Raw genomic sequence first — 57,671 nt, 5'->3', positions numbered from 1 at the left:
CAGGGATTTTTACGCCATTATTAGGAACATTGGCTGGTGCGGGGATTCTGAAAGGACTCTTAATCGTTGCTGTATCGATGGGAATATTAACAGAGGCAGATGGGACTTATATTATATTACATGCAGCAGCTGACAGTTTGTTTTATTTTTTGCCAATCCATCTCGCTATTACAGCAGCCAAAAAATTTGGAGGAGACACGCATGTGGCGGTGGTGATAGCGTGTGCTCTGTTTTATCCTGATATTTCTCTGGAATATAATGAGGAGCTTGAATTATCATTTTTCGGTATTCCTGTTGTGTTAATAAAATATGCGACATCCGTTATTCCGATTATATTAGCTATTTATGTGACAGCAAAGCTGGAAACAGTTTTTAACAAACTTTATCCAAAAACGATAAAGAAATTTTTCACACCATTAACTCTAATCGCCTTGATGGTACCTTTGACGTTATTAGTCTTCGGTCCGATTGGAAACACTGTTAGCGAATGGCTTGCGAGTGGATATTCCTTTGTCTATGATAACAGTGCATTAGTAGCTGGAGCTTTGATGGGGGCATCGTGGCAAATTTTAGTTATTTTCGGGTTGCACTGGGGTCTTGTACCGATTGCGTTGAATAATTTAAGTCAGTTTGACATGGACACATTTACTGCGATGATTACACCGGCTATTTTCGCCCAGGCAGGTGCTGCTTTAGGTGTCTGGCTGAAAACGAACCAAAGGAAAGTTAAGTCCATTGCTGCACCAGCAGCGATCGCAGGTTTATTTGGTGTAACTGAGCCGGCAATTTACGGGATTACATTACGGTATAAGAAACCTTTTGTCATTGGTTGCATTGCCGGAGCCATTGGCGGGGCGATCGTCGGGATTGCTGGGGCAAGCTCGAAGTCAGTAGGTCTACCTGGTCTTACCACATTACCTATTTTCTTCGGAGAAGGATTTTTGTTATTTATGTTTGGGGTTTTTCTTGCCTATTTCATTGCAATGATCGGTACCTACTTCTTCGGCTATCATGAGCAAACAGAAGATGATACGATCTCGGAAAGTGAAAATCTGTCCGGAAATGAAAACAGAGAAATTGATGACTCAATTGTACACAGTCCGTTGACAGGACCTGTCATAAGCTTAGGAGATGTTGACGATGATGTGTTTTCCTCTGAGGCAATTGGGCCAGGAATTGCTATCATACCAGTTAAGGGAAGTTTGCATGCACCATTCTCAGGCTCGGTAACATCAGTATTTCCCACAAGCCATGGTATTGGTCTGACTTCAGACTCAGGAATTAAAGTCCTGATTCATATTGGTATAGAAACAGTCCAATTAGACGGTAAATTTTTTAATATGAAGGTAAAGTATGGAGAAAAAGTGGAGCAAGGTCAATTACTCGGAACATTTGATATCGAGGCAATTACGAGCGAAGGATTTGATATCACCTCTCCAGTGGTGATTACAAACTCTCATGAATTCCTTGATGTCATTAGCGGCGAAGAAGAAAATATCGAGGTCGGGGACCGTTTATTGACCGTAATAAAGTAATAATGAATCAGTTGTCAGCAATAAATCATGACAGTGCGGAAACCTTTACATTTTAACGCTAAAATGCTATATTTAATATGTAAATTGAATAACTTATGGATTGTTACTGATAAACAGGCAAAACCTAAGTTGCTTTAGAAATGGGAGGGATTCCTTCCGATTTTTCTTGAGCAATTTAGGTTTTTTTATTGGCAACAGCCAAATTACTCTCTTTAAAGAGAGGCAAAAATCTTAATTTGAGGTGATGAAAAATGGCAGTGAAATTTCCAGAAGGATTCCTATGGGGCGGCGCAACTGCTGCTAATCAGTTAGAAGGTGCATACCAGGAGGGTGGAAAAGGGCTCAATCTGGCTGACGTACTTCCAGGTGGAAAAGAGAACAGATTGAAACTTTTAGCATCTACCGGATTTGATTTTGAAATTGATAAATCAAAATATACTTACCCAAATCATGAGGGCATTGATTTCTATCACCGTTATAAAGAAGATATTGCTTTATTTGCAGAAATGGGCTTTAAAACCTTTCGTTTGAGTATTGCATGGTCTCGTATTTTCCCTAATGGTGATGAATTAGAGCCAAACGAGGAAGGACTCGCTTTTTACGATCGCGTTTTTGACGAACTGGCAAAATATAACATCGAACCGTTAGTAACGATTGCACACTATGAAACTCCACTGCATCTTATTAAAGAATATGGCGGATGGAGAAATCGTAAATTAGTAGAATTCTTCGAGCGTTATGTGACAGTGCTTTTCAATCGATATAAAGATAAAGTGAAGTATTGGTTAACATTCAACGAAATCAATGGAGCGACACATATGCCGATACTTGGACTTGGTTTCTCACCAGAAAGTGAAGAAACACGTCTTCAGGACAGCTTCCAGGGACTTCACCATCAATTCGTTGCAAGTGCCAAAGCAGTTCAGTTGGGACATGAAATTATTCCTGGTTCACAAATAGGCTGTATGCTGATTTATGCACCTGTTTATTCTTTTGACAGTAACCCGGAAAATGTGTTGTATGCCCAAGAGGAAGCACGCATTTTTAACAACTTCTGTGGCGATATTCAAGTACGAGGTGAATACCCAAGCTTTAGTGAGCGTTACTTCAGAGAGAACAATATCAACATCGAAATGGAAAATGGAGACCTTCAGTTAATTAAAGGAGGTACAGTTGATTTCATTTCATTCAGTTACTATATGTCGCGTACTGACAAGAAAAATAAGACGCCTGAAGAGATTGGCCAGGGTAATTTAATTGGCGGCGTTAAGAATCCATTCCTAGATGCTAGTGACTGGGGATGGGAAATTGATCCTGTTGGTCTTCGTATTGCTTTAAATGAATTATATGGCCGATACCAGGTACCTTTATTCGTCGTGGAAAATGGTTTAGGTGCTTATGACAAGGTAGAAGAAGATGGAAGCATCAACGATGATTACCGTATTGAATATTTAAGAGAGCATATTAGAGCAATGGGTGAAGCAGTGGACGATGGCGTTGAATTAATGGGCTACACTTCATGGGGATGTATTGACTTAGTAAGTGCATCTTCTGGTGAAATGTCCAAGCGTTACGGCTTTATCTATGTAGATAAGCAGGATGACGGCACTGGTTCATTTGAACGCAGCAGAAAGAAATCTTTCTACTGGTATAAAAACGTCATTGCAACAAATGGTGAGGAACTTTAATTCTTTAGCAGTGATATTAGAGAGAATAGAAATTCTATTCTCTCTTTTTTCAAACCCTGTTATTCCGCAAAAATTTGGAGCTGTTCCACAAAATCATCAGCAAATTTCTGACATCGTTTCACATCCTCTTCGTCAGGGGTCAAATCTACTTTTAAATGATACAAAACATTTGATGCGCCGCGTTCTTTAAAACGTTCAGCAAATGTATCAATAGCTCCCCCGTAATCCGGATACATGGAATCACAAGAACCAAATAGGGCTACAACTTTCCCTGTTAAATCAATTCCATCCATATCATCGTAAAAATCCTCTATTTCATACGGAATGTCTCCATCTCCCCAGGTATAGGTACCGAAAAGTATTGCCTCATAGTCAAGTAAATCTGTAACCGTAATATCATCCATATCTATTTGAAACTTCTGAACTTCCAGCCCATGCCTGGTAAGACTTGATTCAATAATTTCAGCTATTTCTTCTGTATTTCCCGACATGCTGCAGAACAACAAGATTACTTTTTTCATGTAGTGGATCCCTCCTCTAATGCTCATATACTATACTAAATGAAAATGATTATCATTGTCAACAAAGAGAATACAATTTAGGGAAATCGGCGTTCCTTAAAAAACCGGATAAATTTGACATTGAGAATTGTTATCAATTATAATAAATGAAAAGTATTGATAATCATTCTCATTAATTGTTTTCTTACAATTATTAGAAAGAAGGGATATGTTATAGAATCCTATATCTGTAAGTTTTGCGGTTTTGTAGATGAACAGGAAATTGTGAATGATGAATATACCTATGATCGTCATGAATGTCCTTGTTGCGGTATGTTTGATACGGAAATGGAGGGAAATCAGTAATCCCACAATTTTTTTGTAGCCATAACAAGGTCGGCTGCCGATTGAAAAAAATAGAAGTATCAACATAACTGCTCTAGGAGGGCTGATGAAATGTATTGGAATTTAATCGCTGTAAAAGCTTTCTCTCATCAAATTGACTGTTTTTGTCCAGGGGAAATACATAGAGAGGTATTAAGAATTGAGCAATCAGATATAATTAAAGTGACGAATGAACGAAACTTCACTGCAACTAATGGATGGTACGTTATGGTTATTTTAGATGATCGATACCGTTTTTATATGGCTCTCCACGATTTAGAACACTATTATGAAATAGGGGAGATTCTTTTAAAAGAGGATATCGACTTACAGTTAAATTACTATGACTTTCAGGTGAATCAGGCACTTGATAAAAAGGATGAAGTAATGTTTAACTATTTTTCAGAACAATTGATCAAAATGAATAAATTAAAATGGAAACTGGATGGATATTTGGAAGCTGATGAATTATTCTATATATAAGCTGAAGCTTCTGATGTGTTTCTAACAGGAACGTTTTTTGCTGAATTTTTTTCTAGCAGTTTGGAGGAAGCGGGATGAAGTTTGTTTTAATATTTGGTCCGCAAGCAGTCGGTAAAATGACCGTTGGGCAGGCATTGGCAAAAATCACTGGATTAAAGCTGCTTCACAACCATATGACCATTGAAATGCTTGCTCCTATTTTCGGATTCACTCCAGAAATGTGGCGGTTATCTACTATGTTTAGAGAAGAAATCTTTAAATCCGTCTCGAGAAGTGATTTGCCAGGTATGATCTTCACTTTTGTTTTCGCATTTAACAAAAAAGAAGATTGGGAAGATGTTGAGAGAATATGCCGTATTTTCGAATCTGAAGGAGGAGAAGTATGCTTTGTCGAGTTGGAAGCTGAGCTGGAGGCAAGATTGAAAAGAAATAAAACGCCAAACAGGTTAGAGCATAAACCATCCAAAAGGGAAATAGAGCAATCAGAACAAAGATTAATTGAATCAATGGAAAAGTATAGATTAAACTCTACTGAAGGTGAAATAGTAAAGGATAATTACATGAAGATAAATAACACCAGATTAAGTGCAGGGGAAGCAGCTGAAATAATAAAAGACAGATTTCAATTATAGCTGATCCTGTTAAAAAGCCTGGTTGGTTGTCCAATTATTTCTTAGATGATGACGCAAAAGCATTCCGAATGTCATGAACCCTGATTTTTGTGGCGCGAAAGCATTCAGCGCCTGTCCGAAAGTCATGAGTCGCAATTTTTCAAACATGAAGGTACTCAGGGCTCGTCCGAAAGCCATGAGTTGCAATTTTTCAAACGCAAAGGTACTCAGGGCTCGTCCGGAAGCCATGAGTTGCAATTTTTGAGACGCTAAGGCATTCAGCCCCCTTGCGGGATTATTCAGCGCACGCTGTTCACGCAGACGACTACGTTTTTTAACTACGCTTAGCAAATGAAACTAAGGAGAGATGAACATGTCCCAACCGCCTATCACCAACATACCAATTCCAGCGATTCTGGAAATTAGTAATGGCGCTATTTTTCAATTGGAGAATATTTTAATTAAACATAACTTTCATCGTGCGGTTATCCTGTTCGATGATTTTACTTTTGAGCATTTTGAACAGTCTATTAAAGCATCTATGTCACGGATTAAGCTGGAAACAATCAAAATGCCGGCAGATTTGGACATTCAAGAACTTGTTGCAAAAGCATTTGATATGGAGCCATATGATGTAATTATTGCTGCAGGGGGTGGGGCGTTGATAGATTACGGCAAATATATCGCCTATTTGCGTAGTGTGCCATTTATCAGCTTCCCGACTTCTGCTTCCAATGACGGTTTTGCCAGCAGCAGCTGTTCAATAATAGTCAATAATAAAAAAACAACCGTACCGGCAAAGATTCCGTATGGCATTATCGTTGACTTAGATATTATCCAGCAGGCTCCGGCAAAGTTTATTTTGGCTGGTACTGGAGATTTAATGTCAAACATAACCGCATTATATGATTGGATCTTTGAAGAAAAGAATAACAAGTCCACGGTGAATCATTTTGCTGCAATGTTAAGTAAAAAGGCTGTAAACAGCTTTGTCCGCACACCGATGGAGGATATTAAAGACCCGATTTTTCTAAAAGAGCTAGTCAGCTCCTTAACAATGGGAGGGATTGCGACAGTTATTAGTGGAAACAGCTCTCCTATTAGCGGTTCGGAGCACTTAATTTCCCATGCGCTGGACAAAATATTAGAGCGACCTGCAATGCATGGTATTCAAGTCGGAATGGCTTCCTATATCATGGCCAATATTCAACAGCATCGGGCAGAGAGAATGAATAAGGTGTTTACACGCACAGGGCTTTTTGATTATGTAAGAAAAGCCGGGTTACGAAAAAAGGATTTTCAACAGGCTGTTGAGTTGGCACCTGACATCAAGCCGAACAGATATACATATTTACATGAAGAAAAATATCGTCAGCAAACACTTAATTTTATTGACAGAGATTCGTTATTACAGGAAATACTTGATTGAGGCATAATCATTCCCTGTTTGCGAGGTAATCTCTGAATCTTAATGTACCCCTCCCTAAAACCAACTTTTATCCCAGTAATTATCTCACAATATCAGGGCCGAGAAATATTTTGTCCGTACTTATATAAAAGGGTAAAAAACTCGGACTTTTCTGCACAAAACTCGGAGTTTTATGACAATTTCCCATACTTTTAAGGGGGCGGACTTAAGTACGGAAAGGTGCATCCGGCAATATTTCCTCTATCCTAGTGTATAAGATTTCCAATAAAAAGGATGAGGTGAATGAAATGGCAAACCCGGAATTAAAGAAAGGGTATATCCGTATCGCTAATGACCTGTGGAATGAATTGTTACGACGGAATTTTTCCAAAAGACAATTGAATATCATCTCTTTTATCTGGCGGCTATCGTATGGTACAGGTCAAAGCGATTGCGTTATCCCGACACTGAAAATGTTTGAACTGGCTGGTCTGCATAAGCAGGATGTTCGAAAGGAACTAAAATTTCTCACAGAGTGTGCTGTATTAAACTGGGATGAAGAAATGATGGTATTCGCGATAAATAAGGACTATCACAAGTGGCAGATCACTCCGCAAACAAAATGGGATGGGGATCAATTTGATCAATTGATTCATATCAATATCAAGCGCAGGGTTTCTGCAAAGGAAGTTCGTAAAACACGAACTGCTAGTAATATTAAGGTTCGTAAATTACTGACTGACCCGCAGAAAAAGGTAAGTAAAACGCGAACCTTCACCTTCGTAAAACACTTACCGAAAAACCACCAGAACCCAGTTAGCGCAAAGTACCCAGCCTCCGTAAATACATATTTAAAGACATTAAAGATGAAAGACAAAAAAGAATATAATAATAATGCCCCATTCCTTGAGGTGATCCATTTTTACCGGAGTAATTTACAAAAGGGAATATCAGATTCTCCCTTCAATGTTGAATTAATTAAACAATGGTATGACAAATTTGGTTATGATTTATTGCTTGCAGCTATGAAAATCGCAGCCAAACGAGAGGCGAAAGGGGTGAAGTATATCGAAAGCGTTCTGTTTAACTGGAAAGGTGCAGGGATAACAACAATAGAAGCGGCCAGACAGTATGAAAAACAGTTCCACTCCAAAAAGCAGAAAAGTCAGCGGCACCAGACAAAGAGAAATATTGTACCAGACTGGTATGCAGCACATCGAAGGGAGAATATACAAAAGAAGCCGGAACTTTCACAGGAGGAAAAAGATAAAATCGCTGCAGAATCTGACCGTATGTTATCAGAGTATTTAGCGAATCAGGGGTGAAGAAGGGAATGAAAAACGGCTCTCTTGTTTCATGTGAAACAATGGAGAACCGTTCGAGTTTACCGTCATTGCTTATGCTTATTTTAAAGATCTTCCCCGTGCATAAATGTATTTGTTTTTTAATAAAAATTGCTTAATATGTTGGCCATCCCTGACTGTCCCAATACAAATCATTGATTAACAGGCTTGGCAGGCCGTTTCGGTCAGCGTCATAAGCATGCCGAACAAAGATATTATTGTTCAGTATATCCTGATGGCCTGGAGCGACCCATTTATCATTACCTGTATCAAAAATTGTACCCCCACCGTACAGCATATTGTTTCCTGACTTGTCCAAATATGGTCCGGTTATGTCTGTTGAACGGCCAACAGCTACTTTATACGTACTGTTTAAACCATCACAGCATTTATCAAATGAAACGAATAAATAGTAGTAACCATCTTTATACGTAATACTTGGTGCTTCAATTGCACCATCTGGATGATCTGGTCTGGCAGCGATGGAATAAGTCTGGCCAGTAGGCTTCATCGTCTGGGCATCCAGTTTCGTTAATTTTATACCGCTCCAGTAAGAGCCGTACGATAACCATGGCTGGCCATGTTCATCAATAACTAAGTCCCCATCAATTGCGTTATAATTGTCATTGGTTGTCGAACGAGCGACAAGTCCATCATCTCTCCAGTTTCCTGATGCAATACTTTCTGTCGATAATAGCCCTATGAGAGACTGATTGGAACCAAAAGAAGAGACAGAGTAATACAGCCAGTAGCGCCCGTTAAAATATTGAATGTCCGGAGCCCATTGAGCACTTGTATGATTAGGTACATATTGACTCCACCAGTTCAAAGGCTGAGGGAAAATAACTGGAGCTTCATTCCAGTTCCGTCCATCTTGTGAGTAAATGACACGTATACCATTTTTGTCAACTTCACCTGTACCAAATGTCCACCATGTGTTACCTTCTTTAATCATCGAAGGATCGTGAATCATAGGGTGTTCATCCATTTCCCAAAATGCAGCTGAGACAGAAGCACCTCCTGCGCCAATAAAAACGAGAACAAAAAAGACTACCTTCCAACAGATTTTTAACTTAATTCTCATCAGCTCCTTTTCCATTTGAATACACCGACACATAATGTAAGCGCATTCTTTATATGGGTGATTTTAACATAGGATGATGATAAAGTTAACTAAAAACATAAAAAAGTTATTTAATTAACTATAATATTAACTATGTTAAGGAAATTGGAGGGGAATTAATATTTTGTTATGCTCTTTCTTAATTGTTTAGGGAGTAAATACTACAAAAAGCCACGTGCCAATACAGCACGTGACATTAAAAATTTTCCATCAATTGAAGGATAGCAGGTCCTAAAAGAATGATAAATAATGTTGGGAATATAAATAAAACTAAAGGGAACATCATTTTAATTGGAGCCTTCATAGCCTTTTCTTCTGCTTTTTGTTTTCTCGTAACTCGCAGGTCTTCTGTTTGGACCCTCAATACGGATACCATGCCTACGCCGAGTTTTTCTGCCTGAATAATACTGGAGACAAATGCTCTCACATCTTCAGAAACCACTCTGTCGGAAAGTCCAATTAATGCTTCTTTTCTTGTTTTACCCAATCGCATTTCTTCTAAGACGGTTTTGAATTCTTCCGCAAGTATTCCATCTTTTTTTGAAACAACCTGATGTAATGCAGCGTCAAATCCCAGACCGGCTTCTAAGCTGATTGTTAGCAAATCCAGTAAATCTGGCATTTCCTTAACAGCTTCCTTACTGCGTTTTTCTGCTTTTGCTCTTAATAACCGTTTCGGTAAAATGGCAGCAATTCCGATAGAAATAACGACAATTAACAAGAGAATATTAAACGATAATCCTAGTAATAAAGCATAACCGCCGCCTGTTACGGGTAAAATGATACCAGTAAAAAATTGGACTAATTTAAATTTAACAGGATTGAGCTGAAATGGCTGACCAGCCTGCAACAGCAGAGTTTCCAGCTTGTTAGCTTCTTCTTTTCCTATCCTTTTTATGAACTTTTTCTGAAGATTTTCCCAAAAAGGGGAGACAACTCGTTTCATAAATGTTGTCTCTTCTTCCAAGTCCACAGAGCCTGCCGGAATTTGCGGAGCAAAATATGCTTCCAATCTACTTTCAACATGGCTCGTTCGCGAAGTTAACAGGATAAGAAGGATGTAGGATAACAAACTGATAAACAAAAAGAAACTGCTAATTAATACGATCATTATTACACCTCTATCGTTGTAATTTTCCGGACAGAAATAAATCCAATGATTGCTCCAATTAAAGCGGCTCCTACGAGGATTCGCCCAATTGGATTGTAAAACAGAGTCATAATATATTCCGGATTAATAATATAAATGATTACACCTAACGCAACAGGGAGGGCGCTGATTACAATCCCTGATAATTTTCCCTGTGCAGTTAAAGATTTTACTTGGTTTTGGAGTTTTTTTCTTTCCCTGGTCGTTTCGACGATTTTCTCTAATAAGTAGGCGAGGTTTCCTCCTACCTGTCTTTGGATTAATATTGCCTCTACCAGCAGACTTAGATCATTACTAGGAATTCGATTTTTCCATTCCAGCATCGCATCCTCGAGGCTCGTGCCATACTGCATTGATTTCAGCAATATTTCCACCTCTTCTTTAATTGGCGAATTCGCTTCTTTTGCCACAAGCTGTAATGATTGAACAAAACTGAACCCCGCTCTTAATGAGCTAATAATAGAAGTTAGCATGTTAGGCAGATCTTCATTAAATTGCTTAACTCTTTTTTGTTCTTTTTTCCTTAACCAGATGTGAGGAATAGCATAGCCAGTGATTAAACCTGCAAGAGCTAAGATAATATGGCTGGTTAAAAGATAAAGAATTCCTGCAGTGATCAACGCACTCATCCATTGGAATGCGATTAATTCTTCTGGTTTTATTGGTAATCCCGCAACATTTATCCGGTTAGCAAGTTTCTCATTCTTTTTTTTCGGTCTTTTTTTACTCATCAGAAGGGACTTTAATTGGCTATTCCAGCTTTTTAACAGTTGTAACAACGAGGATGATTTGCCCATATCCTCATTTGATTTTCTATTCAACGTTAATATGATAATTAAAGTGAGAAAGACTGTGGCAAACAAGGATAAATAGAAGAATAATTTCATAGCTTAATTACTCCTTTTCCGCAAAGATAGAAGCCGGCAGATAAATCCCTTCGCTTTCCATTTTTTCATAGAACTTCGGACGAATGCCTGTCGGTAACAGTTTCCCTATAATTCTTCCATTTTCGGCTACACCAAATTGTTTAAAGGTGAAGATATCCTGCAAAACTATTACATCACCTTCCATGCCCTGGACTTCTGTAATATTTGTGATTCTTCTAGACCCGTCCTTTAATCGGGACTGCTGTACAATTACATCTAATGCTCCGGCAATCTGTTCACGAATCGCTTTCACCGGAAGCTCCATTCCTGCCATTAACACCATTGTTTCGAGTCTGGCAATCATATCACGCGGACTGTTGGCATGTCCTGTAGCTAATGAGCCATCATGTCCTGTATTCATTGCCTGAAGCATGTCCAATGCTTCTCCGCCACGTACCTCTCCAATGACAATTCGCTCAGGGCGCATACGGAGGGAGTTACGAACAAGGTCACGAATGGAAATAGCACCTTTTCCTTCAATATTTGGCGGGCGCGTTTCTAATGAAACTACATGCTCCTGGCCTAATTGAAGTTCAGCTGCATCTTCGATTGTCACAATCCGGTCTTCATTGGAAATGAAGGAGGAAAGGACGTTTAAGGTCGTTGTCTTACCAGATCCAGTACCGCCACTTACAAACATATTTAATTTTGCTTCCACACAAGCTTTCAAAAATTCGGCCATTTCTTCAGTCATTGTTCCAAACTGAATTAGATCTCGGACTGTGAAGGGATCTTTAGAGAATTTTCGGATTGTAATAGTTGGTCCTTTTAAGGCTAAAGGCGGAATAATCGCATTTACTCTTGAACCGTCTTGCAGCCTTGCATCAACCATTGGACTGCTTTCATCAATTCTTCTCCCGAGGGGGGCAACGATCTTTTCCAGGACTGTCATTACATGATCGTTATCCCGAAAGGTTATATCCGTTAGTTGCAGTTTTCCATTTCGCTCTGCATATACTTGGAATGGCCCGTTAACCATAACTTCTGATACACTCTCATCATTTAATAAAGGATTAATTGGCCCGTAACCGGTTAAATCATTCGTGATTTCCTCGATAATTGATTTCCAGTCTTTTAATGTGTTAAATCCTTCATTCTCTTCCAGAATCTCTTGAATGATGTTATCTAAGTCAGCTATGATTGCTTCTACGTCTTCATCTTTTCGCTCACGAAGGATATATTTATAGATAAGGTTTTTTAATTCACGGTATTCTGTTTCCTGATTTTCCCCGGCGTTTTTCTTATTAGCTGCTGATGCAGGTTTGCTTTTTGGTTTAGAGACGGTTTCCACAGTAGATACTTTTGCTGCGGATAGGTCATCTGCTGTTACCGTTTCAATAATATTTTGATTTTTTGATTGCAATCTTTCTAACAAACTCATCTATTTTCACCTTCCAATTTTCCCGGGATGACTTTAGTCATATAATGAAAGAGAGAATTCTTCTTTTCATGCTTCGGGTTTGATCCCTCCAAAAATGTATCGGTGAGCTCTTTCAGCTTTTTTGTTACTTCCAGTTTAGGATATTTACTGATAAGTGGTATTCCGGTATCCATCGATTCATTTACATGCTTTTCATCAGCGGGAAGATAAAATACTGATTCCATTTCCGTTAAGTCGGGAATCCGGCTTAATTTAACAGCAGTCGACATACTGGACCTGTTAACGATCAATGTTAGTTTTTCTTTCAGCCCCAGCGCCTGCAATGTTTCCAGCATTAATTTTGTATTCTTAAGTACATGCATTGCTGGAGTAGCCACAACGATAATTTTGTCTGCCTTATCCATTAACTCCAGATTAAGTTCATTTAAACCTGCAGCTGTATCAATTATTAAAAGGTCAGATTTATCCTGTAAGGCAAGAACGGTTTCATCGAAAAAGGCAGGTGTGATGATTTCTGCATATTCAGGTCTGTCAGGTGCTGGTAGTACATTAAGACCTGATTCGTGTTTGGCAAAATAAAAGGCGGCGTTTTCCGCACGATCGTTTTCTGCCAGTTCTCTTAATGTTTCTTTCGGTTTCATGTTTAATGACATGGCCACATCCCCAAATTGCAAATCACCATCGATAATAGAAACCTTTTCTCCTTTAGTCGCCATTGTCACAGCTAGATTTACAGCAAGCATTGTTTTTCCGACACCACCAACTGGACTGCATACGACAATCAATTTCGCTTTTTTTTCCAACTGCAACCCCTGCTTTCTATTAATCTTCTATAAACTTGATAATGCGGCCGCTTATCCAACCTTTTGTCTGATCAGGTGTTTCCACTTCGTACCATGTTATATTCTCTGTTACCTGTTCATCTGTCACTTTAAGTACAGTCCCCTTGTCAACAATCGTAAGAACGGATGCTTTCATATTCGGTGCAGTTCTTACATGCGACTTGGCAGCAGCGCTAACGGCTTTATCCGTTTCATTTGGTTTTTCATTAGGGGTGTTCACTTCAATAACTTCTTCAATCGGTTCCGATTTACTGTACAAAGCCAGTTGTAATACGCCTTTTTTACTGGAATCAATAACTTTTACTGTATCTTCTTGCGTTAATTCTAACGTTACTGCCTGATAGTACTCTTCTGTTCCATCTGTTTTTTGCTCAACCATCCGTTCTCCAACAGCTAATACATGCATGCGCTCGAGAATCATATCTGTAGTAACTGGTTCCAGAGTGCTTAAAACTACATCGACATAGTCGCCTGGCTGGATGAGATTGGATATCCCTGTTACGTAGTCCACCTGCACAGAGACGGCACGATAACCTTCCTGTATTTTTTTAGAAACTACTTCTTTTTCTTCTTCCATTAATTGAACACGGTGATTCATAATCACTTCACCTTGTTTAATATCTGAAGTAGCATAGTAACCAGCGACCTGCTCCATACTCACAACTGCATTACTGTGAGCCTGGTCTTCCGGTATCTCTTTTAGTGTGATCTGATCATCCGTTATTTTCTGGTTAATCGAAATATCTTCTCTCGCCACAACAACTTGAACTTTCTTTATTACTTCTGTTTCCGATACGGAAGCAGTGCTCGATTGATTGATAAATAAATAAAATAAAAACGTGGTAATTAAACCTGAAAGAACAGCTAGTAATATTAGTTTTTTTGGTTTCATCTTTTTTCACAACCTTATTCCATTAATGTAACAACATAGGCACCCCTGTCTGCAGGTGTCTTCCCATTTACATCACCAGCAGTGCCTGAGCCTGTCCGTTTGATAAAAATTCCGTTTATTTCACCTTTGCTATTTAAATTCTCTGTAATATAAAAGTAAGCAAAACCAGTCACTTCAACTGTACTTTTATCGATGGATGGTTTATAAACAATTATGGATATGACCCTCGCACAATCTCGATGATGAAACTGACCTTCCGGATATGGGCATCGATCCATTCTATATTGAATACCATCCCGGGTAGCCCCGCTTATATTACCGGTCTGCACTAAAAAGGTTTCCCCAATGCTGATTTTTTCCTGATAGCCGTATTTCAATGTTTCGCCATATGCTTTTGCCCCTTTTTTCTCCAAGGCTAAAATTCCAAAAAAACCTTCCACAGAATCTCCAGGGCCTACTTTTAGTGGATAGGATTTTCCATATTCCAGATTAGTAGATTCATCAATTCCTAAGGGTACTACACCTTCTGTTGAGCTCATTTCCTTTAAACCAGCTTTAGCATTTACTTGAATAGAAATCGATTCTTTTCCGAATAAAGCTAAAAAGAACAGTGGGAGATTTTTTTCTAGTACTACATTTACTGAAAAACCATTCTCGTAAATGATCTCTTGCAAGCTTTCTGACTCATTATGGGAACTTAATACATCATTCACAATTTGAGTTACAGCTTCTTGTGATAAAGGTAATTCCTGTGCTCCCGAAAGTGCCGCTGCATTGGCAGTTTTCTGCAGATGGCTTTTTGTCGTGAAAAGATTTCCTCCATCGATGACCAACCCCGTCATGAAGAGCAATCCGCCAAGGGCCGCTGCTGCTAATAGGAGGATATTACCATCTTCATTTTTATATAAGCGTCTCAATAATTTTTTCAATTGCTTCACTCCACCCGAATTGTAGAACTGGATTCCAGCGCATAAGGAATGGCAAAATCTCCTAATATATTAAGGAATTCCGTTGGATAGGATAATTTTACTGTTACATATTCTCCTGAATTTCTGTTGACTTCATCCGGCGTAATGGCGACAGTTAAATTATCGGAGTTGCCTTGAAACTTTTCCTCTGCATAGGAACGAATTGTCGTATCATCATTGCCTAACCCCGCTAATCTCGTTGCCTCCTGGGTTACCATTTCCATTTGCAGATTGGTATAAAATAATCCGCCAAAATCAATTACTCCTACAACTATCATAAGAAAGAGCGGGATGACTAATGCAAACTCTACTAATGACTGACCATTTTCATTTTTAAATATATTTTTCATAGGAGGGTACCTCCCTGCATTACTATCTGAACAGCTACTCCGCCAGCTATTGCTATTCCATAAGGATAAGCGCCGGTTAATACTCCTGATTTAATCCGTTGTTTGTACACAGTATAGTTATAAATAGATTTCCAAAAATCCCTGCGAATGAATAAAACAAAGAGAGCAATGACGGCTCCGATAAGAGCAATATATATAAATGACTGAAACACAAACATTCCGCCCTTCATTGCCCCGATTAACCCTAATAACTTTACATCACCAGCACCGATACCCCCTAGAAAATAGGGAATAAGCAATAGAGAAAAGCCAATCAAAAAGCCAATGAAAGAATGGCTAAGTGATTCCCAGCCGCCAGTAACAAACTGGTAGAAGAAAGTTATCAAAAGTGCTGGGAAGACAACCTTGTTGTAAATCTTTCTGCTTCTTAAATCTGTAATGACACAGATTGCTAGGATAATAAGTAGGAAAACATCGATCATCATCGTCCATCCTTTCATTTGAAATTTGATTTTCTTAAAAGATGGCTGCTTTTAAAGTTTTTAAAAGCAGCCATTATATAAATTAAGGTGTAGTTGTAGTAGTAGTTTCTCTTTCAAAAATCCCCTGGAAGCCATCAAATAGACCTGAGATTTCGTCTCCTGCGATTACTAAACCACCAATTGCGGCGATTGCGATAAGACCTAAAATTAAGCCGTATTCTGTCATACCTTGACCTTTTTCTGAAACAATTAAACCTTTGATTTTGTTTATCATGTTGTATTCTCTCCTCGTTTTTATTAATTTTATATTTGTTTTTAAATTAAGGTGTAGTAGTAGTAGTTTCTCTCTCAAAAATCCCTTCAAAACCATTAAATAGACCAGAGATTTCATCTCCTGCGATTACTAATCCAGCAATTGCAGCAATTGCGATAAGACCTAAAATTAAGCCGTATTCTGTCATTCCTTGACCTTTTTCTGATAAAAACAAACCTTTTATTTTATTTAACATATTTATGTCTCCTTTATATTTCGTATATTTAATCATTCAAGCCTCCAAATGCCACTTTGTTACCAACAGATAAAGAAGTGCGCTTAAGCGTGCCTGACGGGAGTTCAATTACTGATTGTGTTTCAGTAAACTTTTTTCCGATTTTTCCAGGTTTCAGGTCTTCTGTTAATCCAACAATCTCATCGTTTTTATTTAAATAGATAATATCAATGCTGTATTTCATATGGAACGTATGGATAGATGTGCACGGCTTTATATGGAGTCCTGAATTTTGTGAAAGGCTCTTTGTTCCCATTAAACCTTTGAGTCTCCTCCAAAAGGAATAAGCTGTTTTAACATCCTCAGCAATCATTTGGTCCGTGTTTACATTGATTAGTTGAATTGATCTGCACCTCCTTATTCTATTTGGCTGGCGTGACATTTGCTGGCCAACTCATGACTTTATTATGCATGGTGAGGACCGGAAAAAATATCCCCCACTATTCCTGTTATGGGAGAAAATATAGAATAGGAATCCTATCCTATTTTGTACTGATAAAATTTCTTCCTAGTAGGAATGTTAAAGATGAATAGGAATGGGGGAGGAATATTTAAAATATAGTAGAGTACTTTGTGCATCTTTCCATATATCAAAAAACCTCCTGAACGGACAGGAGGTTAGCTGGATTGGTGTTTTAGTTGATATACTTTTGATATAGCATGGGCGCGATCTTGTACTTCTAGCTTCTGGAAGATCTTCGTTACGTGGTTTTTCACGGTGTGATTACTGATGTAAAGCTGTTCGGCAATTTCCTTGTTATTGTTGCCCTGGATAACTAAATCCAAAACTTCTTGTTCTCTCGGAGATAAATTGAGCTCCTTAATCGTACTCTCTACCGATTCTATTTTTTGTTCTGCAACCACTTCATCAGGTGATAATGTAAGCTCTACTTCCTTAAATTTAGTTTCTTGAAGATATGTTTGGAATTTTTCAGCAATTTCTACATCTATGGTTTTATACATATCAGTATTTTGATCATTCACATACATCATGACAAGGGCAAATACCTGTGCACAAATGTCAGCCTCATCCCATGAAAGAGATTTATTGCTGTTTAGTAATGCTTTCCCTGTCTCCAAAATTTCTGTTACTTTCCTGTTTGGAATTATTTCTTCTAAAAATTCAGATGAATAATATGATAACCGACAGGCATTCGTTATATTTTTCAGCATTGGCAAAGCAAATCCCTGAACAGAAGAAAATTCAAAGGCAAGTTGTTCGGCTTCTCTAAGCTTTCTGTATTCCGATTTATCAAATTGTTCGACTGCCCTGAATAGAGCGTGGATTTGCTTATCTTCAGCACCATCTTCTTCCTGCACCACCAATTGCAAGGATACTCCTCCTAAAATAGATAATGTTTGCAGGAAGTGGAGTTGTTCTTCGATCATTTCCTCATTTTCATTCATTCCTACACAAAGTACGCCTAATAGTTTATCCCGGTAAAATAAAGGACATTCAATCACATTTTGTCCTGATTCAATTTCTCTTATGGTTGGAGATTGGCTGGATTCATCTGCACGGTAGTAACGTTTGGCTACTTCCTGAGCGTATTTTTCCAACCCATCTGCATTTCCTCTTGAAATTAGTTTCATCGCATCTGTTTGGAATTCTTTTAATACGACACAAGAAAAATTAGCATCTGCCAGATTCATACTTATGTCTACTAATATGTAAATAATCCGTTTGTAGTCAGGAGTAGCTGCTAATAGTTTCCCAATCTCTGTTAAAGCCTGTAAGCGGACGATGTGCGTCGAGTTTTCCCTTTGTAAAGTATTTATTAAATAGCCTGCTTCAAATACTGCAATTAATAATCTGATAAGTTCAGCCGACTTATTCGAGAATGTTTCCTTTTTGAAACTTCCTCCAAATAAAAGCATGTCCAAGCCTTCTTCCTGTCTAATTGGAAAACAGAAAAGAGATTTTGGATAAATTGATTCCCTGTGAAATAAGATTGTGCGAGGGTCTTTGTCTGTTCGTTCCCAGAACTCCTGTTGATTAGTTACTAGTACGCGCCCTAATAAGCCCTCACCCGGGGCAAATTTTTTCCCTTTTAATACTTCAATCTCTTTTCCCGCTGTACCTGTTATTTCAACGTTATCTTCATCATATTTGGAGGCTGTCCCGAGGAAATCTAGCTCAGGATGAATGGTTATTAAACTGTTTAATAGATCATTCATTGTTTTACTTGTATTAATTTGTTGGAGGAGTTTGGTTTTTTTCTGGTAAAATTCTGTTTCGTCCATTTCCTGAAGGCATAGAAAAGCTATATCAGCCATGGTTTTCATAGTTTCCAGTAAGTTATTTTTCTCTTCCGTATGAAGTACCGCCACCTCATCCCAATTAATAAACTGATCTTTTATACCTTCCTGAACCAGCTGCTCTGTCCCTTCGTAAATAAATAAGCCAGACCAGATATAGAAGGAACGTCCATCTTCCATATGAACTGGGGTAATAATTGTATAAACACCAGGCCAGAGATCATAAACAACCGATTTAGTAATACCCCATGTTTCATAGGAAATATCAGCAATTTTACTAAAAATATTATAATGATGATGTAACGCTTCAAACAGAGAGTTCTCACCCGTTACATCTGTAATGATATTTTTTTGGTAATCTGTAGTAAACATACAAAGTCCATATTTTTCTGCATACGCTGCCTGTATCTCTTGTAGTAAATGGATATTCCTATTCATGCTTTTTCCACTTCGCACATTGGATTTGTTGCTGGTTCGCAGTAACTGTAACGTGGTACATCATTATCACTGCGGTTTTTGATAATACCTTGCTTTACAAGAGATTCAATTACAGGCATAATTTTTTCTTTCTGGCTGCCAAGCAGTGTGGCAATATTATCGATTGTTTCGATCATGTACGGGTTCGATTGAAATAACATGGTACATTCAAACTGTAAAGAAAACATCTCCTTCTCTTTCATCGACTCGCCTCCTCTCTAATGATATATCCTTTTAATGAAAGGATAAACTTATAATATCTTTGAAGGAGTAATAATCCTATCCCCTAGTATTCCCATTTTTTAAAAAATTGGGCTCCTATAACAGAGTTGTTCCAATTTTTCTGAGTCTAATAATCCAGGGGGGGAGGAAGAAGAACTATTGGAAACATGGAAAACTGCCAGCACTATCCTGCTGTAAATGATATACTTATGAAAAGAATTGAGAGGAAGATTCAATTTGAGTCATTATCAAGTGATTTTGTTTGATTTAGATGGTACGCTTTCCGATCCAAAAACAGGTATTACGAAATCGGTTCAGTATGCACTGGAAAAACTGAATATTGTGGAGCCTTTCCTTGATAAACTGGAGTGCTTTATCGGACCACCGCTGCATGTGTCATTTGCAGAGTTTTACAATATGGATGAAGAAAATATTCAAAAAGCAATCGAATGGTACAGGGAACGATTTAAGGAAAAAGGGATGTATGAAAATGAATTATATGAAGATATTCCTGAACTGTTAAAATTATTAAAAGAACGGCAATATACTCTAGCTGTTGCTACATCAAAGCCTACTGTATTTGCTGAAAAGATTTTGCAGTATTTTCATATCGACCAATATTTTGACCTGATTGTTGGAAGTAACCTTGATGGGACAAGATCAGCGAAAGCAGAAATTATTCAATACATAATAGATAAATATAAGCAATATGAGTTAGCTGATTTCATTATGATCGGTGACAGGAAGCACGATATAATTGGTGCGAATAATTGCGGTGTTGATTCTGTAGGAGTAACTTATGGGTATGGTTCGTTTGAGGAGCTGAACGGCACAAAACCTGCCTATATTGTTAATAGTGTGGCTGAATTGAAAAATCTTTTATTAGCTGCTCCATCATACTCTAAAAATGTTATTGATTTTGTTGGAGTGAAACCAGTAGAATAGACAGGTTGAGAAATTTTTTATAAAAATCCACTATATATTGAAAGCAGTCTATACTTCATCTGACGGTATAGGCTTTTTTGACGGAAGGATGTACGGCATGAAGAAAGCACAAAATCAATATTATTATCACTTTTTAAAGGATGTATCTGCTGAGCTGGCTTCGATTGCGAGAGAACTGGAGAACAGTGTTTTTGCAAGTCCGAGGACGATGTTAACACATTCACGAGTTTTCGTTGAAGGAGTCGTTCAGCGAGTATTACAAATAGAAAATATATCTGATACAGATTGTGACAGTTTGAAAGACAGGTTATTTCTGTTAAAAGAAAATGATCTGGTGACAGAGGAACAATTAACAGCACTGCATCAAATCAGAAAATCAGGAAACGAAGCATCCCATCAGACACGCGCTTTCCGTTATGTAGAGGCATTAATTGCCTGGGAAGCATTATACATTGTAATTAAATGGTTTGTTGAAGTCTATGGTTCACCATCTATTAAAGTACCTGAATATCGGGATCCAGCGATTGAACAAGAGCGTACGTATGAAATTCAGGAGCTGGAATTAAGATTGAAAGAGTTGGAGGACCGCTTAGTTCACCGGTTTCAGGCATTAACGGATACTGAGGAAGAAGCAGATCAGCCGGGGGATGATGATTCACCGGTAAGTCTCCCAGGTGAAACGACAATACGGAGGATTCATTACAAAGAACAATCACTTGATATTCCATATTTCCTCAGGGATGCCTTTTTATTACCACAACGGTTTGAGAATTCAGAGCGCTTCATGATTGCCTTAGGCGGGGAACAACAGGCCAGAATTATGAGTGAACTGCCTGTTAATTTAGAAGGGATTTCTGCAAATGTAAAGAGGTTTCATCCCAATAACGAACAGGTAATGTTTGATGATCTTGTCAAATTTATTCAACAAGAATTTACCCGCAAAAAAATCACGCATGAACGGCCAGGTGAGTTGTTTCTTTTCTTCAGAGATGAATATATCATTATGACAGAGCGTCTTGCCGGTATTCCGCTTACGGATGAACACTTCAGCGGTTTCCCTAATTTCCTGCGCCAGATGCAGGAGGATGGTATGAAGTATGTCAGTCAATTACCGCAGGAATTGCTGATTTTGGCGAAGTATGACCGTGTGGGAATTGGCACTGTCGAGAAGTTATTCAGACAGCTGCAGGATAAAGGGTGAAGTTGATCTATATATGACACGTGTCATATGATTCCTCTTATAGGTGTGAATTTCGTTTCCGGCTTTTCTTGGATAAGATTAATTTATAAAATCGAAGAAAAGAGTGAGAGAAATGAAAGGGAGAATTCGGCTGCTTGATATACTGAGAGGAATTGCTGTATTAGGGACATTGGGAACAAATATATGGATATTTGCCCATTTAGGTGATTTATCTTTTATCACCACATATGAGTACTCCGACTGGTGGAAAACGGAAGACCTGATGAGAATGACCGTTTTGTTTTTGGTAAATGGAAAACTTCTCGGATTGCTTACGCTCATGTTTGGTGTGGGAATGGAATTGAAATACCGGCAGATGGTACGGAAGAACAAAGCATGGCCAGGTGTGTACAAATGGACGGCGATCTTTCTGATTGCCGAAGGTTTTCTCCACTATGTCCTTGTGATGGAATATGACATATTAATGAGTTATGGTGTGACAGCTCTCATCGTCGCATTTATCCTGAAAAGGGGCGATCGCTTTATCGCAAGAATCATGAAGCTGATTGGGGGATTCCAGCTTGGAGTGATCCTGTTAATAACGATTGCCAGTCTTTTTGGAGGGAATGTGTCACTCGGCAGTTTTGATGACGTAGTGGCATTATACCAGACAGGCAGCTGGCTTGATCAGGTGCAATATCGCCTCTCCAACTTTTTAATGCTGAGAATGGAAGCTATATTAATTATCCCAATGAATATTTTCCTGTTTTTATTAGGTGTCCGTTTGATGCGGTCAGGGGTGTTTTCACCAGATGAGAATGGCAGAAAACAGCGGAGCAAGCTGTTTAAAATAGGGATCTTTATTGGTCTGCCGCTGAATTTATTAATTTTCGTTCCAGGGGGAGCATTTGATCTGCCGGTTCGCTATTTATTCGCCCCATTGTTGTCACTTGGTTATATAGGATTAATAGGAAAAATGATAGAATATAAGAAATGGGACTGGCTCTGGAGGAGACTGGAACAGGCAGGGCGAATGTCGCTCAGTTGTTATGTTATGCAAAATATGATTGCTTCTGTCATTTTCTACGGGTGGGGTCTTGGTTTAGGCGGGATGGTTGATTCACTGACAATTATTCTCTTCTGGATGATAATCTCCATCTCACAACTACTACTGGCATCTGTATGGGGCAGAGGTTTCCAGCAGGGTCCAATGGAAATGATCCGGCAGCGGACGATCCGACTTTTTGCCCAAAATAACTAAAATGGGAGAATGTCATAATGAAAAAGATATATCCTAGAGATCAGATCAAGCAGTATTTACTTATTGATGTCATATCTATTGTTTTCTTATGTTACATTATCCTGCGCGAGCAAACGGTCTTTGGCTTGTTTGGTAATTTGCTGCTGCTTGCGCTTTTCCTGCTTTCTTTTTATATCGGTCTCTGGTACCGAGATTGGAGGTTGTTAGCCGCATCTTTGTCCGGGCTGTTTGTTTTAACATTATTCGGAGTTTTTGTCAGCTCCTCTATTTTATTATTTGGATTTATTTTCGCAGATCTGATTGGAAGAGCCAGGTCTAAATGGCATATTGGCTTTGGAATAGCAGCGATCGCTATTATGTTCTCGATCGTAGCTTGGAAAAGTTCTGATATTTCGGATGATTACTTCCTGCTGCCTGTCTTGATTTTGCAGTTAGTTTTCCCAATATTAATACATATTAAGGAAAAATCAAACCGCTTACAGGGGGAACTGGATGCAGCGAATATACAGATCGAAAAGTATATCCAGGAGGAAGAAAGGCAGCGCATCGCAAGGGATATTCATGATACGCTTGGCCAGACGTTAACGATGATTAAACTGAAAAGTGAATTAACGACACGATTGATCGATAAAGATGTTCCTCGGGCAAGGGAGGAATTGAATGATATTCTCGTTACAGCAAGAAGTGCCTTAAAACAAGTGAGAGAGTTAGTTTCGGATATGAAGTTTATTTCATTGCAGAGTGAATTAGACAATGCGGAGAAATTAATGAATTCTGTCGGAATTGAGTGTAAGTTACACACTGAGAAGCTGCCACTTTTATCAAGTGTTACGGAAACAATGATCGCTCTTTCTGTCAGGGAAAGTGTCACAAATGTAATCAGACATAGTAGGGCGAGCTGCTGTACGATCGCAATCGAAGTGACGGACAGAATAATTATTATCCGGATTAATGATAATGGAATTGGCCTGAATGATTCGGAAAGCGGAAATGGTATCCAGTCTATCAAGGAGCGGATGCAGTTGATCAAAGGCACAGCAACTATTTCTAATTCATCTTCGGGTGGCACAGAAGTGAAATTGAATATCCCTTACCATGGGGAGAGAAAGGAGAAGCATATCCAATGATTCGTGTCATGATCGCAGAAGATCAGCATATGCTACGGGGTGCTTTAACCTCATTAATTGAACTGGAATCTGATATGGAAGTGCTTGCTGAAGTATCTGATGGTGATAAAGCATGGGAAGTCATCGAGAAGGAGCAGCCTGATGTTTGTTTACTTGATATTGAAATTCCTGTCATTAGCGGTCTGGAATTGGCTGAAAAAATAAGAGCGGCAGGGAAGCCGTGTAAAATTATGATGGTCACAACTTTTGCTCGGCCAGGATATCTACAGAAGGCAATTGACCTTGAGGTGGAAGGCTATCTGCTGAAGGATGAACCGATTGATTATCTGATTGATGCGATTCGAAAAGTGATGAATGGGGAGCGGGTGATTAGTACAGATCTTGCTGCAACGCTTTTTATGAAAGAAACGAATCCAATGACCGAACGGGAAACAGAAGTGCTGCGCCTCGTAAAAGAAGGATTAACAACAAACCAAATATGCGATCGATTATTTTTAACAAAAGGCACTGTGCGCAACTATCTGTCATCAGCCATTCAGAAATTACATGCTGAATCAAGACAGCAGGCAGTTAAGACAGCCTCGGAAAAGGGTTGGATATAAAAATGTTTGATGGATGGAAGTGGGTGGAGCCATATGAGAGTTGTGCTGATTAAGAAAAGGACAACCTCCGAAAGCCCTGGCGCGTAGGCAAAGAAGAGCGAAGTCGTTCAGAGGGTGTCCGAAAGTCATGGCGCGTAGGCAGAGAAGAGCGAAGTCGCTCAGAGGGTGTCCGAAAGCCCTGGCGCGTAGGCAGAGAAGAGCGAAGTCGTTCAGAGGGTGTCCGAAAGCCCTGGCGCGCAGGCATAAATGAGCGAAGTCGTTCAGAGGGTGTCCGAAAGCCCTGGCGCATAGGCAAAGAAGAGCGAAGTCGTTCAGAAGCCGTCCGAAAGCCCTGGCGCATAGGCAGAGAAGAGCGAAGTCGTTCAGAGGGTGTCCGAAAGCCCTGGCGCATAGGCAAAGAAGAGCGAAGTCGTTCAGAAGCCGTCCGAAAGCCCTGGCGCATAGGCAGAGAAGAGCGAAGTCGTTCAGCAGCAGTCTGAAAGCCCTGACGCATGAACAAAAGAGAGCGAAGGCACTCAGCGGCCGTCCGAATTATTTGAGCAATCTGCCAAATTATCCTATGTATCTTGCCTGGTACACTTTCTTCGGTTCAAACGAGGAGATGTCCTTATCTGTGACAATTGGTACATTAATCGTTAAGTTGGTGATATATTTTTCAATATCTTCAATCAGAACTGGTTGCCAGTGATCAATATGATAATAATCGCTAAAAGGGATCGAGAACAATATTTCATCAACTGCCCCATCAACCTCTTGTTCGCGGTAACTTTGCCCAAAGAACCTGGTTTCTCCTTTAATAATCCCTCCATAAAGTGACCGGAGGATAACCTCAATCGATTCTGATTTTTTATTAGGCTTTACCTCAATAACCCCGGTCAAGTCTTGTTCCTTAAACACACCATTGCTAGTCATTTGAAACGCAAACTGTATGTATTCATCAAAAATTTCCTTCACATCATTAGCAAATGCGATCATTTCTTGTTTCATTATGATTCCCCCGATATATGATTGTTAGTACCTGTATGTAAGTTAATAGTACTATATAATCGGTGAATCGGCAATGTGGGGATTAGGTCATTAGTTGCGGATAAATGCAACATTGGCTGAAGTTAACTGGCTGAAGCAGAAAGTTTAATAATTGTTTCTATAAATTTTGTAACGAAAACACATATCGATAGTTATATAAGTGAAAGGAGTGAAAAAGGGTTGGACATTGAGGAGAATTATCGCGAATACTTTCAGGATGTTTACCTGTATATCCTCTCACTAAGCCGCGATGAAAACACAGCAGAGGAAATAACACAGGAGGCGTTTTTTAAAGCGGTCAAGTCAATTGATACGTTTGACGGTTCTAAGGATATCCGGGCATGGCTATTTACGATCGCGAAAAATACATATTACACTTATTACAAAAGAAAGAAAAGAGATACAGCTGCAGATTTAACCGAAGAACCGGATACGGGTGTCCAAATTGTCGATCACTTGATGAATGAAGAAGCTGCCTTTCTTGTCCATCAGTTCCTGCATATGATGGATGAACCGTATAAGGAAGTTTTCTCACTGCGTACTTTTGGTGAATTGCCGTTTGAGAAAATCGGACGGCTCTTTGGAAAAAGTTCAGGCTGGGCAAGAGTTACCTTTCACAGGGCGAGGAAACAGATTATGGAATATATGGAGGAGTTGAATCATGAAAGAGATTAAATGTACGATTATTCAGGATGTTTTGCCACTCTATACAGATGGAGTAGTCAGCCGGGATACAAAAGAAATGGTAGAGAAGCATTTAATAGACTGCGAGAATTGCCAGAAAGAATATGAACTGTTGAAACAGGATCTGTATTTTCCGGCAAATAATAAAGTCTCTGTTTTTAAAAAATTAAAGAAAACCTTGCTTAAAAAGAGAGTATTCACATCTATTATTTCTATATTACTTACAGCGGTTATCTTATTCGGGGCATTTTTGTTCACTTTTTACTATGAAAAAGTTATCCCATATGCAGATGATTTAATAAAAATTAAGGCGCAAAATGAGAGTCAGCTAGTTTCCTATTATTATGGCGAAAGTTACGCTGGTGTGAATATGACACACCCAATGCAGGTTGAAGTTGATGGAGAGGTGAAGCTGGTAAGTTTTATTTACTATACCAAAACATTTGCTGAATCACCTGAGAGAAGTTTGATAGATAACGGAAGTGAACAAACATATACATCCGTATTGCCTGAAAGTGAAAAAATTGATGCAGTGTATTATGCAGAATTCGATCCTGAAAAAATCACTGCGGAAAAGGATTCGTGGGAATCGGTTATCAAACGAGCTGCATTAATTTGGGAAAGATAACAATCATCCCAGTAAAATAAGGAGTGACATGGGGATGTGTCAGGACATTCCCCCTTGTCACCATAATGATTAAGCCTCTTCTTCTAATTCTCTCATATTCATGATCTCTTCCTCAGGTGTTTTTGCTGGAGTTGAACTCTTTCGGTCTTTTTTAATAATATCGGTACTGTTCGCCAATATTTCCTGGCCGACTAGCATGACACCATTTCTCAGTGTTGTTGAAATACTCCTTAACAGGACTTTCGGGGACTGATTAACATCGCCTACTGCATTGTTCATCCCATTGCTTATATGATTAGCACCGTTAATTAATGCTTCTGTAATAATAGGTTTGGATTGTTCTTTCAAATCATCAGCTAGCTTTTTCAAATCAGGTCTTTCCATATGGGTCTCACCTCCCTTCATCAGGGTGAGTCTTTGCTTGGTGAAAGCAGGTTTTTAGCGCCATCTTTTATTTCTCCTTTTTTTGAGATAGCTTCTGGAACGAGGTTGTTGTTGAGGTACAATCTGCTTTGCCGCTGTTTGCTGCTGTTCTGCCCAATACTGTAATTCGCTTCCGGTTACACGAGCTGCTTTGCTTATTAAAACGGACATCGGTTGCTTTCTCTCAGGTGTCGGGTCCGAATATGATTGTCCTTCTATTTGTTTTAGCTTCATGTTGAGGAGGTGGTGAAAATCGGGGTCATCTGTTTCATTTCTAAGCTGTTTCCAGTAATAGATGGCATCCTGTTTCTCATCAATCTTATAGTACAGTTCACCAAGTTCGTACATAAGCTGCAAGGAACCCTGGTTATCCAGCAGGCGATTTCCTAGCTTTTCCTTATCAATAATAAAGATATAATCATCAATCGTCGTCCGAGCCCTTTGGAAGTGTTTCTCAGGCAATCTGTAGGAGGACTTGCCTCGAATCAACCGGATGACGGCATTATCAGGGTCAGCACTTACCGCTTCATCCAGCAGACCCAGTCCTGACTCCACCCATCTTAAACGATCGAGAGGCTTTGTTTCATCACGGCCGATCAATATCATTGTACTGCCATGATAAGCGTCAAGGAGCGGGTTGCCGGGATATGATGCGCGTGCTTTTTCTAAAAACTGATGTGCATTCTGGACAGCGTTCGCATCTCCTGCCACAGCTTTCTTGTGTAAAGAGTGAACCTGTTCTAGTAAATCGTCAATTTGTTTTTCACTCATATTTACCAACTGTTCATAACCTCCTTTCCATCAATGGTTATTTCAATTGATTCCATTGCTGCATCGCTCTTTTACCTTCTGAAGCTTTCCCAGCATTCTGATACGCTGTAGCTAAATCTTTTATAATTTCTCTCACTTGGTTTTTACTAAGATAGCCGGGATCTTTCTTGTATTGATTTAATAGAAAGGTGTAATCTTTGATCGCTGTACTGGAACATTGAAAAAATGACTCAGGCAGGCGGAGACATACATTCGCGCGAAGCAGTCGGATTTCTTTATTATTTGGGTTCATCGAAACGGCCCTGTTCAATGCCTCCAGTCCTTCCTCTGCATTATCCGCTTTTTCAATCGGCTTCACCGCATCGCGCCCTAAGAGTGCAAGCGCACTTCCATAATATGCCTCAACTACTGCGTTATTAGGTTCGGCATCTCTTAGTGTCAGAAAAATCTCATGGGCTTTCTTTACAGCCTGCTTATCGCCATCTACTCCTTTCATAAGAACCTTTCTTCCTTCTTCCAATTGTCTATCAATATTTTTGCTCAAGTTATTTTCCTCCTCCATATGATAGGTGTACATGCTCCCCTTGACATTCATTAAAAGGCAGGCAGGTGGTCTTTCACATAAGGTTTCCGAAGCTGGTCCTATAAGGTCAGCCCTTTCCTTAAAATTAATGGCTCGTGCTAGTTACGTTATGACCTCCTAATAAGAACGGTTTGGATTGAATGCTCACTTTTTACAAAAATAAATGTTTGTCCGAGTCAATTCTCCCTAGACTTGCATTTCATAAAAAGTATAGCAAGAAGAAATTTATTCTTTTGTCCATCCTCAACAGGTGCAGAGTGAAAAAATAAAAGAATGGAGGATTTCGATGAAAATTCAAACACATAAAATGACAGTTTCCATTGACGAGCATTCATCTCATCTGGAACAATTTAAAGATTTTTATAAACGATTGGATGATGAAGGAAAGACGATTGAGAAACTTCCGCGTCACGAAATAGACGATTATCACTTAAAAGCGGTGAATGCAGCACTTGGGCATGTCTGGGAGCATAATGAGTACTATCGTTCCTTGCTGGAAGAAGCAGGCTTCCAAAAACCTGAGATTGATAGTCTTGAGCAATTATCAACAGTGCCAATGCTGAAAAAGGATGTTATCCGCGGAGATAAAGAGAAGCTGTTATGTGTCGAGCCGAAAGAGATAGGGCAGGTTCACCTCACAAGCGGTACTTCCGGTAAACCGATCTATACTGCTTACACATTGGCTGATCAGTATGTTTATGATTTACTGCCAAAGTATCTGGAACTTTTTAAAGAGACAGAAGCGGATGTTACTGCTATTGCCCTGCCTTACGAGTTTGCACTTCCTGGTCTCGGATTTCAGCGCTTGTTTCAATTTGCATTTGGTACAACCGTACTGTCACTAGGTAAAGGTGGATATATGGCTCCTGTCGATAAGTCGCTGGAATTAATGAAAGAATATCAAGCGACAGTGCTTACAACAACCCCTTCTTATGCAGCTCTGTTAGCAGAAGAAAGTGAGAAGGTCGGTATTAAAATCGGGGAAGACATTCAGCTGAAAAAAATCTGGCTGACTGGTGAAGGCTGTTCACCTGCCTTCCGTGAACGATTAGAAAAATGGTGGGGGTGTGAAGTGTCCTTTTTCTACGGTTCAACAGAGTGTGGTGTGATTGGTGTAGAGTGCAGCAGGCATAAAGGATATCACATTATGGAAGGACACGTAAAAGTAGAAATCGTTGACCCGGCTTCTGGCGAGGTGCTTCCACATGGCAAAACAGGGGAGATTGTTGTAACGACACTGCTCCGCGAAGGGATGCCGATGGTTCGCTACCGCACTGGTGATCTCGGTAATTTACAGCAGTCCCACTGTGATTGCGGATTAACGATGGATGTTTTGCAGTTGAGAGGTCGCATGGAGCACATGCTGCGGATAGGCAAGGAAGATTATTCTCCTTTCATGATTGAACACTTTTTAATGGAAATCCCTGATGTCGGCTTATGGTACCACCTGAAACTTGAGAAGGATGTATTAACAATTGAAGCAGAGAAGTTCCGGACAACATTAAGTGATCAGGAGCTGGCGGAAAAAATCCAAAAGCATATGGCTGACAGGGTTGGTATTTTATGCGAAGTGGTGATCAGAGATGATATCCCGCGTACGTTTGGCAAAGCAACCAGAGTGTTTGTATAGAAGGACTTTCAGGAGGAGAGAGGAGGTGACATCATGAGTGTTAACGATAGAGTAAGGGAGCAAAAGTTTCAGGAATTGTTTAGGCGGATCCAACATTCCCCACTGTATCAGCGAAAATTAAAGAATCATGCTTTACAAAAAATTAGCTTGGATCAAATCAGAACATTGCCTTTAACGACTAAAGAGGACCTGAGGGAATCTGGCACATTCGGTCATCTGGCTGTCGACCTCAAAGAAATTGCCCAATACCATGAATCAACAGGAACGACAGGGGAGCCGTCTGCTTCATGGTTTACAAAGGAAGATCTACAAACAGGCGGGAGGCAATTAAAAGAATGCGGTGTACAGTTAACTGCTGAAGACCTTGTATTGATCCGGTTCCCTTACGCATTGGCACTGCCGGCTTTTTTAATGCAGCAGGCAGCCTGGCAAACAGGTGCTGGGGTTGTACCGGCAAGCGGGCGTACGGTTGTCACACCATATCTGAGGGTGTTAAACCTGATGAAGCAGCTTTCTGTCACCGTATTAGCAGGCCTGCCGCGCGAAATAGAGTTATTGGCAGAGGTTGCCCGTCTAAAGGGTTTAGACAGTGTGAAGGATTTCCAAAAATTGCGTGCCATTTGTATTGCGGGTGAGTTAATGAGTGAGAAGCGCAGAGCCCATCTTGAAAAAATGTGGGATGTTCCGGTTTTTAATATGTACGGTTCTACCGAAACAGCCAATATTGCCACAATGTGTGAATATGGCAATATGCATATCGTTGAGGAAGATTTTATTGTGGAAGTTTTAACAGAGGATGGTTCGGCCAATGTTGCGGATGGAGAAAGGGGCTTTGCGGCTATCACCACTCTTTCTCATCAAGGTTCTCCACTATTAAGGTATTTCAATGAGGATATTATTTCGATGGAGCGATTTAAATGTGAATGCGGACGATCTGGAGCGAAGCTGACACATTACGGGAGAGGCAAGGACAGGATCCAGCTTGGCAATGTCACATTAGATGCAATGGATATTCAGGAGGCCGTATATTCATTGTCCCCTGTTCCAGATAGCTGGCAGGTAATCGTAAAAAAAGACCGACTGCATTTTTTACTGGATTCGCATATTTCAGATTGGCCGGATGCAGCAGTTATTTCCCAATTATCCTCACAGCTCCATGTTCCTGTCACTATCGAAGCTGCCGCATTGCTCGATCGCGAGAAGCTTGTAAGCAACATTCCATCAACAAAACCGGTTTATATAAAAAAAACGGAATAATAGACTGGTTCAAAATCTGATCGAAAGAAAGGATCGTGTATCATGAGTGATAAAGTAAAACGAGACAAATCGCCGCTCCTTGTTAGCCGTGAACATCAAAGCGAAGATACGATTATACGGGTAAAGGGAACGGAGATTGGCGGATCCCGTCATACGCTGATCGCGGGCCCCTGCTCCATTGAGTCAAAGGAACAGCTGGAGACAGTTGCCGCTGCCTTAAAAAAAGCGGGGGTGACGATTTTACGAGGCGGTGCATTCAAACCGAGGACTTCCCCATACAATTTCCAGGGGCTTGGGGAGGATGGACTGAAAATGATGAAAGAGGTTGCGGATAAGACTGGGATGGTGACAATCAGTGAAGTCATGACTCCTGGTCAGATAGAAACAGCTGCCCGTTATATAGATATTTTTCAGATTGGTGCCAGGAACATGCAGAACTTTGACCTGTTAAGGGCTGTCGGGCAAACACAGAAGCCAGTCCTCCTGAAACGGGGGCTCTCCGCCACAATAGAGGAGTTTAAATTTGCAGCAGAATATATTCTCGACAGGGGAAATGACCAGGTGATGCTAATGGAACGCGGAATCCGAACTTTTGAAAAAGCTACTCGCAACACGTTGGATATCTCCGCTGTTCCTATTTTAAAGCAGGAGACCCATCTTCCAGTCCTTGTTGATGTTACCCATTCTACAGGAAGAAAAGATATTATGCTTCCATGCGCAAAGGCTGGCCTTGCAGCAGGTGCGGATGGGGTAATGATTGAAATGCACCCAAACCCTTCTAAAGCTCTTTCCGATTCGAAACAGCAGCTTAATATGGAAGAATTTCAGGCATTTTGGAAGGGCCTCTGCGATTCCGGCTTGTTCCGCTAAACTCGTCGGGCAGAGAAGTTTTCTATTGGAGGCGAGAATATGGAAAACTCGGCACATAAGCGAAATGTGATGGATGTTTTACAAAAAATAATCTTTGGCCCTCTTTTAGTAACAGATGGGAGGACAACAGATTTGCTGGAAACAATGCTGAACGAAAAAGTAAGGGTGCAGCTGATCCGGCAGGAACAAATCGATGAAACAGATGCCAAAAAACTTGGTCAAAGCTCAGGAGCACCGTATTATATTCGCGAATCCATTTTAGTCGGTGAAGACAGCGGCTTTGTCGTATCCCATAATATAGCAGTAGTTTATTCCAAAAATGTCCCACAGTCATTGTTTGAAAGTATTGCCAATCAACAGGAAGGAATAGGTAAAGTAATGAGTTCTCACGGAATGCGCACATTCAGACAACCATTTGAATACGGGTGGATCCACAAGGCGAAAGCAGCCGACCTTTTTCAGCGGCCGGTAAATGTCCAATTTTCCAGCCTTCCCACCATTATTCCGTATAAAAAATATTACATTTATTTTGGACAGAACCCAGGAATACAAATGGTGGAATATTTTAATCCGGACATTATTCCGCACCGTTTACAAAAAGATATCAAACGGTTGAGTAAAGAAGAGTAATAGTAAAATGGTTGGCTTAAATGAGGGAAGTCAGCCATTGCTTTTTTTATGGGAAGCTATGAATGCTATTTATCCTTCATTTGTTCAAGAGCCTCCACCATAAAAGCGACCATTTGCTTCATCGCATGCACTACACCCTTTTTTACCGCTCCGTACAATTTCAGTAACCCAATATCAAATGATTGGCTGTTACGGCTTTCCATCGTTTTGATAATTTCTTTCTCGGCAATATTGGCACCCTTTTTCACTGCATCCATATAATTCCCGGTAAAAGAAGCAAATCCAAGCTTTATTTTTTGAAACATACCGGAATTTGATTGATTGCCTTTTGTCAACTGCTTCCCCTCCTCAGGATCCTTTATCCCGCACTTCTTTCTGATGCCATTGACTTTTCTCCTTCAGTCTCCGTCCGTCACTATTTGCTTCCGGCTTAGGCTTAGCTGCTTTATTTGGGGAGGAATCAGTTATTTCGGTCTGCGCCGGCCGATTCCCCGGGATAAACAGGGCGACAATTACACCAACAATGATGACAAAGAAAATCACTCCACATAAGCTCATACCAAGAATGTATAAAATTCTGTCACCGTGCCCCATGTCTTTTAAGTTCATTCAACTACACTCCTGCCTTTTTCGAATAGTTTAGTATATGTATCATATCCCGGGTTCTTATAGGTACCGGACTATTCTTTACTTAATTCCGCTACCGTCCAGACAAATCCGGCATGCCTGCATATAGATAGGGAGAGTGAATTTGAAAACTAAGGAGGTAATCCTGTTGGATCAAAATGAAGTAAAAGCAAATGCAAAATCTATTGCGGACGGAGAATTGAAGGAATTTATTCAAAAAGAAATAGATAAACTGGAAACAGCGGAACTGCAAACAGAAGATGGAGATAACGAACAGCAATCCTCAGCATCCAAAATGACACAGACCCTTACTACGGTTTTGGAGCAATTACCTTTAGAGGAACTGGTTGAATCAGCGCTTACTACAGTGTACAACACACAGTCTGAAAGCAGGTTCCAATCAAAGAGGCGTGTAAAGTCAAAAAGACGTGTAAAGAGACGGAGCGGAAGAGACTAAGAAGAAGGAGCCTGACGGGTAATGAAGAATAAATGGTACAGACATTCTGGCATCTCATACAAATTTACATCACTGTTCTTCTTTGTTACACTCCTGGCCCTGCTGCAATTAAAGCATTACGGCTTGGCAATAGCAACTGGATTTTGTTTACTTCTATTCTTTTTCAATAAATCGATGAAATTGTTTGTTTTATCGACACTTGCATTTGGGGCAGGATTTTTTATCTACAGTTACGTAACCCAGAATTTGTTAACAGATACGGATGATGTGGGAACTTCTATAATACAAAACAGGCTGGCACTGTTCTTTATTATCATCCCGCTAATTCTCACATCACTTTTTTCTAATCTGCCTTTTACTGATTTATGGAGAAAGCCGGACTGGGGAGCAATATTGCGGATTCCACTGCCAGGATCACACAGTCATCAGGTGAAGGTTAGTGTGTTTCTTCCGATTGCAATGATCACTAATATGCTCGTATTTTTACCATTTATCATAATGAACGGTCCACGTCTTGAAGAAATTTGGCTTTTCGCCCTTTCCTTTGCTCTTATTAACGCTATGCTGGAAGAAATCATATGGCGGGGACTCCTTCTCAGTCATTTTACGAGGGCGCTGGGAAGCGTTTGGGCAGTGATTATCACAAGTGCCGGTTTTGGCCTTCAGCATTATTCGCTCGGCTTTTCCTGGGGTGCCTCTATTGCATTTATCGCAGGCGGGTTGTTCTTCGGTGCAGTTACTGTCAGATCAAACAGTATATTTCCTGCGGTTATCTGGCATGTTTTTATCAATGTACTCATGGTTCTTAGTGGGTTGATTAGATAAAATTCAGTCGACTAAAGGAGTCGGGTTGGAATGTGGACATGCTTTCCATACATATGGTTATCAGATGTTTCACGTGAAAAAGGTTTTAAATAATATAAATAGGTTAATAGTTTTCTAGACACAGTTTTTGTTCTTCTCATGATTAGCCGAAGAAAGGCATAAATTATAATAACCCTTTGTGGCTGGTTTTTTTAAAAGAATATATGGTGAAAAGAGGTATCGAAATGGCAAAGAATACAGGCATGATCGTCAAAAATTCACTAGATGCGCTAATGAATGAAAAAAGTTTTTTACCCGATCTGGAGGATAAAGATCGTGAAAAAGCATTCCGCTCCATATCAGCAATTCTTTCCACACCGAATCATATTCATAAATCTTTCCTGCGCATTTCAATGGATAACGGGGAAATTGTACGAATTCCGGCATTCCGGATTCAGCATAATAATACGCTCGGACCTTATAAAGGAGGAATTCGCTTCCATGAATCGGTTAATGAAGAGGAAGTGACGAACCTTGCATCATTAATGACATTGAAGAATGCCCTGCATGAAGTTCCGTTTGGCGGAGGAAAAGGCGGGATTTCCATTAACCCGAGGGAATTCAGTGTACAGGAGATTCTGCAGATTTGTAAAAAATATGTGCGGAACTTTAGTGATATTATCGGTCCTGATAAAGACATACCTGCACCTGACATGGGTACAAGTGCACGTGAGATGGACTGGATGATGGCAGAGTATAAGAGCATTAACCCGGGTCACCCATACTTAGGTAGTTTTACAGGTAAAAGTGTGGGAAATGGCGGATCCCTCGGCAGAAGAGAAGCAACCGGAAAGGGTGTTTATTTTACGCTGCAGTATTTAATGCATGACTTTGTCAAAAAGAATCAGAGATGGCTGCAGGAAATGAACAGTCCGTTTGCCAAGACAGCGTTGTCACTGGCTGACAAGCCGCTTGAACTAGCTGTTCAGGGTTTCGGAAATGTAGGTTCCGTTGCGGCGCTTGATGCCTATAACTGTCATAAGCTGAATAATAAGGTGATTGCCGTAAGCGACCGTAACGTCACCTTATATAATGAAGAAGGTCTGGATATACCACAGTTAGTAAAATATACTACAGGCAGAGATCGTGAGCTGCCATTATCTGAACAGGAACTAGCAGAAGCCGGCGTGAAGGCCGAGATCATGGACCGGGATGAAATCCTGTATATCGACACAGATATCCTTATCCTTGCAGCAACAGGTAACCAAATACGTGAGGATAACGTGGAAAAGGTAAAAGCAAAGGTAATTGTAGAAGGTGCCAACGCTCCAGTAAGCGGGGAAGCGGATGAAGTGCTGAATAAGCGTGCATCTATTGTGATTCCGGATATTCTCGCAAATGCGGGTGGTGTGATTGTTTCCTATTATGAATGGCTTCAGGGACGTCAGACACAGTTTTACAGCGAATCAGAAGTTTTTGAAAAACTGTACGACAAAATGAAGCAGACGATGGACTCCCTGTTACCAGATTTTTTTGGAGACCCTCATCCATTAAGGGATAATTGCTATATTCTGGCGATTACCAAGCTGGCAACAATCCTTTATCGTCATGGGAAACTTTACTGATTGAATTGAGTTCATGAATAATGCCAGTCACTTGTCAGACTTAACAGGTGACTGGCATATTAATTAATCAAAAGGCTAGACAAGATCACATGCCTCTGCCGGCATCCAGTGTGCGTCTTTTCCATCCCATTTCACATTACAGCCGAGAGGGTTCGTTAATGGTACAGAAACTTTCCTTCCTGCCAAATGGTCTGTCAGTGCATTTTCCAGATCGTTAACTGTTGCTTTTTCTGATTCACGTGGATTGTCTAAAGCACGACCGGTGTAAATAAGTTCCCGGTTTTGATCAAATACATAGAAGTGTGGTGTTCTTAATGCCCCATATGCTTTCGCCACATCTTGTGATTCATCATGAAGGTAGACCCATGGGAAATAATTCTCTTTCATTCGTTTTACCATTCCTTCAAATGAGTCACTAGGATTCGTTTTCGCACTATTGGAATTAATGCCAACAAACTGAACACCCTGATCAGCGAACTTTTCTGCCGTCGCCCGTGTCACTTCATCTGAACCAATTACGAAAGGACAATGATTGCAAGTAAAGAAAACAACGAGAACCTTAGCATCATTAAAATCTGACAAACGATATGACTGGCCATCTGTAGCGGGAAGATGAAAATCCGGCGCCTTTTCTCCAAGTTCCAATGTAAAAGCCATTCCTAATTCCTCCTATCTGATATTCTCTTATGAAAACGATACCAAATTTGAGGCGGTTTATTCAATTAATTTGCTCTCAAGGAAAGTTTCAGAAGTAATTTTGATGAGCTACGAAAACTGATGAGTACGGAAGGATAAGAGACATTTAATCATCGGAGGGAAGGAGATCGAGGAAGTTGAGAAGAATAAGAGGAGTTTAATCATCAGAAGGAAGGAGATCGAGGAAGTTGAGAAGAATAAGAGGAGTTTAATCATCAGAAGAAAGGAAGACCGAGGAGTTTGAGAAGAATAAGGAGTGTTTAATCATCAGAAGAAAGGAAGACCGAGGAGTTTGAGAAGAATAAGGAGTGTTTAATCATCAGAAGGAAGGAATTCCAGGAAGTTATGAAAAATAAAGGGTGTTTAATCATCAATAAACGAGAGAATCCAAGAAGTACGCTCCACCATAAGGCAGGAACAATCATACTTTTACAGCAAAGGTGTTATACTAGGCTTACTTCATTATTGTTTCGAATACCGGCGATTAATATTTACGGAAATAGGTGATAGCAATGAGAGATGTATATAGTAAGGAATCACGTGCTGTTAAAATTAGTCATGTTTTTCCAACAGATACGAATAACAATGGAACACTTTTTGGCGGGAAATTAATGAGCTATATTGATGATATCGCATCAATATCTGCTATGAGGCATGCGAGAAGCCCGATTGTAACTGCTTCGACGGATTCTGTCGATTTCCTTGTTCCGATCCCTCCCAACCATTCTGTCTGCTTGGAATCGTTTGTCACATGGACAGGAAGAAGTTCAATGGAAGTATTTGTTAAAGTGATTGCAGAGAATTTGCTCACAGGAGAACGGACAATTGCGGCAACCGCATTTTTGACCTTTGTTGCACTAAATGAAGAGGGTAAGCCGGTTCAAGTCCCCAATGTAATTCCTGAATCGGAGGAAGAGAAATACCTGTATGAAACAGCCAAAGACCGTGTTGAAGCAAGGAAAAAAAGAAGAAAAGCGAGTAAAGAGTTAGCGAAAAATCTTCATATTGAGACACCGTGGGAATAAAGAAAGACCACCTGCGCCTTTTCAAATCGGGCAGGTGGCCGTAAATTATTTTCTTCGTCAGGCAGCAGCTAGCTTCCTGTTACTGTCGTTATAAAACTTCTCACTTCTCATAATCATTGCCCCAGCAATAACAAATACTAGAATAATGATAGACAATACGACATATCCGCTCTGGAAACCGATAAGGTTGTATAAGTAACCCATTACAAAGGAGAAGATCGAGATACCTACCTGTTTTGCAAAGTTGAAGCCAAGCATATATACAGTTGCTGATAAACGCACATCAAATACACTCGTAATGTACTTCATAATAGAAACTAACATTAACGGCATTTCAATTGCTGCTAAAAGTCTCCATGTAGCAAGCATCCAGATTTCTGTTAAGAATGCGGAGCCTATTACACGGACAAACAGGACAATACCTGCCAGAATCAGACCATTCTTCGCACCAATTTTGTTAATAAACCATGGTGCTAATACCATAAAACCCGCTTCAAGGAAAACCTGTACAGAAGCAATCCGGCTGAAAACAAGCTCACCTCTTGATGCATCACTGAAAAAGCTTGCAAAATAATTAGGGAACTGCTGATCAAATACATCAAACATTGTAGCAATACCAATCATCATAATACAGAATCCCCAGAAGCTTCGGTTCTTGAATACATTGAGGATGTTTTCCTTTGTTACAGGTGTTTCTTCTTCTGTTACTTCAGGTGAATGAACTGCTTCTTTTTCTTCTTTCTTCACACGCAATGTCCATAAAAGCACACCAAGAATTACTGCTGATACTGTACATGCCCAGAAAATGCTGTATGGATTGCGGACGAACATAATACCACCAATAAATGCAGCCGTACCACCCGCAAGGGAACCAAATAAACGGACATGTCCATATTCATAGTTGCTGGCACGTGTGGATCTCTCCATATAAGCTTCGACAACCCCAACACCGCCATTAAGACATAAACTTAAATAGGCCCCGCCGACGATCGCACCGAATATTGCATTGATTTCAAGCAAAGGAATGAATGCAAATTGTACGAATGGTCCGATAAATAAAAGACATAATACAACAAAACCAAATAGATATTTTTTCAAGCCCAGTTTATCCTGGATAATACCATAGAGCGGTTCCAGAATAAGGGCAGTGATTGCCATCGCTGAGAATACCAGTCCGGAAACACTTGTATCAAGGTGGGCTGTTTTATTTAACCAAAAAGGTAAAAAGGCGAAAATTAATGCCCATATCATGAAGTAAAAATAATATATCCCGCCGAAATTCCAAAATTTTAACTGTTTAAGATTGTTCATGGTTGTCTACTCCTTCTTATTTTAAAACATCTGGTGTCTTAGGTGTCCATCTGTCATCAGGGACAGGTTTGCCGAATACTGGATTACCATCTTTGTCCCAATCGATTTTCTGCGCTCTCGCCTGACGATTTGGTTCATAAAGCGGGTCTCCGACTAAATTTGTATAGTTTCTTGCATGGTAAATTAAAATGGTATCTTTTCCATCCTCAGATTCCGTAAAGCTGTTGTGACCAGGCCCATACTGACTATTTTCCGGACAACTCTGGAAAACTGGTTCCTGGCTTTTTGTCCATGAAGCAGGGTCAAGCAAATCATCGCTTTCATTTGCTGTCAGTAATCCCATACAGTAGTCCACACCGGTTGCACTGCCTGAATATGTAATGAACACCTTTCCATTCTTAATTAAAACAGCAGGCCCTTCATTTACCCAGAATCCCTTAATTTCCCATGAAAGCTCTGGTTTCGTAAGCATGACAGGTTCCGTTTTTAATGTCCATGGATTCTCCATTTTTGCAATATACAGATTGGAGTGGCCTTTAATATCTAAATCCTGCTGTGCCCAAACGTAGTATTGCTCACCATTGTGGAAAAATGTTGTGGCATCTAATGCGAACGTTGACATTCCGGTATCCACTTCACCTTTTTCCACCCAATTTCCTTCCATCGGGTTATCTGATGCGTTTTCAAGAACATACATTCTGTGATTGAAAGTATCATCATCAATGTTTGTATCAGGTGCTGCAGCAAAATAGATATACCATTTGTCATTAGCGCGGTGAATTTCCGGTGCCCAGATCAGTTCACTTAATGGACCGCTTTCATGCTTCCACCAAACAGCCGCTTCTTCTGCATCATGCAGTTCATTTAATGTTTTCGCTCTTCTTAATACAATCCGGTCATATAAAGGATGTGAACCGGTGAAGTAGTAATAACCGTCCGTATGTTTGTAAACAAATGGATCAGCACGTTGTAAAACGATTGGATTCAAAATTTCTTTTTGCATATGTATACACCTCTCAAAAATATTTTCTGTATTCACTTTCAAAATTCAGGGGAATGTTTCCCGCTTATATTATGGAAGAATAACACTTATACGTATAAGTGTCAAATTTATTTATAAAAACTTGTTAAACAAATTGATAAAGTGCAAGAGGGTCTCCAGTTAACCATTTTGTTGTGTTAATTTACTGAATAATAATGTAAGTGCTTTATAAAACCGCTCAATAATCCAATGGATGCTTGGTATTTAGGGGGATGAAGCGGTAGACTTGTACAAAAACCTGTAAACGCTTCACTATATGTACGTACATTATAATTAATATTATAAATAACCTGTCAATAAGTTAATCGGGCTAGATTTTTTCCAGCGATCAGATCTCTAATAGAAAATATTACTGACAAGTAATCAGATATGTGTTATATAATAGTAGAAATATACTAATGAATGGAACCCGGGAATTAGGAGATTGAGTCGTATTTTGAAGGTTTACAGGGGATGGTGGCAGATAGCTTGGTAAAAGCAGAAAATTTTACTGTAGTTCCGTTACTAATTTGGTATACTGATTATTACAGTCATGGTTTTTATTACCTATGAAAAAGAAAGACAATTAATCAATTTAAGGCAGGGGGATTATATTGGCAAGTGAAAAAATATTAATAGTTGATGATGATGAGGATATTCGCAGATTGCTGGAACTGTATATGACATCGAACGGTTATCACATATTGCTGGCAGAAGACGGTATGGAGGCATTAACCATAGTAGAACAGGAGCTGCCTGATCTGATTATTTTAGATGTGATGATGCCAAAGCTGGATGGGTATGAACTGTGCCAGGAACTTAAAAAAATAACCGATATTCCGATTATCTTCCTAAGCTCTAAACAGGAGGACATGGATAAAATACTGGCACTTAGTGTTGGAGGGGATGACTTTATTGAGAAAGATACAAGCCCTCCATTAATTTTAGCCAAAATAAAAGCACATTTACGCAGATACCGGGATTTGTCCAACAGAACCAGGAAACAGGAAGCTTCCCGAAATGATTCTTCCCTCATTGAGTATCCAGGTTTAGAAATTAACATGGACAGTGCTGTCGTAAAACTGGAAAACCAGATATTGCGGTTATCTGCGAAGGAATTCCAGATATTATGCCTGTTAGCCCAGTACCCTGGGAAAATTTTTAGTGTTGAAAAATTATTTGAATTAATCTGGGATGAAAACAGTTTAGGAGATTATCGGACGGTCATGGTGCATATCAGCAACCTAAGGAAGAAGCTGGAAAAGAATAATAGTAACCTTAAGTATATTGAAACAGTACGCGGGATTGGTTATAAATTTAATCAGATAGAGAAAATGTGATACCTTGCAACCTATTTATCTTTATTTAATTTTCTATCAATTATAAAGTCTCTTACCTGTTGTTTTGATATGCCTTGTTTTTTGGCAATCATGAGAAGAATTAACCATTCTTTGTCTAATTTCTGTTCGTGACTGGAGTTTTGTTGCATAGCGTCTAACATACAGATCCTCCTTTACTCTTACAATAAACAGTATAAACAACAAAGTTAAAAAGGAGCTAAAGAGCAGTTAAAATTATTTTAAAATTTAGAATTTTTAGGGATGATTCAGATGAATAAATTATTTAATTACAATTTAACTGATAAAATGGTCATTTCTGATACATATGTGCTGTACAAGGCTGTTTCCCTGCATCAGAATCATAAAGTTTTGATAAAGACTCTAAACAGTCAGGCGAATCCGCAGTCAAAAGCTGAACTGGTCCATGAATACTACACATTAATCGAAAAAGAGCCTTACGGTGTCCTTCAGCCGGTAGCACTGGAGAAGGATAAGGAGCAGCCATATGTGATTATGGAGTTTTTTAAAGGAGAGCGTTTAACCGACTGGTTACAAAAAAATCATTCCTTTGATGTGAACTCCTTTTTGGAGATGGCAATAAAATTAACGACAATCCTTTTTTCGGTTCACCAGAAGAACATTATTCATAAGTCGATCCATCCGAATCACGTAATCTATGATGATAGTACAGGACAGATCAGATTAACAGGCTTTCATCAGTCAACAATGCTTGCGAATGAAATGCTGAAAGTGGATATAACGCCATACCATTTAGAAGAGATTCACTATATATCCCCGGAACAAACAGGCAGAATGAACCGGCCGATAGATTACCGGACAGATTTGTATTCTTTAGGTGTGTTGCTTTATGAAGTGGCAACAGGCCAGGTTCCATTTGTTGAGCGAAAGGATGCTGCTGAACTGATTCATGCCCACCTTGCGCAGACACCAAGGCCTCCACATGAGATAAACCCAACCATCCCACATATTATTTCCAACATCATTATGAAGCTGCTAGTTAAAATGCCGGAAAAACGTTACCAGAGTACAGAAGGTTTAAAGCGGGATTTAGAGAAATGTTTCCATGACTTTCACTCTCCCAGAGGGATGCAGCAGTTCTCACTTGGGGAGTTTGATGCACATCCAACATTAGAGAGACCCCATAAGCTTTATGGAAGAGAAAAAGAACAGAAACAGCTGTTGCAAAGCTTTGAAAAGGTGAAAGACGGCAAACCTTTGCTATTACTCATACCAGGTACATCTGGAAGCGGGAAAACAGCCCTTGTTCAAAAACTGCAAAAACCGCTTTTACACAAAAGAGGCTACTATATCTCAGGAAAGTTTGTGCAGTTTCAAAAACATATTCCTTATGCGCCGTTAATGGAGGCATTTCGTTCTTTAATCAGGCAAATACAGGCAGAGGACAGCCAGAGTATTGAAATTTGGAAGCAGAAGTTGAAACGATCTCTTGCGAATAATGCATGGATTATCGCCAATTTCCTGCCTGAAATAGAATGGTTAATTGGTAAGCAGGAAGATGGCCCGGATTTGCCACCAAGTGGTATTCACAACCGTTTCCGGTTAGCTGTAAGAAATTTCATTGATGTGTTCGCAGCAGAGGACCATCCACTCGTTTTATTTATTGATGATCTGCAGTGGGCCGACAGTGCAACCATTGATTTAATGAAGCATTTATTAGTAAACCCTGGTAAAAGAAACTTACTTGTTATCGGGGCTTACCGTGATAACGAAGTAGAGGTTGGCCATCCGTTCGAAATACTTTTAAAACAGTTAAAACAAGAGGATGTTATAATAGACCGCATACCGGTTCATCCTTTATCCAAAGCGGATATCAACCAATGGATCAGTGAGGTTCTCGGACTGGAAGCAGAAACGCTCGAACCTTTAGTGGAATTAATCTTTCGGATTACAAAAGGGAATCCTTTTTTCATCAATCAACTGCTGCAGCTGCTGTATCAGGAACAGATTATCCGCTTTGACTGGGGCAGGGCCATCTGGGAAATAAATCTGCAGGAATTGCCCCAGATTCCTGTCACAGATACGATGCTGGCATTTATTATGAAGCAAATTAATAAACTGCCTGAGCGGACAATACGACTTCTGCAAATCGCTGCATGTATTGGAAGCCAGTTTAATCTGACAATGTTAAAAACGATTACAGGCGAAAACTATGAAATTATAGCAAAACAGTTATGGGAGGGATTGGAGGAGGGGCTCATTTTGCCGATGGATACGAGTTATAAGTGGGTGTATCCAAATGAAAATGAGCTATTGCTTCAGAATTACCCGCCATCTTATTGTTTCTTGCATGATAAAATTCAACAGGCTTTTTATTCCTCCATGTCGATGGAAGAGCGGGAATTGACCCACTTAAAAATAGCCGAAGAATTGTTTCAGCATTACACGGATGAAGAAATTGAAGAAAATATTTTTGCCCTCGTCAACCATTTGAATATATGCCAATCAAGTCTGTCAGAAAAACAATTAAATGAATTAATTAAATGGAACTGTATCGCAGGTGGGAAAGCAAAAGGTGCGGCAGCCTTCCAGACCGCACTCACCTATTACGAGATGGCATTTAAATTATTACCTGAACGAAAATGGCAAACAAATTATGAAGAAGCATTTGAAATAATGGTTGGGTACGGAGAAACGTTATATTTGAACCAGCGTTTTGAAGAGGCGGAAAGTACATTGGAAGAGGCGTTGCAGCATGCCAGAACAGATCAGGAAAAACTTTATATTTACAATTTAAAAATAACTTTGTATGTCCATATCCATGAAGTACAGAAGGCAACAGAGTCAGGACTTGCTGGTGTCCGGTTATTTGGACTTGATATAAAAAGGAATCCGGGTAAGTTAACGGTAGGGAAAGAATATCTGCTGACAAAGCTTGCGCTGGGAAGGAAGCAAAGTGCCGATTTGTTAAAAATTGAGCCAGTAACTGACAGAGATCAGCACCAGGTGCTGCGAACATTGATTAACACGAATGCACCTACATATCATTTTAACCAGAATCTTGCCACAATTTTAATGCTGCGGGCATTACGGCAGACATTAAAGGTTGGTGACATGGATGTGTCTGCACTTGTTTACAACAATTATGCCTTAACTCTCAGTGCCGGTTTTGGTGATTATGAAGGAAGCTTCGAATTTGGAAAACTGGCAATGGAGCATGTGAAAAGGTCTGGTGACAGAGCATTACAGGCACGCGTGCTTTTCGTCTTCGGCAGCTTTGTCAACCACTGGAAAGAACATCTCAGCTATAATCTGGACTATCTGGAGCAATCGCAGCAATTGAGTATCGAGACAGGGAATTTGCACTTAGCCGGAGCGACAGGGGCTTTTATCGTACTCGCCCAGTATTTGAAAGGTGACCATCTCGAACAGGTTCAGGAAGGGATCGACCGCCAGTTAATGTTTGCAAGAAAGAATGAATATGCAATAACGAGTGATTATCTGGCAGAACTGTCTGAATGGATCTCTGTACTTACTGCACCAGATAAACAGCCTGCATGGGATTTTCCTGACTTTACTGATGATAAATCTGCTGCTATCATTCATAAAACTACCCGTTTACAGCTGGCATATCTGTTGAACAACCGTAATGTAGCACAGGTTTTAATAAAAGAACTAGAGCCGCTTGTTGATAACACCCTTGTATTAATTGTAGCACCTGAGTATTTCTTCTATCATTCGTTATGGTTAATAAAACTGATGGATGAAAGAATCATTACAAGAAAAAGCCAGTATAAAAAACTGAAAAAAAATCTTGCCAAGTTAAAAAAATGGGCCAAACATTCTCCTGCGAATTACCGCCATAAATATTTGATCGTTCAGGCAGAGTTGGTGAAGCTAAACAAAAAACACCAGCGAGCGGAATTTTTATATCATCAGGCAATAGAACTTGCGCAGGAAAATGGCTTTCTTCAGGATACCGCAGTTGCGAATTATTGTGCCGCCCAATTTTACCTTGCTAAAGGTCTTCCGCAAATTGCGAAATCCTATATGACAGAAGCTTATAACGGCTATGTAAACTGGGGTGCTGTGAACATTGCCAATCAGATAAAAGCGTCCCATCAGGATTTGCTGCTTACAACAAAAGACAGTTTCACTGTTGGTTTAACATCTGTTAACCAGCTTGATACGAAAGCTATCTTTGAGGCTGCCAGAATTATTTCAAGCGAGGTTGTGTTAGCTGATTTAATTGACCGCTTAATGGAAATTGTGCTCACATATGCGGGTGCAGAACATGCTTCCTTTTTACTGAATAAAGGGGGAAAGATCGAGTTAGTTTCCTATCATTATTACAATGGGGAAACAGTCCAGTCCGGCAATGCGGGGGATATACAGAGATTTTCCAGGCCTATTGTACATTATGTTGTGAACAGCAGGGAAGTGGTAGTGTTAGATAATGCGGCAGTACAAGGGAATTTTACCGAGGATAGGTATATTCAGGAGGCTTGTGCGAAATCGGTATTATGTCTTCCGATTATTTATCAGGATAAACTTGTTGCCGTATTGTATATGGAGAACAATCAATCCACACACATTTTTACACAGGAACGGCTGAGTATACTAACATTAATCACATCACAGGCAGCAGTCTCCATTGAAAATGCCTACCTTTACGCTGATTTAGAAGAAAAGGTAAGAAAGCGGACAAAACTTTTAAATGAAACAAATCAGGCACTGACTGATGTGAATCAGGAATTAACTAATTCGAAAGAAAAAATGAAGCATCTGTTATCAAATATTTCTCATGACCTGCAGTCGCCAATTGCCGTAGTCCAGGGATACTTGACGGCAATGCTTGATGGCGTTGTCTCTGATTCTGACAAACAGATAGAGTTTCTCCGAATCATTCAGAACAGGGTGAGCGGATTAGATCAGCTTATGAAAGATTTATTTGATCTCTCAAAGTTAGAAACAGGCAATATGAATTTTTCCATGGAAGCCATTCCTGTCGATCAGTTATACCGCCATTTCTGCAAAGTATTTTCGCTCGAAGTGGAGCAGGCTGGCCTCAAGTTCTCTCATCAGTTAAAGATAGATTCTGAAAACGAGTTTCCACTGATAGAAGTGGATGTAATGAGAATGGAACAGGTCATGGCTAATCTAGTCTCAAATGCTGTGAAACACACGGAGAGCGGCACAATTGAGCTTGTTCTGTCCATTTCTGATACGGAAGATGCCGTGTTCTCTATTAAAGATGAAGGGGATGGTATCGCGCGAGCAGATATCCCTTACGTTTTTGACAGATATTATACGAAAAGGGCAGCGGGCGGAAACGGATTAGGTCTCGCGATCAGCAAAGAAATCATTGCATGCCATAATGGCGAGATTTGGGTGGAGAGTACGGAGGGAGAGGGCAGTATCTTTGCTTTTTCTATTCCCATTGCTGATGAGACAGTGTATGATCAAGTAGAAGAAGAGAATGCAAGAATAGAAGTGTAAAGTCTAGCGGCGACGCTAGACTTTTTCAAACATGCAGAAAATTAGCGGATAGAGCGGAAGTTGCAAGAAGAGCAGCGGAAGTTGCAAGAAGAGCAGCGGAAGTTGCAAGAAGAGCAGCGGAAGTTGCAAGAAGGGAGCGGAAGTTGCAAGAAGAGCAGCGGAAGTTGCAAGAAGAGCAGCGGAAGTTGCAAGAAGGGAGCGGAAGTTGCAAGAAGGGAGCGGAAGTTGCAAGAAGAGCAGCAGAAGTTGCAAGAAGGGAGCGGTAGTTGCAAGAAGGGAGCAGAATCTGCAAACAGGCAAAATTTGTGCAATTATAAAATAATTATTAAATTTGATAGATGAGCAGAAAATTGCTTTACAATCGTAATTGTGAGAGGGGTAGTTACCATGGTTTCTATTTTACTCGTAGAAGATGATCTGGAGATTGCCCGGATATGCAGAGATCATCTTCTCCGTCAAGGTATTGCTGTAACGTGGGCGTCGACCGGAAAAGAGGGTTGGGAGGATTTTAATCAGGGGAGTTTTGATTTAGTGCTTGTTGATCTCATGCTTCCGGAAATGGACGGTTTTCAGCTATGTAAAAATATTCGGCTGAATAGCGACATTCCCTTACTGATTATTAGCGCAAAATTAGAAGATGAAGCAAAAATTAAAGGACTTGACCTGGGAGCGGATGACTACATTACGAAACCATTCAGCTTAGCCGAACTGATGGCAAGAATAAACTCCCATTTAAGAAGGTACCAGCGTTATCAGGGTATTGAACCGCAAAGCAGCGAGATAAAGTTTAATGATGGGTTGGTAATCAATGGTGAACAACGGCTCGTTTACGTTTATGAAAAAGAAATTCTATTAACATCAAAAGAATTTGCGATGCTTCAACTTTTTATACAGCATCCTAACAGAACTTTCTCCAAATCAGAATTATACGAGCATGTCTGGGGAGAAGTTGAGGGAATGGGCAACAACACCATCAATGTTCATATCAAAAGTCTCAGGACGAAGCTTGGTGAACAAATGAAGGAGCCGAAGTGGATTGAAACAATCTGGGGCACAGGCTACCGGTTTATTGGGGAGAAGATGGAATGAAAATAAGAACATGGTTGATGATCTCTTATTTGGTTGTTATGCTTCTGCCGCTTGTAGCCGCCTATGGATTTTTCATTCTTGTCCAGGAGTGGGACCAGTCAAAAAGGCTGGCAGACACGCTGGAAATATATGAGAAGATACAATCCATTGAACAAGCATTGGATAACCCGAAACTTTACCAGGTGCAGCCAAAAAGCGAAATTGAAGCAAAGCTGACGGAAGATGTCATATCACCTGATACGACAATCAAGCTTTACCGCTATGATGGCGTACGGGTTTACGATTCCAGTATGGATACAGTGACAATCGACCAAATCAGCCGCTCGCAAATTTTACAAGGTCTTTACCAGTACGACATGGAATTCGGAGCTTTTACAGTGAAAAAACCTGTATACCAGAATGATCAAATCCAGGGGGTCTATGAAATTAGTATTGACAGGTCTGAATGGGTGCATGGTGTCCAGCTTAGAAGAAACCTGATGATTATTGGATTTCTGTTCCTATTCATCCTTGTATATGCTGTAGTGATCTGGATGCTTCACAGGAAGCTGCACCGTCCGCTGAAGGAATTGATGGAAGGGATGTCCTTATTCGCATCTGGAAAGAAAATGATTGGTTTCCGTCACAAAAAGAAGGATGAAATCGGGCAGTTAATGCAGCATTTTACGCAAATGCAAGAGAAAATACAGGCAGCCCAGACAGCCGCAAAACAGGAACAAGAAGAAAAACAACTGATGATGGCATCTTTTTCCCATGATATAAAGACACCCCTAACCTCTCTTCAAGCATATGCAGAAGCATTACAGGATGAGCAAGGTTTATCAGAAAAGGAACGCAAAGAATATTTACAGATTATTAAAAATAAATCGAGTCATTTAAAAGGCATGATTGAAGATTTGACCATTTATGCCAAGCTTCAATCCACCCAGTATCATATGGAATTGATGACAGTAGATGCAGAGGAATTTTTTGATATGCTGTTTGAAGGTTATGACGAACTGGCAAGACAGAAACAGATCCATTTAGAAAAATGGAATCTGATCAGCGGTACGTGTCAAATGAATGACCGGCAGATGGTGCGTTATCTTGATAACCTGATGAGTAATGCATTAAGGTATACGCCGGAAGGTAAAGCAATCGGCCTGGCTGTTTTTGACAAACATCAGGAATTGCCAAGCTGGGTTTTTGAAGAAGTAAGGGAAGAACTGGATCAATTTAGAGCAGATCAGGCGGTTCTGGTTGTGCAAAATGAAGGTCCGGCAATTCAGGACACTGAATCGGTATTCACACCATTTTACCAAGGTGAAGAGGCAAGAACATCCTATCAGACCAAACATACAGGCCTCGGACTGAATATTGCGAGACGGATTGCGGAGAAGCATCATGGCGAAATGAAATTATGGTCTTTCGAAAATAAAGGAACAGTTATTGTAATGAAATTTCAAATAAAGGAAGGAAGAGAATAAAATGAAAAAATTATTTAGTATGATAGCAGTGTTAAGTATTGGTTTTCTTTTAGCAGCATGTTCGGAGGAAGAATTGGCACAATATTCTCCTGATCAGATTGTTGCAAAAGCAGTAGAGGAAAACGGCGCATTAGATGGTTATTATATGAAAGCCCAATTTGAGGTATTCCAGGGTGAGGAAAAAATTGATGATTCCATCATTGAACAATGGAATGACAACAAAAATGGCCGGACTAAGGTTGCTTCAGAAACAGCTAATGGTGAAAAATCGATGAGCGTAAATGATGGAGAAAAAGTTATTTTCTACTCCAGCTTACAAGATGAAGCATTTGAGATGGATTCACCGGAAATGGAAGGGCAGTTAGCTGGCCAGACACACCGCGAGCAAATGGATGAGGCTTTAAAACGTGTGAGAGAGACACATAATATTGAAATTATTGGGGAAGAAGAATTAAATGGTTTCAACACATATCATATCAAGGCAGTTCCTAAGAAGGAAGACGCTGCATTAGGGGAAGAGGAATACTGGATTACAACAGATCACTGGTTTATTGTGAAGAATATTTCAAAGACTGATGAATTAAGTATCACTTACACTGTGAATGAATTGAAGGTAAATCCTTCATTTGATGAGAATACGTTTGTGATGGATCTGCCGGAAGGTGTAGAAATTAAGCCACTGGATGAAACAGATCCTGCAGAAGAAGTTACATTAGCAGAAGCTGCTGAGATCTATGGTCAGCCGGTTCTGACAAGTAAAGACTATGACCTGGTAATGATCGATAAATTTGAAATGGAATCTTTTAACAGGACAGAAGTTAATCAGCAGTTTGAAAAAGATAGTATTGTTCAGTTTCTGTTAACATCGTTTGAATCACCGGAAGGCGAAGGTTTATCAGCAGGTATGGAAAGTGAAGAAGAGATCCAGGTAAGAGGAGTGGATGCCGTTTATATGGATGATGTGATTCAAAATTTAATTTGGGATGAGGATGGACTCCGTTACTCTCTGCTTGCTCAAAACGCTGATCTGACAAAAGAAGATTTAATTGAAATAGCAGAAAACCTGGAATTTGTGGAGGAATAAAATGAGAGGGATCTCCTTGCCGTTTTATTTTACAGATAAAAGAAGATTGAAAGAGTTTGTGAAAAAGCATAAGAAGGATGTTTATCAGTTATGTTTCCTAATCACCGGGGATGCCGGTGCTGCAGAAAAGATAGCGATGGATATCTTTACACAGCTTTATCGCGATTATCCCTCAAGGGAATGGAATCCGCAAGTGTTATATGAAAATGTCAAAAATTATGTGGGGAATTCCCTGCTTGTGAAAAGAGTTGAGGTGAGAGAAAGGAGTCATGATGCCATTATGATGCTCCCTGTTCATGACAGGTTAATTCTCGGATTAGCTTCTGTCAGTTCCCTCTCGATTGATGAAATAAGCTCTATTTTCCAAGTGTCCCGGCAGCATGTAACAAAGAGTTTATATCAAAGCAGAGAATTTTTATTAAAGCAAAATAAAAAACAGAGGCTAAAATTGTTAAGTTAAATAAAGAATGGCTATTCTGATGCCTGTCATTTCTGGTCAACCAGCAAACGACAGGCATTTTGTTTCCTCCTATCTTGCTAATTTCCTTACACAATAGCGGATCGATCTTCCCACGAAAAAAGATCCTGTAACAAGAATTGCTGCCACCGCTAATGATAATGGAATACTCAGTGCAGCCGGGAGATCCATTCCCTGCCAAAGACTCATTTTAATTTGCTCAAAGCCAAATGTCCTCAACAGGCCAGCAATGACAGAAATTAATGCACTAACCAGCAGCCCTGCATACAGAACGGCCAAAACAGGGATGCTGAGCAGGAACAGAAAACGAACAAGCATGTTACTAATAATCATCACACTAAATCCCTCCGGGTCAATTGATGAACATTGGCGTTGGGAGATATGGTGCAGCCTTTCGTATAGTAGAGTTTTTTAATGTCACAATTATCGCCAATTTCGACAAAATCGCCTTCTACAATATCTGCTTCTGTACATGTAAGTTTTATGTTCTCACCTTTTATATAATGACAAATCAGTCTCTTTTTAAAAAGCGATAAAGATTTCCGGTCTTTTTCAACCCTTGCCTCCTCTGTTATTAAACGGCTGATATGACTTTCACTTGCTAAGCGGAGCGAGAATTGTTTCACGTGAAATTTTTTCCCTTGTAACATACCAATGGCGTCAAGCTTATCCGCCTTTAGGGAATCACTGATAGAGAGCTTGCCGGCACTAGATAGATGATTAATCTCGGCAGAGCTCAGTTTCAGGTTTCCGGTATTCTCTGCTTTACTTGCCGTACAGTTCCCTTTCACTGTACATGAACCGGAATTCTGCAAAAGTTCTGTGATCACGTTGGAATGAAAAACACTGTGGCCATGTGTGGAGATTCTCTTCAGGTTTGCCTCATGGTGGAATGAAACGGAGCCGCGTATCTTAACCACATCATACGCTTCGGAAAGTTCGTGTATTGCACCACTGGTAAAAGTGATGCTGCGCAACGCATCCATCTTTGTCATTAGCTTTACCACCTTTGTTTAATTATTATATATTTCAATAATTGAAATATATAATAATTAAAATACAGGACCAACCCTTTTGTCAAGCATAAAAAAAGGATTTCATTAGATATGAAATCCTTAAAAAACGGTGCTCATTAATTGATTTACCTGTAATAATACTTTTTCAATCTCCTCCAATTTCCCTTGCGGAAACTTAAGAAAAAGCTCCTCCACCTTTTTTTCTCCAGAATCTGTTAACACCATTTTCACAACACGGCGATCTTCATTTTCCCTTACACGCTTTATATGACCCAACTTTTCCAATTTGTCACAAATCGAAGTAACCGCACCTGGGGTAACACTTAAAAACTCGGCAATTTGAGAAGCTTTCAATCCATTATTAATCTTCATCTGAATGAGAAGAATGAGCTGGGTCTGTGATAAAGATTCCCCTTCACATAATAAATCTGCAAATCTGCGGGACTTTTGCTGTATTTCCAGCATTCCGCGCATGATCACTTCTATATTGCTTTCCGCCATTTCATCACAACCTAAAATTGTTTAATTATAAATTAAGTATATAATGAATTGTGATTACTGCCAATTGGAAACAATCTTATTTCTTCTGACTAGCAATCAAGTGATAGGCAGTAATCCCTGATGCGACCGGAATCACTACTGCTACGCCGATACCGGCAGTCAATATCGTAATCATTTCATCACTGAACACTTTGGAATTAATGATCTCTCCTAAAGAATACGACAAATCCTTGAACCAGATGATCAAGCCCATATAGCCGCCAAAAAAAGCAAAAAATAAAGTGTTACTGCTTGTTCCAAGAATATCTCTGCCTATTCGTATCCCTGACATAAACAGTTCTTTTCTCGAAATACCAGGATTGTGCTGATGAATCTCTTTCATTGGTGAAGTGATCGAAATGGCTGTATCGACAATTGCCCCGATCGTACTCATAATAATGACTGAAGCAGCAACTTTTACAAAATCAATTCCGATATATACAGAAAAAATGGTTAAACCATCTGATTCCTCTTCACTGAATCCCTGGATCATTGATTTTTCAGTCATAATAAAGATAAATGTCAGCAATAATACGGTTGTCAAGATTGTTGCTAAAAATGCCATCTTTGTTTTGCTGTTGATTTCATTAATGTAAAAAAGGCTGATTGCACTGATAATCCCGCATGCAAGCAATGTGAGGAGAACAGGATCTGCATTAGGATCATTCATCATTAGGACAGTGATGATGACAACAACAAAATTTAAAAAAAGTGCGATAAATGATTTGATGCCTTTTTTCCCGCCAATCAATGCCATCAGGATAAACAGAATAACCGCTAATAAAACTAATACATTCATAGTCTCGCCTGCTTTCGTTTAATAAAGAATATAGCCATATACAATGTGATAGGAATTGTTAAGACAATCCCAATTCCGCCAGCCAATGCACGTGCCAATTCTACCGAGAGATTCATTGAAAGAGTAAATCCGAGCGGGGATTCATTCTTAAAATAAAGCAGTAATGCAGGGATCGTTCCGCTCACATATGCAAAAAACAAAATATTCGTCATTGTTCCCATAATGTCTTTGCCGATCTCAAGCCCCGACTTTTTCAGTGTGCTCAACTTTATTTGATGATTTTTTTCATATAATTCAAAAATAGAAGAAGCCATCGTTATCGCCACATCCATCACCGCGCCCAGTGACCCGATTAATAATCCGCCCATAAAAATAACTTGCGGGTGTCTGCTGAGAAAGGACATTTCTTCATAACGCAGTCCTTGTTCCCCTGTGACAAATAGGGCAAAATAAGCGATCGCAAGAGAAGTCAAGGTACCGAGCAATGTCGCAATGATGGCGGTAAATGTTTTCTGATTCCAGCCACTTGCCATTATTAGCGACAGAACAGTAAAAAGTATGATGCTAATGCCACAGATGATGAGCAGACTATTTTCTGGATTCTTGATATAAATATCCAGCGCAATGGATAAAATGACAGCATTGACTGCAAGGCTGACAACAGACAGTGCACCTTGCTTTTTACCGACCAGCAGTAAAATCAGGATAAATATCCAGGCAACGAAAATGACATATTTATCACGTTTTATATCCCCGACCGAGATCCCGTCATTCGCAAGAAAAAATTCCGTGCCTTTCTTCAGCTGGGAATGGATCGACTGTGATTCCGAATATTGATTCTCAAGCTCCATTGTCTCTCCTTTACTTTCACCATTCTGAATCACTGCGGTAATTTGCTGGTGAACCATCGTGTCTTTATTTTCGTATTCATCTATTATTTCAGTTCTGCTTGTTTCTGATGTATCCGTCACCTTCACGATTGTCCTGTCATAAAAATTATAATTATTGTTAACAAAAATCATGGAACCGATAAAACTGATAACAACAAGCAAATAGATTATATATTTTTTTATTTCCATTAAACCAACTCCAGCCATTTTTCTATGTAAAGTATAGAAGAGGAAGAGTGGATTGTCTATCAATTGGAGCGGGTTCTATTGACAGACGTTCACTTCTCCATTATGATAGTTAGGAATTGAATACCCGGTCGGGAGAGGTTCATAGCTGTAAACCCTCTATAAAAAACTATGGATACATGATGATAAGCCATGTCCATAAGGATGTGGTTTTTTTATTTTGTTGGCCTGGTTCTGTTTTGCTATGACCTCTATCGCGGGACGTTTCACTGCGAGGGGTCTTTTTCTTTGCAGCAAATTAAAAAAGAAAGAGGAGCTATTATATGTTACGTATACTTTTATATTTAATCTCAATTGTTACAGCAAATGTGGTGACAGCTGCCTTTATGCCACTGCAGTTCGGTGTTTTTATTATTCCGATGGGAACACTGTTTATTGGAGCGACCTTTATTTTCCGTGACCTTGTACAGAATAAGTATGGAAGAGCTAAAACTTACTTATTTATTTTTACCGCGTTAATTTTATCAGCAGTAGTGTCTTCCCTGCTTGGTGATACATTAATGATTGTCGCAGCATCTGCACTTTCATTTATTATTTCAGAAACAGCCGATACGGAAATCTATACAAGACTAAAACTGCCAATCGCATGGCGTGTCTTTTACAGCGGGGTTGCCGGCGGGTTTCTTGATTCTGTCGTATTTGTAATTATTGGACTCAGTCCGCTTGGAGCCGGAATGCTGCCATGGGAAGCAGTACCTGCAGCAATTTTTGGACAAATTATCGCAAAAACTATTATTCAAATGATTGGCGCACTTGTTCTGAATCAAGTATATATAGTGAAACAAAAACAAGTCGTTGCCCAGCAGTAAAAGGGAAGAGGAGCTATTTTCATGGGAAGATAGCTTCTTTTTTATGCAGGGAAGCGATGGCTAATTCTGAGTGTTTTGGGGAAAATGGGTGTGAGGCTGCATGACATCAGATAAGTCCAGCGATGTTTGCGGGAGTTTCCCTTTATGCTTATAATAGTCAAATAGAGAAGAAAGGGGTGTGAGAAAAAATGCGGGAACAATGGTCCTCAAGAATTGGCTTTATTATGGCTTCGGCAGGTGCTGCGATCGGACTCGGCGCGATATGGAAATTTCCATACGTGGCAGGGATGAACGGCGGTGCGGCATTTTTTCTAATTTTTATTATTTTTACGCTTGTGATCGGACTTGCTATGCTCATTTCCGAATTTATTATTGGCCGTGGTGCGAAGAAAGAAGCTATTACCGCCTACAGGACGCTGGCTCCGAACAGTCAATGGAAGCTTATCGGACAGCTTGGTGTGCTTGGCTGTTTCCTGCTGCTGTCTTTTTACAGTGTTGTTGGAGGCTGGGTATTTATTTACAGTATGATGTCCGTAACGGGACAGGTTATCAAAGAAGGAGCGGATTACCCGGCACTGTTTGGAAGTGTCACTTCGTCGCCTTTAATTACATTAATCGGTTTAGCTGTCTTTTTATTAATTAATGTTTTAGTCATATCACTCGGAATTAAAAACGGAATTGAAAAAGCGAATAAGTATATGATGCCATTATTATTTATTTTCTTTCTTATTCTTGTCGTTCGTTCCATTACATTAGATGGCGCAATGACGGGGATCTCCTTTTTTCTGAATCCGGATTTCTCCAAAATTACAGGGGAGGGCGTACTCTATGCCCTTGGACAATCCTTTTTTGCGTTAGCTGTCGGATTTTCCTGTATGGTAACCTACAGTTCGTATTTAGGAAAAAAAGTGAGCATTCCAGCATCAGCATCGTCTGTTGTTATGATGAATATTTTCGTATCGCTCTTGGCAGGTCTGGCAATCTTTCCGGCAGTCTTCGCTTTTGGAATGGAGCCGACAGAAGGCCCTGGTTTATTATTCATTATTCTGCCGACAGTTTTCGCACAAATTCCACTAGGGGAAGTATTCTTTAGTCTATTTTTACTGCTGTTCCTGTTCGCAACATTAACTTCTTCGTTTAGTTTATTGGAAATTATCGTATCGGCATTTACCGAGAGTGGAAAAAGATCAAGAAGGAAAGTGACCTGGATCTCAGGATTTGTCATGTTCATTGCAGGTATACCAGCGGCTCTGTCGATGAGTACATTAAGTGAATTTAAAATATACGGTCGGACCGTGTTTGATGCAACAGACTATTTAGTAAGTAATATGCTGTTGCCGCTCGGCAGTTTTTTAATTGCTATATTTATTATGCACCGGATGGATAAGGCACTGGTTGCAGAACAATTTCACCTGTCAAACAATATATCGCAGTTCTGGTATAAAAGCTGGAGATTTGTTATGACATGGATTGTGCCAGTTACGATCATTGTCGTGTATGTGAATTTATTAGGAATTTTCGGAAATTAGTTCAGTATAGATAGGGAAAGGCAATCTTTAATTGGTTGTCTTTTTTTTAGCGATATCGTTTCATCATCAGAAAAGAGCGAAAAAGCTGAATTGTGAAGAACAAACATGGTTTCATCATCAGAAAAGAGCGAAAAAGCTGAATTGTGAAGAAC

General features: G+C 39.8%; 60 protein-coding genes and 1 riboswitch (1 of these 61 running past the window's edge). Of the genes, 30 read left to right on the top strand and 30 right to left on the bottom strand.

Annotation, left to right across the window (positions count from 1 at the left end; all coding sequences use genetic code 11):
* Positions 1-1,535 carry the 3' portion of a beta-glucoside-specific PTS transporter subunit IIABC gene (locus tag BMW36_RS17200; protein WP_089743395.1) on the top strand. The gene continues 316 nt to the left of window position 1, outside the view, so 1,535 of the gene's 1,851 nt are visible here — the last part of the coding sequence; the start codon falls outside the window, past its left edge; its stop codon occupies positions 1,533-1,535.
* Between the two features lie 251 nt (positions 1,536-1,786).
* Positions 1,787-3,223, top strand: coding sequence for a glycoside hydrolase family 1 protein (locus BMW36_RS17195; protein WP_089743393.1), 1,437 nt, complete (start codon positions 1,787-1,789; stop codon positions 3,221-3,223).
* A gap of 59 nt (positions 3,224-3,282) precedes the next feature.
* Here the strand turns inward: BMW36_RS17195 and BMW36_RS17190 are convergent, their stop codons facing one another.
* On the bottom strand, positions 3,283-3,744 hold the full coding sequence (locus BMW36_RS17190; protein WP_089743391.1) for a flavodoxin: 462 nt from the start codon (positions 3,742-3,744) through the stop codon (positions 3,283-3,285).
* A 435-nt stretch (positions 3,745-4,179) separates the two neighbouring features.
* On the opposite strand from BMW36_RS17190, the gene BMW36_RS17185 reads away from it, so the two are divergent.
* From BMW36_RS17185 to BMW36_RS17165, 4 genes are all read left to right on the top strand, one after another.
* Positions 4,180-4,590 carry a hypothetical protein gene (locus tag BMW36_RS17185; protein ID WP_089743389.1) on the top strand — a complete coding sequence of 137 codons (411 nt, stop codon included), beginning with the start codon at positions 4,180-4,182 and terminating at the stop codon, positions 4,588-4,590.
* A gap of 74 nt (positions 4,591-4,664) precedes the next feature.
* Positions 4,665-5,222: a DEAD/DEAH box helicase family protein gene (locus tag BMW36_RS17180; RefSeq protein ID WP_089743387.1), complete on the top strand. Its 558-nt coding sequence runs from the start codon at positions 4,665-4,667 to the stop codon at positions 5,220-5,222.
* Positions 5,223-5,574: 352 nt separating this feature from the next.
* The gene (locus BMW36_RS17170) at positions 5,575-6,630 is read left to right on the top strand and encodes an iron-containing alcohol dehydrogenase family protein (protein WP_089743383.1); all 1,056 of its coding nucleotides are present in this window, start codon (positions 5,575-5,577) and stop codon (positions 6,628-6,630) included.
* A 287-nt stretch (positions 6,631-6,917) separates the two neighbouring features.
* On the top strand, positions 6,918-7,934 hold the full coding sequence (locus BMW36_RS17165; protein WP_089743381.1) for a replication protein: 1,017 nt from the start codon (positions 6,918-6,920) through the stop codon (positions 7,932-7,934).
* A gap of 133 nt (positions 7,935-8,067) precedes the next feature.
* Here BMW36_RS17165 and abnA read toward each other — a convergent pair whose 3' ends face one another.
* The 14 genes from abnA to BMW36_RS17095 form a co-directional block, all read right to left on the bottom strand.
* A complete protein-coding gene (abnA, locus tag BMW36_RS17160) occupies positions 8,068-9,036 on the bottom strand; it encodes an arabinan endo-1,5-alpha-L-arabinosidase AbnA (RefSeq protein ID WP_089743448.1) in 969 nt (322 codons plus the stop codon).
* A gap of 235 nt (positions 9,037-9,271) precedes the next feature.
* Entirely contained in the window at positions 9,272-10,186 is a 915-nt protein-coding gene (locus BMW36_RS17155; protein WP_089743379.1) for a type II secretion system F family protein, read from the bottom strand.
* Positions 10,187-10,188: 2 nt separating this feature from the next.
* Positions 10,189-11,112 (bottom strand): type II secretion system F family protein, encoded by a 924-nt coding sequence (locus tag BMW36_RS17150; protein ID WP_175480513.1) that lies wholly within the window; start codon positions 11,110-11,112, stop codon positions 10,189-10,191.
* Between the two features lie 7 nt (positions 11,113-11,119).
* Positions 11,120-12,532, bottom strand: a complete 1,413-nt coding sequence (locus BMW36_RS17145) for a TadA family conjugal transfer-associated ATPase (protein WP_089743377.1) — start codon at positions 12,530-12,532, stop codon at positions 11,120-11,122.
* Positions 12,529-13,335, bottom strand: a complete 807-nt coding sequence (locus BMW36_RS17140; protein WP_089743375.1) for a CpaE/TadZ family protein — start codon at positions 13,333-13,335, stop codon at positions 12,529-12,531. Before BMW36_RS17140 ends, BMW36_RS17145 begins: the two co-directional genes overlap by 4 nt.
* A 19-nt stretch (positions 13,336-13,354) precedes the next feature.
* A complete protein-coding gene (gene cpaB, locus BMW36_RS17135) occupies positions 13,355-14,266 on the bottom strand; it encodes a Flp pilus assembly protein CpaB (RefSeq protein ID WP_089743374.1) in 912 nt (303 codons plus the stop codon).
* Positions 14,267-14,280: 14 nt separating this feature from the next.
* Positions 14,281-15,195: a pilus assembly protein TadG-related protein gene (locus BMW36_RS17130; RefSeq protein ID WP_245711736.1), complete on the bottom strand. Its 915-nt coding sequence runs from the start codon at positions 15,193-15,195 to the stop codon at positions 14,281-14,283.
* 5 nt (positions 15,196-15,200) lie between these two features.
* Positions 15,201-15,584 (bottom strand): TadE/TadG family type IV pilus assembly protein, encoded by a 384-nt coding sequence (locus tag BMW36_RS17125; RefSeq protein ID WP_245711735.1) that lies wholly within the window; start codon positions 15,582-15,584, stop codon positions 15,201-15,203.
* Entirely contained in the window at positions 15,581-16,069 is a 489-nt protein-coding gene (locus tag BMW36_RS17120; RefSeq protein ID WP_175480512.1) for an A24 family peptidase, read from the bottom strand. Before BMW36_RS17120 ends, BMW36_RS17125 begins: the two co-directional genes overlap by 4 nt.
* A gap of 79 nt (positions 16,070-16,148) precedes the next feature.
* On the bottom strand, positions 16,149-16,340 hold the full coding sequence (locus BMW36_RS17115) for a Flp family type IVb pilin (RefSeq protein WP_089743370.1): 192 nt from the start codon (positions 16,338-16,340) through the stop codon (positions 16,149-16,151).
* Between the two features lie 46 nt (positions 16,341-16,386).
* On the bottom strand, positions 16,387-16,611 hold the full coding sequence (locus BMW36_RS17110; protein ID WP_425431957.1) for a Flp family type IVb pilin: 225 nt from the start codon (positions 16,609-16,611) through the stop codon (positions 16,387-16,389).
* Complete coding sequence (locus tag BMW36_RS17105; protein WP_281243070.1) at positions 16,604-16,927, bottom strand: DUF192 domain-containing protein; 324 nt, start codon at positions 16,925-16,927, stop codon at positions 16,604-16,606. Before BMW36_RS17105 ends, BMW36_RS17110 begins: the two co-directional genes overlap by 8 nt.
* 305 nt (positions 16,928-17,232) lie before the next feature.
* Positions 17,233-19,311, bottom strand: a complete 2,079-nt coding sequence (locus BMW36_RS20505) for a LuxR C-terminal-related transcriptional regulator (RefSeq protein ID WP_217640967.1) — start codon at positions 19,309-19,311, stop codon at positions 17,233-17,235.
* Positions 19,308-19,553, bottom strand: a complete 246-nt coding sequence (locus BMW36_RS17095; RefSeq protein WP_089743368.1) for a hypothetical protein — start codon at positions 19,551-19,553, stop codon at positions 19,308-19,310. The genes BMW36_RS20505 and BMW36_RS17095 overlap by 4 nt, the downstream gene beginning before the upstream one ends.
* Before the next feature lie 256 nt (positions 19,554-19,809).
* On the opposite strand from BMW36_RS17095, the gene BMW36_RS17090 reads away from it, so the two are divergent.
* The 5 genes from BMW36_RS17090 to BMW36_RS17070 all read left to right on the top strand — a co-directional run bounded on the left by BMW36_RS17090 (position 19,810) and on the right by BMW36_RS17070 (position 24,687).
* Positions 19,810-20,517: an HAD family hydrolase gene (locus tag BMW36_RS17090; RefSeq protein WP_089743365.1), complete on the top strand. Its 708-nt coding sequence runs from the start codon at positions 19,810-19,812 to the stop codon at positions 20,515-20,517.
* Between the two features lie 97 nt (positions 20,518-20,614).
* The gene (locus tag BMW36_RS17085; RefSeq protein ID WP_245711733.1) at positions 20,615-21,718 is read left to right on the top strand and encodes a DUF4145 domain-containing protein; all 1,104 of its coding nucleotides are present in this window, start codon (positions 20,615-20,617) and stop codon (positions 21,716-21,718) included.
* Positions 21,719-21,821: 103 nt separating this feature from the next.
* Positions 21,822-22,958 (top strand): DUF418 domain-containing protein, encoded by a 1,137-nt coding sequence (locus BMW36_RS17080; RefSeq protein WP_175480511.1) that lies wholly within the window; start codon positions 21,822-21,824, stop codon positions 22,956-22,958.
* Between the two features lie 17 nt (positions 22,959-22,975).
* On the top strand, positions 22,976-24,085 hold the full coding sequence (locus tag BMW36_RS17075; RefSeq protein WP_342707277.1) for a sensor histidine kinase: 1,110 nt from the start codon (positions 22,976-22,978) through the stop codon (positions 24,083-24,085).
* A complete protein-coding gene (locus BMW36_RS17070; RefSeq protein WP_089743358.1) occupies positions 24,082-24,687 on the top strand; it encodes a response regulator transcription factor in 606 nt (201 codons plus the stop codon). Before BMW36_RS17075 ends, BMW36_RS17070 begins: the two co-directional genes overlap by 4 nt.
* Before the next feature lie 552 nt (positions 24,688-25,239).
* On the opposite strand, the gene BMW36_RS17065 is transcribed toward BMW36_RS17070, so the two are convergent.
* The gene (locus tag BMW36_RS17065) at positions 25,240-25,674 is read right to left on the bottom strand and encodes a hypothetical protein (RefSeq protein ID WP_089743356.1); all 435 of its coding nucleotides are present in this window, start codon (positions 25,672-25,674) and stop codon (positions 25,240-25,242) included.
* Positions 25,675-25,893: 219 nt separating this feature from the next.
* Between BMW36_RS17065 and BMW36_RS17060 the strand changes: the two genes are divergently transcribed.
* Positions 25,894-26,388: an RNA polymerase sigma factor gene (locus tag BMW36_RS17060; RefSeq protein WP_089743354.1), complete on the top strand. Its 495-nt coding sequence runs from the start codon at positions 25,894-25,896 to the stop codon at positions 26,386-26,388.
* Complete coding sequence (locus tag BMW36_RS17055) at positions 26,375-27,025, top strand: zf-HC2 domain-containing protein (RefSeq protein WP_089743352.1); 651 nt, start codon at positions 26,375-26,377, stop codon at positions 27,023-27,025. Before BMW36_RS17060 ends, BMW36_RS17055 begins: the two co-directional genes overlap by 14 nt.
* A 69-nt stretch (positions 27,026-27,094) precedes the next feature.
* Here BMW36_RS17055 and BMW36_RS17050 read toward each other — a convergent pair whose 3' ends face one another.
* Genes BMW36_RS17050 through BMW36_RS17040 form a run of 3 tightly spaced genes read right to left on the bottom strand, consistent with a single transcriptional unit; the run spans position 27,095 to position 28,763 of the window.
* A complete protein-coding gene (locus BMW36_RS17050; RefSeq protein ID WP_089743350.1) occupies positions 27,095-27,409 on the bottom strand; it encodes a hypothetical protein in 315 nt (104 codons plus the stop codon).
* Between the two features lie 54 nt (positions 27,410-27,463).
* The gene (locus BMW36_RS17045) at positions 27,464-28,228 is read right to left on the bottom strand and encodes a hypothetical protein (protein ID WP_089743348.1); all 765 of its coding nucleotides are present in this window, start codon (positions 28,226-28,228) and stop codon (positions 27,464-27,466) included.
* A 28-nt stretch (positions 28,229-28,256) separates the two neighbouring features.
* Complete coding sequence (locus BMW36_RS17040; protein WP_245711732.1) at positions 28,257-28,763, bottom strand: hypothetical protein; 507 nt, start codon at positions 28,761-28,763, stop codon at positions 28,257-28,259.
* Positions 28,764-29,088: 325 nt separating this feature from the next.
* Here BMW36_RS17040 and BMW36_RS17035 point away from each other — a divergent pair, with 325 nt between their 5' ends.
* Genes BMW36_RS17035 through BMW36_RS17020 form a run of 4 tightly spaced genes read left to right on the top strand, consistent with a single transcriptional unit; the run spans position 29,089 to position 33,189 of the window.
* Positions 29,089-30,432 carry a phenylacetate--CoA ligase family protein gene (locus BMW36_RS17035; RefSeq protein WP_089743346.1) on the top strand — a complete coding sequence of 448 codons (1,344 nt, stop codon included), beginning with the start codon at positions 29,089-29,091 and terminating at the stop codon, positions 30,430-30,432.
* 33 nt (positions 30,433-30,465) lie between these two features.
* Positions 30,466-31,689, top strand: a complete 1,224-nt coding sequence (locus tag BMW36_RS17030; protein WP_089743345.1) for a phenylacetate--CoA ligase family protein — start codon at positions 30,466-30,468, stop codon at positions 31,687-31,689.
* Between the two features lie 42 nt (positions 31,690-31,731).
* Entirely contained in the window at positions 31,732-32,559 is an 828-nt protein-coding gene (locus BMW36_RS17025; protein WP_089743342.1) for a bifunctional 3-deoxy-7-phosphoheptulonate synthase/chorismate mutase, read from the top strand.
* A 39-nt stretch (positions 32,560-32,598) separates the two neighbouring features.
* Complete coding sequence (locus tag BMW36_RS17020) at positions 32,599-33,189, top strand: chorismate--pyruvate lyase family protein (protein WP_089743341.1); 591 nt, start codon at positions 32,599-32,601, stop codon at positions 33,187-33,189.
* A gap of 65 nt (positions 33,190-33,254) precedes the next feature.
* On the opposite strand, the gene BMW36_RS17015 is transcribed toward BMW36_RS17020, so the two are convergent.
* Together BMW36_RS17015 and BMW36_RS17010 are read right to left on the bottom strand one after the other, a co-directional pair.
* The gene (locus BMW36_RS17015; protein ID WP_089743339.1) at positions 33,255-33,524 is read right to left on the bottom strand and encodes a hypothetical protein; all 270 of its coding nucleotides are present in this window, start codon (positions 33,522-33,524) and stop codon (positions 33,255-33,257) included.
* A gap of 13 nt (positions 33,525-33,537) precedes the next feature.
* Positions 33,538-33,798, bottom strand: coding sequence for a hypothetical protein (locus tag BMW36_RS17010; protein ID WP_089743337.1), 261 nt, complete (start codon positions 33,796-33,798; stop codon positions 33,538-33,540).
* 166 nt (positions 33,799-33,964) lie between these two features.
* On the opposite strand from BMW36_RS17010, the gene BMW36_RS17005 reads away from it, so the two are divergent.
* From BMW36_RS17005 to BMW36_RS16995, 3 genes are all read left to right on the top strand, one after another.
* A complete protein-coding gene (locus BMW36_RS17005; protein WP_089743335.1) occupies positions 33,965-34,273 on the top strand; it encodes a hypothetical protein in 309 nt (102 codons plus the stop codon).
* Positions 34,274-34,294: 21 nt separating this feature from the next.
* A complete protein-coding gene (locus tag BMW36_RS17000; protein WP_089743333.1) occupies positions 34,295-35,098 on the top strand; it encodes a CPBP family intramembrane glutamic endopeptidase in 804 nt (267 codons plus the stop codon).
* Positions 35,099-35,322: 224 nt separating this feature from the next.
* A complete protein-coding gene (locus BMW36_RS16995; protein WP_089743331.1) occupies positions 35,323-36,702 on the top strand; it encodes a Glu/Leu/Phe/Val family dehydrogenase in 1,380 nt (459 codons plus the stop codon).
* Between the two features lie 75 nt (positions 36,703-36,777).
* On the opposite strand, the gene BMW36_RS16990 is transcribed toward BMW36_RS16995, so the two are convergent.
* On the bottom strand, positions 36,778-37,359 hold the full coding sequence (locus BMW36_RS16990) for a thioredoxin family protein (protein WP_089743329.1): 582 nt from the start codon (positions 37,357-37,359) through the stop codon (positions 36,778-36,780).
* Between the two features lie 551 nt (positions 37,360-37,910).
* Here BMW36_RS16990 and BMW36_RS16985 point away from each other — a divergent pair.
* Positions 37,911-38,423 (top strand): acyl-CoA thioesterase, encoded by a 513-nt coding sequence (locus BMW36_RS16985; protein WP_089743327.1) that lies wholly within the window; start codon positions 37,911-37,913, stop codon positions 38,421-38,423.
* Between the two features lie 57 nt (positions 38,424-38,480).
* Here the strand turns inward: BMW36_RS16985 and BMW36_RS16980 are convergent, their stop codons facing one another.
* The gene (locus BMW36_RS16980; RefSeq protein WP_089743325.1) at positions 38,481-39,734 is read right to left on the bottom strand and encodes an oligosaccharide MFS transporter; all 1,254 of its coding nucleotides are present in this window, start codon (positions 39,732-39,734) and stop codon (positions 38,481-38,483) included.
* A gap of 16 nt (positions 39,735-39,750) precedes the next feature.
* Positions 39,751-40,737, bottom strand: coding sequence for a glycoside hydrolase family 43 protein (locus BMW36_RS16975; RefSeq protein ID WP_089743323.1), 987 nt, complete (start codon positions 40,735-40,737; stop codon positions 39,751-39,753).
* Positions 40,738-41,369: 632 nt separating this feature from the next.
* Between BMW36_RS16975 and BMW36_RS16970 the strand changes: the two genes are divergently transcribed.
* Positions 41,370-42,095: a response regulator transcription factor gene (locus BMW36_RS16970; protein ID WP_089743321.1), complete on the top strand. Its 726-nt coding sequence runs from the start codon at positions 41,370-41,372 to the stop codon at positions 42,093-42,095.
* A gap of 11 nt (positions 42,096-42,106) precedes the next feature.
* Here BMW36_RS16970 and BMW36_RS20210 read toward each other — a convergent pair whose 3' ends face one another.
* Positions 42,107-42,256 (bottom strand): anti-repressor SinI family protein, encoded by a 150-nt coding sequence (locus tag BMW36_RS20210; protein WP_245711731.1) that lies wholly within the window; start codon positions 42,254-42,256, stop codon positions 42,107-42,109.
* A gap of 109 nt (positions 42,257-42,365) precedes the next feature.
* Here BMW36_RS20210 and BMW36_RS16965 point away from each other — a divergent pair, with 109 nt between their 5' ends.
* From BMW36_RS16965 to BMW36_RS16940, 6 genes are all read left to right on the top strand, one after another.
* On the top strand, positions 42,366-47,573 hold the full coding sequence (locus BMW36_RS16965; protein ID WP_175480510.1) for an AAA family ATPase: 5,208 nt from the start codon (positions 42,366-42,368) through the stop codon (positions 47,571-47,573).
* Between the two features lie 143 nt (positions 47,574-47,716).
* Positions 47,717-47,839, top strand: a complete 123-nt coding sequence (locus tag BMW36_RS20765) for a hypothetical protein (protein WP_281243069.1) — start codon at positions 47,717-47,719, stop codon at positions 47,837-47,839.
* Between the two features lie 121 nt (positions 47,840-47,960).
* On the top strand, positions 47,961-48,662 hold the full coding sequence (locus tag BMW36_RS16955; protein WP_089743316.1) for a response regulator transcription factor: 702 nt from the start codon (positions 47,961-47,963) through the stop codon (positions 48,660-48,662).
* Complete coding sequence (locus BMW36_RS16950) at positions 48,659-50,128, top strand: sensor histidine kinase (RefSeq protein WP_089743314.1); 1,470 nt, start codon at positions 48,659-48,661, stop codon at positions 50,126-50,128. Before BMW36_RS16955 ends, BMW36_RS16950 begins: the two co-directional genes overlap by 4 nt.
* Position 50,129: 1 nt before the next feature.
* Positions 50,130-51,212 carry an outer membrane lipoprotein-sorting protein gene (locus BMW36_RS16945; RefSeq protein ID WP_089743312.1) on the top strand — a complete coding sequence of 361 codons (1,083 nt, stop codon included), beginning with the start codon at positions 50,130-50,132 and terminating at the stop codon, positions 51,210-51,212.
* A 1-nt stretch (position 51,213) separates the two neighbouring features.
* Complete coding sequence (locus tag BMW36_RS16940) at positions 51,214-51,672, top strand: RNA polymerase sigma factor (RefSeq protein WP_089743310.1); 459 nt, start codon at positions 51,214-51,216, stop codon at positions 51,670-51,672.
* A gap of 69 nt (positions 51,673-51,741) precedes the next feature.
* Here BMW36_RS16940 and BMW36_RS16935 read toward each other — a convergent pair whose 3' ends face one another.
* From BMW36_RS16935 to BMW36_RS16915, 5 genes are all read right to left on the bottom strand, one after another.
* Positions 51,742-52,023 carry a hypothetical protein gene (locus tag BMW36_RS16935; protein WP_089743308.1) on the bottom strand — a complete coding sequence of 94 codons (282 nt, stop codon included), beginning with the start codon at positions 52,021-52,023 and terminating at the stop codon, positions 51,742-51,744.
* Positions 52,023-52,685 carry a hypothetical protein gene (locus BMW36_RS16930; RefSeq protein ID WP_089743307.1) on the bottom strand — a complete coding sequence of 221 codons (663 nt, stop codon included), beginning with the start codon at positions 52,683-52,685 and terminating at the stop codon, positions 52,023-52,025. Before BMW36_RS16930 ends, BMW36_RS16935 begins: the two co-directional genes overlap by 1 nt.
* 120 nt (positions 52,686-52,805) lie before the next feature.
* Positions 52,806-53,207 (bottom strand): MarR family winged helix-turn-helix transcriptional regulator, encoded by a 402-nt coding sequence (locus BMW36_RS16925; RefSeq protein ID WP_089743305.1) that lies wholly within the window; start codon positions 53,205-53,207, stop codon positions 52,806-52,808.
* Positions 53,208-53,283: 76 nt separating this feature from the next.
* Complete coding sequence (locus BMW36_RS16920) at positions 53,284-54,045, bottom strand: YibE/F family protein (RefSeq protein ID WP_089743303.1); 762 nt, start codon at positions 54,043-54,045, stop codon at positions 53,284-53,286.
* Entirely contained in the window at positions 54,042-55,124 is a 1,083-nt protein-coding gene (locus BMW36_RS16915) for a YibE/F family protein (RefSeq protein WP_089743301.1), read from the bottom strand. The genes BMW36_RS16920 and BMW36_RS16915 overlap by 4 nt, the downstream gene beginning before the upstream one ends.
* Positions 55,125-55,252: 128 nt before the next feature.
* Positions 55,253-55,300, top strand: a riboswitch (PreQ1 riboswitch).
* Between the two features lie 144 nt (positions 55,301-55,444).
* Between BMW36_RS16915 and BMW36_RS16910 the strand changes: the two genes are divergently transcribed.
* Positions 55,445-55,990 (top strand): VUT family protein, encoded by a 546-nt coding sequence (locus tag BMW36_RS16910; RefSeq protein ID WP_089743299.1) that lies wholly within the window; start codon positions 55,445-55,447, stop codon positions 55,988-55,990.
* 188 nt (positions 55,991-56,178) lie between these two features.
* Positions 56,179-57,519 (top strand): sodium-dependent transporter, encoded by a 1,341-nt coding sequence (locus BMW36_RS16905; protein WP_089743297.1) that lies wholly within the window; start codon positions 56,179-56,181, stop codon positions 57,517-57,519.
* Positions 57,520-57,671 lie beyond the last annotated feature (152 nt).

The sequence above is a fragment of the Gracilibacillus ureilyticus genome (genome assembly GCF_900111195.1).
Taxonomy (GTDB): domain Bacteria; phylum Bacillota; class Bacilli; order Bacillales; family Amphibacillaceae; genus Gracilibacillus; species Gracilibacillus ureilyticus.
Note: the sequence above shows the minus strand (reverse complement) of the source record. Positions and strands in the feature narration are given on the sequence as shown.

Excerpts from the sequence above, each read along its gene's own strand:
- BMW36_RS16985 (WP_089743327.1), top strand. The coding sequence starts at position 37,911 with ATGAGAGATGTATATAGTAAGGAATCACGTGCTGTTAAAATTAGTCAT.
- BMW36_RS17145 (WP_089743377.1), bottom strand. The coding sequence starts at position 12,532 with ATGAGTTTGTTAGAAAGATTGCAATCAAAAAATCAAAATATTATTGAA.
- BMW36_RS17190 (WP_089743391.1), bottom strand. The coding sequence starts at position 3,744 with ATGAAAAAAGTAATCTTGTTGTTCTGCAGCATGTCGGGAAATACAGAA.
- BMW36_RS17000 (WP_089743333.1), top strand. The coding sequence starts at position 34,295 with ATGAAGAATAAATGGTACAGACATTCTGGCATCTCATACAAATTTACA.
- BMW36_RS20210 (WP_245711731.1), bottom strand. The coding sequence starts at position 42,256 with ATGTTAGACGCTATGCAACAAAACTCCAGTCACGAACAGAAATTAGAC.
- BMW36_RS17075 (WP_342707277.1), top strand. The coding sequence starts at position 22,976 with ATGAAAAAGATATATCCTAGAGATCAGATCAAGCAGTATTTACTTATT.
- BMW36_RS17035 (WP_089743346.1), top strand. The coding sequence starts at position 29,089 with ATGAAAATTCAAACACATAAAATGACAGTTTCCATTGACGAGCATTCA.
- BMW36_RS17150 (WP_175480513.1), bottom strand. The coding sequence starts at position 11,112 with ATGAAATTATTCTTCTATTTATCCTTGTTTGCCACAGTCTTTCTCACT.
- BMW36_RS17050 (WP_089743350.1), bottom strand. The coding sequence starts at position 27,409 with ATGGAAAGACCTGATTTGAAAAAGCTAGCTGATGATTTGAAAGAACAA.
- BMW36_RS16965 (WP_175480510.1), top strand. The coding sequence starts at position 42,366 with ATGAATAAATTATTTAATTACAATTTAACTGATAAAATGGTCATTTCT.
- BMW36_RS17110 (WP_425431957.1), bottom strand. The coding sequence starts at position 16,611 with ATGATTAAATATACGAAATATAAAGGAGACATAAATATGTTAAATAAA.
- BMW36_RS16975 (WP_089743323.1), bottom strand. The coding sequence starts at position 40,737 with ATGCAAAAAGAAATTTTGAATCCAATCGTTTTACAACGTGCTGATCCA.
- BMW36_RS16925 (WP_089743305.1), bottom strand. The coding sequence starts at position 53,207 with ATGGCGGAAAGCAATATAGAAGTGATCATGCGCGGAATGCTGGAAATA.
- BMW36_RS16910 (WP_089743299.1), top strand. The coding sequence starts at position 55,445 with ATGTTACGTATACTTTTATATTTAATCTCAATTGTTACAGCAAATGTG.
- BMW36_RS16990 (WP_089743329.1), bottom strand. The coding sequence starts at position 37,359 with ATGGCTTTTACATTGGAACTTGGAGAAAAGGCGCCGGATTTTCATCTT.
- BMW36_RS16930 (WP_089743307.1), bottom strand. The coding sequence starts at position 52,685 with ATGACAAAGATGGATGCGTTGCGCAGCATCACTTTTACCAGTGGTGCA.
- BMW36_RS17030 (WP_089743345.1), top strand. The coding sequence starts at position 30,466 with ATGAGTGTTAACGATAGAGTAAGGGAGCAAAAGTTTCAGGAATTGTTT.
- BMW36_RS16905 (WP_089743297.1), top strand. The coding sequence starts at position 56,179 with ATGCGGGAACAATGGTCCTCAAGAATTGGCTTTATTATGGCTTCGGCA.
- BMW36_RS16940 (WP_089743310.1), top strand. The coding sequence starts at position 51,214 with ATGAGAGGGATCTCCTTGCCGTTTTATTTTACAGATAAAAGAAGATTG.
- BMW36_RS17010 (WP_089743337.1), bottom strand. The coding sequence starts at position 33,798 with ATGAACTTAAAAGACATGGGGCACGGTGACAGAATTTTATACATTCTT.
- BMW36_RS16980 (WP_089743325.1), bottom strand. The coding sequence starts at position 39,734 with ATGAACAATCTTAAACAGTTAAAATTTTGGAATTTCGGCGGGATATAT.
- BMW36_RS16915 (WP_089743301.1), bottom strand. The coding sequence starts at position 55,124 with ATGGAAATAAAAAAATATATAATCTATTTGCTTGTTGTTATCAGTTTT.
- BMW36_RS17085 (WP_245711733.1), top strand. The coding sequence starts at position 20,615 with ATGAAGAAAGCACAAAATCAATATTATTATCACTTTTTAAAGGATGTA.
- BMW36_RS17025 (WP_089743342.1), top strand. The coding sequence starts at position 31,732 with ATGAGTGATAAAGTAAAACGAGACAAATCGCCGCTCCTTGTTAGCCGT.
- BMW36_RS17105 (WP_281243070.1), bottom strand. The coding sequence starts at position 16,927 with ATGATTGCTGAGGATGTTAAAACAGCTTATTCCTTTTGGAGGAGACTC.
- BMW36_RS17165 (WP_089743381.1), top strand. The coding sequence starts at position 6,918 with ATGGCAAACCCGGAATTAAAGAAAGGGTATATCCGTATCGCTAATGAC.
- BMW36_RS17095 (WP_089743368.1), bottom strand. The coding sequence starts at position 19,553 with ATGAAAGAGAAGGAGATGTTTTCTTTACAGTTTGAATGTACCATGTTA.
- BMW36_RS17155 (WP_089743379.1), bottom strand. The coding sequence starts at position 10,186 with ATGATCGTATTAATTAGCAGTTTCTTTTTGTTTATCAGTTTGTTATCC.
- BMW36_RS17185 (WP_089743389.1), top strand. The coding sequence starts at position 4,180 with ATGTATTGGAATTTAATCGCTGTAAAAGCTTTCTCTCATCAAATTGAC.
- BMW36_RS16945 (WP_089743312.1), top strand. The coding sequence starts at position 50,130 with ATGAAAAAATTATTTAGTATGATAGCAGTGTTAAGTATTGGTTTTCTT.
- cpaB (WP_089743374.1), bottom strand. The coding sequence starts at position 14,266 with ATGAAACCAAAAAAACTAATATTACTAGCTGTTCTTTCAGGTTTAATT.
- BMW36_RS16920 (WP_089743303.1), bottom strand. The coding sequence starts at position 54,045 with ATGAATGTATTAGTTTTATTAGCGGTTATTCTGTTTATCCTGATGGCA.
- BMW36_RS16935 (WP_089743308.1), bottom strand. The coding sequence starts at position 52,023 with ATGATTATTAGTAACATGCTTGTTCGTTTTCTGTTCCTGCTCAGCATC.
- BMW36_RS17170 (WP_089743383.1), top strand. The coding sequence starts at position 5,575 with ATGTCCCAACCGCCTATCACCAACATACCAATTCCAGCGATTCTGGAA.
- BMW36_RS20505 (WP_217640967.1), bottom strand. The coding sequence starts at position 19,311 with ATGAATAGGAATATCCATTTACTACAAGAGATACAGGCAGCGTATGCA.
- BMW36_RS16950 (WP_089743314.1), top strand. The coding sequence starts at position 48,659 with ATGAAAATAAGAACATGGTTGATGATCTCTTATTTGGTTGTTATGCTT.
- BMW36_RS17115 (WP_089743370.1), bottom strand. The coding sequence starts at position 16,340 with ATGATAAACAAAATCAAAGGTTTAATTGTTTCAGAAAAAGGTCAAGGT.
- BMW36_RS17065 (WP_089743356.1), bottom strand. The coding sequence starts at position 25,674 with ATGAAACAAGAAATGATCGCATTTGCTAATGATGTGAAGGAAATTTTT.
- BMW36_RS17125 (WP_245711735.1), bottom strand. The coding sequence starts at position 15,584 with ATGAAAAATATATTTAAAAATGAAAATGGTCAGTCATTAGTAGAGTTT.
- BMW36_RS17195 (WP_089743393.1), top strand. The coding sequence starts at position 1,787 with ATGGCAGTGAAATTTCCAGAAGGATTCCTATGGGGCGGCGCAACTGCT.
- BMW36_RS16955 (WP_089743316.1), top strand. The coding sequence starts at position 47,961 with ATGGTTTCTATTTTACTCGTAGAAGATGATCTGGAGATTGCCCGGATA.
- BMW36_RS17180 (WP_089743387.1), top strand. The coding sequence starts at position 4,665 with ATGAAGTTTGTTTTAATATTTGGTCCGCAAGCAGTCGGTAAAATGACC.
- BMW36_RS17120 (WP_175480512.1), bottom strand. The coding sequence starts at position 16,069 with ATGATGATCGATGTTTTCCTACTTATTATCCTAGCAATCTGTGTCATT.
- BMW36_RS16995 (WP_089743331.1), top strand. The coding sequence starts at position 35,323 with ATGGCAAAGAATACAGGCATGATCGTCAAAAATTCACTAGATGCGCTA.
- abnA (WP_089743448.1), bottom strand. The coding sequence starts at position 9,036 with ATGAGAATTAAGTTAAAAATCTGTTGGAAGGTAGTCTTTTTTGTTCTC.
- BMW36_RS17055 (WP_089743352.1), top strand. The coding sequence starts at position 26,375 with ATGAAAGAGATTAAATGTACGATTATTCAGGATGTTTTGCCACTCTAT.
- BMW36_RS17070 (WP_089743358.1), top strand. The coding sequence starts at position 24,082 with ATGATTCGTGTCATGATCGCAGAAGATCAGCATATGCTACGGGGTGCT.
- BMW36_RS17020 (WP_089743341.1), top strand. The coding sequence starts at position 32,599 with ATGGAAAACTCGGCACATAAGCGAAATGTGATGGATGTTTTACAAAAA.